The 57,671-nt window shown below is 51.2% G+C and carries 49 protein-coding genes, 1 tRNA gene and 1 pseudogene (1 of these 51 only partly in view); 19 read left to right on the top strand and 32 right to left on the bottom strand.

All coding sequences use genetic code 11. From position 1 onward, the window contains the following. Positions 1–1,049, top strand: the 3' portion of a protein-coding gene (locus tag B2633_RS06515; protein WP_483169837.1) for a VanW family protein. Its footprint begins 310 nt before the window's first position; the window shows 1,049 of its 1,359 coding nt (coding positions 311–1,359); its start codon lies off the left edge, out of view; the stop codon is at positions 1,047–1,049. A gap of 45 nt (positions 1,050–1,094) precedes the next feature. Here B2633_RS06515 and alr read toward each other — a convergent pair whose 3' ends face one another. Together alr and B2633_RS06505 are read right to left on the bottom strand one after the other, a co-directional pair. Next, positions 1,095–2,252, bottom strand: a complete 1,158-nt coding sequence (gene alr, locus B2633_RS06510; protein ID WP_483169836.1) for an alanine racemase — start codon at positions 2,250–2,252, stop codon at positions 1,095–1,097. A gap of 488 nt (positions 2,253–2,740) precedes the next feature. Further along, entirely contained in the window at positions 2,741–5,377 is a 2,637-nt protein-coding gene (locus tag B2633_RS06505) for an FAD-dependent oxidoreductase (RefSeq protein WP_483169835.1), read from the bottom strand. A gap of 693 nt (positions 5,378–6,070) precedes the next feature. Between B2633_RS06505 and B2633_RS06500 the strand changes: the two genes are divergently transcribed. The 3 genes from B2633_RS06500 to B2633_RS06490 all read left to right on the top strand — a co-directional run bounded on the left by B2633_RS06500 (position 6,071) and on the right by B2633_RS06490 (position 8,316). After that, a complete protein-coding gene (locus tag B2633_RS06500; protein WP_483169834.1) occupies positions 6,071–6,892 on the top strand; it encodes a helix-turn-helix domain-containing protein in 822 nt (273 codons plus the stop codon). A gap of 48 nt (positions 6,893–6,940) precedes the next feature. Beyond that, a complete protein-coding gene (locus tag B2633_RS06495; RefSeq protein ID WP_483169833.1) occupies positions 6,941–7,615 on the top strand; it encodes a methyltransferase family protein in 675 nt (224 codons plus the stop codon). A gap of 101 nt (positions 7,616–7,716) precedes the next feature. After that, on the top strand, positions 7,717–8,316 hold the full coding sequence (locus B2633_RS06490) for a DnaJ family domain-containing protein (RefSeq protein ID WP_483169832.1): 600 nt from the start codon (positions 7,717–7,719) through the stop codon (positions 8,314–8,316). A 680-nt stretch (positions 8,317–8,996) separates the two neighbouring features. On the opposite strand, the gene B2633_RS06485 is transcribed toward B2633_RS06490, so the two are convergent. The 6 genes from B2633_RS06485 to B2633_RS06460 all read right to left on the bottom strand — a co-directional run bounded on the left by B2633_RS06485 (position 8,997) and on the right by B2633_RS06460 (position 13,732). Next, positions 8,997–9,566, bottom strand: a complete 570-nt coding sequence (locus B2633_RS06485) for a hypothetical protein (RefSeq protein WP_483169831.1) — start codon at positions 9,564–9,566, stop codon at positions 8,997–8,999. Positions 9,567–9,852: 286 nt separating this feature from the next. After that, positions 9,853–10,389: a hypothetical protein gene (locus B2633_RS06480; RefSeq protein WP_483169830.1), complete on the bottom strand. Its 537-nt coding sequence runs from the start codon at positions 10,387–10,389 to the stop codon at positions 9,853–9,855. A gap of 344 nt (positions 10,390–10,733) precedes the next feature. Further along, the gene (locus B2633_RS06475; protein WP_483169829.1) at positions 10,734–11,258 is read right to left on the bottom strand and encodes a DUF3794 domain-containing protein; all 525 of its coding nucleotides are present in this window, start codon (positions 11,256–11,258) and stop codon (positions 10,734–10,736) included. Positions 11,259–12,067: 809 nt separating this feature from the next. Then, positions 12,068–12,607, bottom strand: a complete 540-nt coding sequence (locus tag B2633_RS06470; protein ID WP_483169828.1) for a GNAT family N-acetyltransferase — start codon at positions 12,605–12,607, stop codon at positions 12,068–12,070. A 124-nt stretch (positions 12,608–12,731) separates the two neighbouring features. After that, a tRNA-Thr gene (locus B2633_RS06465) sits at positions 12,732–12,806 on the bottom strand. 122 nt (positions 12,807–12,928) lie between these two features. Then, on the bottom strand, positions 12,929–13,732 hold the full coding sequence (locus B2633_RS06460; RefSeq protein WP_483169827.1) for a 2-oxo acid dehydrogenase subunit E2: 804 nt from the start codon (positions 13,730–13,732) through the stop codon (positions 12,929–12,931). Positions 13,733–13,978: 246 nt separating this feature from the next. On the opposite strand from B2633_RS06460, the gene B2633_RS06455 reads away from it, so the two are divergent. Then, on the top strand, positions 13,979–16,099 hold the full coding sequence (locus B2633_RS06455; protein WP_483169826.1) for a heterodisulfide reductase-related iron-sulfur binding cluster: 2,121 nt from the start codon (positions 13,979–13,981) through the stop codon (positions 16,097–16,099). A gap of 14 nt (positions 16,100–16,113) precedes the next feature. Here B2633_RS06455 and B2633_RS06450 read toward each other — a convergent pair whose 3' ends face one another. Then, positions 16,114–16,392 carry a hypothetical protein gene (locus B2633_RS06450; protein ID WP_481041447.1) on the bottom strand — a complete coding sequence of 93 codons (279 nt, stop codon included), beginning with the start codon at positions 16,390–16,392 and terminating at the stop codon, positions 16,114–16,116. Between the two features lie 371 nt (positions 16,393–16,763). On the opposite strand from B2633_RS06450, the gene gcvT reads away from it, so the two are divergent. The 5 genes from gcvT to B2633_RS06425 all read left to right on the top strand — a co-directional run bounded on the left by gcvT (position 16,764) and on the right by B2633_RS06425 (position 22,195). After that, positions 16,764–17,870 carry a glycine cleavage system aminomethyltransferase GcvT gene (gcvT, locus tag B2633_RS06445; protein WP_483169825.1) on the top strand — a complete coding sequence of 369 codons (1,107 nt, stop codon included), beginning with the start codon at positions 16,764–16,766 and terminating at the stop codon, positions 17,868–17,870. 46 nt (positions 17,871–17,916) lie between these two features. Continuing rightward, positions 17,917–18,303 carry a glycine cleavage system protein GcvH gene (gene gcvH, locus B2633_RS06440; protein WP_481041451.1) on the top strand — a complete coding sequence of 129 codons (387 nt, stop codon included), beginning with the start codon at positions 17,917–17,919 and terminating at the stop codon, positions 18,301–18,303. Between the two features lie 11 nt (positions 18,304–18,314). Continuing rightward, positions 18,315–19,628 carry an aminomethyl-transferring glycine dehydrogenase subunit GcvPA gene (gene gcvPA, locus B2633_RS06435; protein ID WP_483169824.1) on the top strand — a complete coding sequence of 438 codons (1,314 nt, stop codon included), beginning with the start codon at positions 18,315–18,317 and terminating at the stop codon, positions 19,626–19,628. A 1-nt stretch (position 19,629) separates the two neighbouring features. Continuing rightward, entirely contained in the window at positions 19,630–21,078 is a 1,449-nt protein-coding gene (gene gcvPB, locus B2633_RS06430) for an aminomethyl-transferring glycine dehydrogenase subunit GcvPB (protein WP_483169823.1), read from the top strand. Between the two features lie 181 nt (positions 21,079–21,259). Next, the gene (locus tag B2633_RS06425) at positions 21,260–22,195 is read left to right on the top strand and encodes an MBL fold metallo-hydrolase (protein ID WP_483169822.1); all 936 of its coding nucleotides are present in this window, start codon (positions 21,260–21,262) and stop codon (positions 22,193–22,195) included. Positions 22,196–22,384: 189 nt separating this feature from the next. Here B2633_RS06425 and argH read toward each other — a convergent pair whose 3' ends face one another. From argH to B2633_RS06410, 3 genes are all read right to left on the bottom strand, one after another. Next, entirely contained in the window at positions 22,385–23,779 is a 1,395-nt protein-coding gene (gene argH, locus B2633_RS06420; RefSeq protein ID WP_483169821.1) for an argininosuccinate lyase, read from the bottom strand. 79 nt (positions 23,780–23,858) lie between these two features. Further along, complete coding sequence (locus B2633_RS06415) at positions 23,859–24,572, bottom strand: anaerobic ribonucleoside-triphosphate reductase activating protein (RefSeq protein WP_483169820.1); 714 nt, start codon at positions 24,570–24,572, stop codon at positions 23,859–23,861. A 48-nt stretch (positions 24,573–24,620) separates the two neighbouring features. Further along, the gene (locus B2633_RS06410; protein WP_483169819.1) at positions 24,621–26,738 is read right to left on the bottom strand and encodes a ribonucleoside triphosphate reductase; all 2,118 of its coding nucleotides are present in this window, start codon (positions 26,736–26,738) and stop codon (positions 24,621–24,623) included. A gap of 820 nt (positions 26,739–27,558) precedes the next feature. On the opposite strand from B2633_RS06410, the gene B2633_RS06405 reads away from it, so the two are divergent. From B2633_RS06405 to B2633_RS06375, 7 genes are all read left to right on the top strand, one after another. Further along, entirely contained in the window at positions 27,559–27,786 is a 228-nt protein-coding gene (locus B2633_RS06405) for a FeoA family protein (protein ID WP_481041467.1), read from the top strand. 16 nt (positions 27,787–27,802) lie between these two features. Then, positions 27,803–29,932 (top strand): ferrous iron transport protein B, encoded by a 2,130-nt coding sequence (gene feoB, locus B2633_RS06400; RefSeq protein WP_483169818.1) that lies wholly within the window; start codon positions 27,803–27,805, stop codon positions 29,930–29,932. A gap of 19 nt (positions 29,933–29,951) precedes the next feature. Beyond that, entirely contained in the window at positions 29,952–30,137 is a 186-nt protein-coding gene (locus tag B2633_RS06395) for a hypothetical protein (protein ID WP_483169817.1), read from the top strand. A 48-nt stretch (positions 30,138–30,185) separates the two neighbouring features. Beyond that, entirely contained in the window at positions 30,186–31,412 is a 1,227-nt protein-coding gene (locus B2633_RS06390) for a DUF2325 domain-containing protein (protein WP_483169816.1), read from the top strand. 423 nt (positions 31,413–31,835) lie between these two features. Next, positions 31,836–32,807, top strand: a complete 972-nt coding sequence (locus tag B2633_RS06385; RefSeq protein WP_483169815.1) for a nitrogenase component 1 — start codon at positions 31,836–31,838, stop codon at positions 32,805–32,807. A 16-nt stretch (positions 32,808–32,823) separates the two neighbouring features. After that, entirely contained in the window at positions 32,824–34,662 is a 1,839-nt protein-coding gene (locus B2633_RS06380; RefSeq protein ID WP_483169814.1) for an ABC transporter ATP-binding protein, read from the top strand. Then, positions 34,614–36,401: an ABC transporter ATP-binding protein gene (locus B2633_RS06375; RefSeq protein WP_483169813.1), complete on the top strand. Its 1,788-nt coding sequence runs from the start codon at positions 34,614–34,616 to the stop codon at positions 36,399–36,401. The genes B2633_RS06380 and B2633_RS06375 overlap by 49 nt, the downstream gene beginning before the upstream one ends. Positions 36,402–36,464: 63 nt before the next feature. On the opposite strand, the gene B2633_RS06370 is transcribed toward B2633_RS06375, so the two are convergent. Both B2633_RS06370 and B2633_RS06365 read right to left on the bottom strand, forming a co-directional pair. Then, complete coding sequence (locus tag B2633_RS06370; protein ID WP_483169812.1) at positions 36,465–36,770, bottom strand: type II toxin-antitoxin system RelE/ParE family toxin; 306 nt, start codon at positions 36,768–36,770, stop codon at positions 36,465–36,467. Continuing rightward, on the bottom strand, positions 36,757–37,026 hold the full coding sequence (locus tag B2633_RS06365; protein WP_483169811.1) for a type II toxin-antitoxin system prevent-host-death family antitoxin: 270 nt from the start codon (positions 37,024–37,026) through the stop codon (positions 36,757–36,759). Before B2633_RS06365 ends, B2633_RS06370 begins: the two co-directional genes overlap by 14 nt. Before the next feature lie 486 nt (positions 37,027–37,512). Here B2633_RS06365 and B2633_RS06360 point away from each other — a divergent pair, with 486 nt between their 5' ends. Then, positions 37,513–38,001, top strand: a complete 489-nt coding sequence (locus B2633_RS06360) for a Fic family protein (RefSeq protein ID WP_483169810.1) — start codon at positions 37,513–37,515, stop codon at positions 37,999–38,001. 127 nt (positions 38,002–38,128) lie between these two features. Here B2633_RS06360 and B2633_RS06355 read toward each other — a convergent pair whose 3' ends face one another. Then, a complete protein-coding gene (locus B2633_RS06355; RefSeq protein WP_483169809.1) occupies positions 38,129–39,124 on the bottom strand; it encodes an SPL family radical SAM protein in 996 nt (331 codons plus the stop codon). Between the two features lie 336 nt (positions 39,125–39,460). Here B2633_RS06355 and B2633_RS06350 point away from each other — a divergent pair, with 336 nt between their 5' ends. After that, positions 39,461–39,868: a metal-dependent transcriptional regulator gene (locus tag B2633_RS06350; protein WP_483169808.1), complete on the top strand. Its 408-nt coding sequence runs from the start codon at positions 39,461–39,463 to the stop codon at positions 39,866–39,868. A gap of 17 nt (positions 39,869–39,885) precedes the next feature. Here the strand turns inward: B2633_RS06350 and zupT are convergent, their stop codons facing one another. The 17 genes and pseudogenes from zupT to glnA all read right to left on the bottom strand — a co-directional run. Then, entirely contained in the window at positions 39,886–40,701 is an 816-nt protein-coding gene (zupT, locus tag B2633_RS06345) for a zinc transporter ZupT (protein WP_483169807.1), read from the bottom strand. A 306-nt stretch (positions 40,702–41,007) separates the two neighbouring features. Beyond that, positions 41,008–42,219, bottom strand: coding sequence for an argininosuccinate synthase (locus B2633_RS06340; protein WP_483169806.1), 1,212 nt, complete (start codon positions 42,217–42,219; stop codon positions 41,008–41,010). A 65-nt stretch (positions 42,220–42,284) separates the two neighbouring features. Further along, positions 42,285–42,731 carry a GNAT family N-acetyltransferase gene (locus B2633_RS06335; RefSeq protein ID WP_483169805.1) on the bottom strand — a complete coding sequence of 149 codons (447 nt, stop codon included), beginning with the start codon at positions 42,729–42,731 and terminating at the stop codon, positions 42,285–42,287. A gap of 32 nt (positions 42,732–42,763) precedes the next feature. After that, positions 42,764–43,705: an ornithine carbamoyltransferase gene (gene argF, locus B2633_RS06330; RefSeq protein ID WP_483169804.1), complete on the bottom strand. Its 942-nt coding sequence runs from the start codon at positions 43,703–43,705 to the stop codon at positions 42,764–42,766. Between the two features lie 43 nt (positions 43,706–43,748). Then, a complete protein-coding gene (locus tag B2633_RS06325; protein ID WP_483169803.1) occupies positions 43,749–44,942 on the bottom strand; it encodes an acetylornithine transaminase in 1,194 nt (397 codons plus the stop codon). A 40-nt stretch (positions 44,943–44,982) separates the two neighbouring features. Then, on the bottom strand, positions 44,983–45,846 hold the full coding sequence (argB, locus tag B2633_RS06320; protein ID WP_483169802.1) for an acetylglutamate kinase: 864 nt from the start codon (positions 45,844–45,846) through the stop codon (positions 44,983–44,985). A gap of 84 nt (positions 45,847–45,930) precedes the next feature. After that, positions 45,931–47,136: a bifunctional glutamate N-acetyltransferase/amino-acid acetyltransferase ArgJ gene (argJ, locus tag B2633_RS06315; protein WP_483169801.1), complete on the bottom strand. Its 1,206-nt coding sequence runs from the start codon at positions 47,134–47,136 to the stop codon at positions 45,931–45,933. 35 nt (positions 47,137–47,171) lie between these two features. Continuing rightward, positions 47,172–48,209, bottom strand: coding sequence for an N-acetyl-gamma-glutamyl-phosphate reductase (gene argC, locus B2633_RS06310; RefSeq protein ID WP_483169800.1), 1,038 nt, complete (start codon positions 48,207–48,209; stop codon positions 47,172–47,174). Positions 48,210–48,524: 315 nt separating this feature from the next. Next, positions 48,525–49,169 carry a cyclase family protein gene (locus B2633_RS06305; RefSeq protein ID WP_483169799.1) on the bottom strand — a complete coding sequence of 215 codons (645 nt, stop codon included), beginning with the start codon at positions 49,167–49,169 and terminating at the stop codon, positions 48,525–48,527. 286 nt (positions 49,170–49,455) lie between these two features. Then, positions 49,456–50,613: an LL-diaminopimelate aminotransferase gene (locus B2633_RS06300; protein ID WP_483169798.1), complete on the bottom strand. Its 1,158-nt coding sequence runs from the start codon at positions 50,611–50,613 to the stop codon at positions 49,456–49,458. Between the two features lie 22 nt (positions 50,614–50,635). Further along, positions 50,636–51,469 carry a diaminopimelate epimerase gene (gene dapF / locus B2633_RS06295; RefSeq protein WP_483169797.1) on the bottom strand — a complete coding sequence of 278 codons (834 nt, stop codon included), beginning with the start codon at positions 51,467–51,469 and terminating at the stop codon, positions 50,636–50,638. A gap of 59 nt (positions 51,470–51,528) precedes the next feature. Then, on the bottom strand, positions 51,529–52,269 hold the full coding sequence (locus B2633_RS06290) for a GltB/FmdC/FwdC-like GXGXG domain-containing protein (RefSeq protein WP_483169796.1): 741 nt from the start codon (positions 52,267–52,269) through the stop codon (positions 51,529–51,531). After that, positions 52,244–53,497: an NAD(P)/FAD-dependent oxidoreductase gene (locus B2633_RS06285; RefSeq protein ID WP_483169795.1), complete on the bottom strand. Its 1,254-nt coding sequence runs from the start codon at positions 53,495–53,497 to the stop codon at positions 52,244–52,246. The genes B2633_RS06290 and B2633_RS06285 overlap by 26 nt, the downstream gene beginning before the upstream one ends. Next, positions 53,494–53,937: a 4Fe-4S dicluster domain-containing protein gene (locus tag B2633_RS06280; protein ID WP_481041503.1), complete on the bottom strand. Its 444-nt coding sequence runs from the start codon at positions 53,935–53,937 to the stop codon at positions 53,494–53,496. The genes B2633_RS06285 and B2633_RS06280 overlap by 4 nt, the downstream gene beginning before the upstream one ends. Positions 53,938–53,947: 10 nt before the next feature. Continuing rightward, positions 53,948–55,426: a glutamate synthase-related protein gene (locus tag B2633_RS06275; RefSeq protein WP_481043034.1), complete on the bottom strand. Its 1,479-nt coding sequence runs from the start codon at positions 55,424–55,426 to the stop codon at positions 53,948–53,950. Between the two features lie 14 nt (positions 55,427–55,440). Then, entirely contained in the window at positions 55,441–56,565 is a 1,125-nt protein-coding gene (locus B2633_RS06270) for a class II glutamine amidotransferase (protein ID WP_483169794.1), read from the bottom strand. Between the two features lie 33 nt (positions 56,566–56,598). Beyond that, positions 56,599–57,671 (bottom strand): annotated as a pseudogene (gene glnA / locus B2633_RS06265) (type I glutamate--ammonia ligase); the annotation flags it as partial.

Here is a 57,671-nt window from a genome sequence, read left to right as displayed (position 1 = left end):
TATTTCAGTACGGCTGTCAGCTAAGTTCAGGACAGCCCTGGTTTCAAAAATATTTTTACTTTTTGCGAATTGAACGGGAAAAGGTGTTTGTTCCGTTTAAGTACCGCATCGATGAAGAGCTGCTGCTGCAAAATATTGATTTACTGGTTTATAAACTAAGCGGCAAGCCGGAGAATGCGTATTTTAAAGTTGATGCCAATGGCCAGGCCGAATTGATACCTGAAAGGTTCGGCTACAGTTTTAATCATGATGATATAGAACAAGCCATACGGGAAAACCTGGCTCAAGCACACAGCCCACTTGAAATCATGATCCCTTATGACCAAAAAAACTCCCCCCGGATAACTATCTCTTCTCTGCAGGAAAAGGGGGTCGAGCAGCTCATGACCTCTTTTACCACCAGTTTTGACGCTACCCTTGAGACCCGGGTACATAATATCCGGCTGGCATCGGCCAGAATAAACAATTATTTGCTGGAACCCGGCAAAGTCTTTTCTTTCAATGGCCTCATCGGCAACGCGACAGCAGGAAAAGGCTATAAACCGGCCAATATAATAATCGGCGGGCAGCTGGTCCCGGGGATAGGAGGAGGGCTTTGCCAGATTTCCTCCACATTATATAATGCCGCACTGCTGTCCAACCTGGAAATCGTGGAACGCCACAGCCACCAGCTTACCGTACCGTATATCGAACCCGGCAGGGACGCCACTGTCTGTTATCCATACAAAGATCTGTCCTTTCGCAATAATAAAGACCATCACATTTTGATTACCACTGAGGTGGTTGACGATCGATTAACCATCCGGTTCTTTGGAAGGCCGCTAAATGAGAGAGTAGAAATAACCACCCGGGTTTTGAAAACATTTCCCCCTCCGCCGGGGAGAAAAGCAGACTCCAAATCAGGCCAGGGAACGGAGGACGAAATGGTAGGCTATCCCGGCTATCTGGTTGAAGTCTGGAAGACGGTTTACCGGGGGGATGAAAAAGAAGCTGAGGTGAAGCTCTCGGTTGACAGGTATTCGCCCTTCGAGATGAAAAAAGACCATTAATTATATCTGAGAAATAAGTTGTTGGCGGCGTTTCCCGCGAAGCAGTCATGGCTCGTTCCGGGTGTAAATCCGGGGAACCCTGGCCTGAATCAGAACCATATATTCGTAGTTTATAAACCCGCAGATTATTTGGGCTATTTCCTCAATGGTTATTTCCTCATCCCCCTGCCGCCCTATCAGAACCGCCTCTTCACCGATCTCGAGCTTCCCGGGAATATCGGTTACATCTACCATACACTGATCCATGCAGATAGTGCCTATTACCGGGGCCCGCTTGCCTTTGACCAGTACCTCCCCCCGGTTGGACAGCAAGCGGTTGTAGCCGTCCCCGTATCCCAGCGGAAGGGTGGCGACAAGAGTTTCCCGCCGAGTGGTAAAAGTCCGGCCATAGCTTATGTTCTCCCCTGCTGCGATCCTCTTAACAGATCCTATCCGAGCTTTCAGCGCCATAACCGGTTTCAGGGGCAAGCGGTCCTGAAATTCCGGGTATGAGCCATAAAGAATAATCCCCGCCCTCACCATATCCAGGTGCAATTCTTTATAATAGACCGTGCCTAAGCTGTTGCACATATGTTTTACAAGGATCGCCACTCCCCTCTCTTCCAGGCTCTTTACCACGTAATTGAATTTTTGGAATTGTTCCATGGTAAATGAATAACCGGCATGATTTCTTTCGTTGGTATAGGGGCAATGAGTATAGATGCCTTCGATAAATAAATTAGGCATCTCAGCTATCTCGGCAATCGTATCTACAGCATTCTTTGCAGGCGGAAAACCCAGTCTTCCCATCCCGGTATCTATCTCGACGTGAATACCGGCTTTTTGGTTCATTTGCCGGGCAGCCCTGGATAATGCCCGGGCTTGTTCCCTGCAATAAACCGTCTGGGTTATGCGGTGCTCAATCAGCAGCCGGGAATATTCAAAGGGAGTGTACCCAAACACCACGATGGGCACCTGCGGCTGCCTTTCCCGGATAAAGATAGCTTCATCCAGAATGGCAACCCCAAACATATCGATGCCCTCTTCCAGCAGTGGGCCGACGACCCCGGCAATACCCGTACCATAGGCATTGCTTTTTACCACCGCCATTATCTTGACCCGGCTGCCTATCAGAGCCCTGATTTGTCTAACATTAAAGGCCAGATTATCCAAACTGATCTCAGCCCATACCGGCCTGATGTATTGCACCAGCTCACCCCTCATAATCCGCTTGGACTCATTATCTATTCATCTGCTGAAGCCATAACTGTTGTTATGTAAAGATATGGCCTGATTGAAGATATTAAAACCGTGAGTTATTGGAAGGGACGGGTGAGGAAGTGTAAAGATAGAAAGGCACCTGCCACCTCCTGGTAGATGCCATGGCTGGCATCAGAAAACAGCAAGCCCCTCCATATCGGTGGGGACTTAATGATTATGGAGTGATGGCCGGGCTTGAGCCGACCTCCCCACAGTATATTAATTGAAACTCACAAGTCCTCCTCGCTTGCGTAAAATCACCAAGAATAGCTTTTCCATGCTCCAGATAGAACACTATAAAGTTCGGATTATCAGGTGTTTGAAAGGGTATTTACCGCCCCGATAATAAGCTGCGCAGCCTTTTTGGCATGCAGCATTGGCCCTGTCTCATTTGAACCTTTAGCCCGGGTAGACTAAAAGCATGGCGCGAAAATCCGCGCCATGCTCAAACATTAATCTATGGGATCGAACATATCTTTGGTAGCGCTGCATACCGGACATATGTCGGGTGGTTCAGGTCCCTCGTGCACGTAGCCGCAGACCCGGCATTTCCAGCGATTGCCGCGTTTTTTCCCGCTGCTGTCCCGGCCTAAACTCTGCATTGATTGAGTTGTGTCCACCCGGGGAGCGATGATGATTTCTCCCACCAGAACTCCATCTTTAAAATAACTGCGCTTAAAGTATTTTTCTACCGGATCGTTGACCTCCACTACCCGGCATTGTTCGGGGGGGAGATTGACGTCTCCGATTGAGAATACCTCCATATCAAAAGCAGCCAGCATAGTTGACAGCAGAGGAGCTTTATATTCCAGCCAGTCACCGGCAGCGGCGGCTCCCGCTACCCGTCCCATCTCCAGGGAAACCGGCCACAGACCCACCAGCCTGTCCCCGAACTGGGCGCCGTCCCCGGCGGCATAAATATTGGGCAGGCTGGTGCGCATACGGCTGTCCACCACCACTCCCTGAGCCACTTCAATGCCGGCATCCTGGGCCAGCTCCACATTGGGCCTGACCCCGGTGGACAATAACACCAGATCTGCTTCCAACAGCTGCCCGTCATTGAGACGTACGCCCCGTACCTGACCGTCGCCTACTATTTCTTCAGTACCCAGGCCCAGATACAACTTTACTCCTTTGTTCTCCATCAACTGCTGCAGGCGCAGGGAGGCCGGTTCGTCCAACTGGCGGGGCATCAGGCGCTGATTGTACTCGACAACCGCCACCTCAACCCCGCTGGAGACCATTTCCCATACCGCTTCCAGGCCCAACACCCCGCCGCCGATAACCACCGCTTTCTTAGCCGGCTTAATGGCTTCCTTTAAGGCCAGGGCATCTTGAAGGCTGCGCAGAGCGTAGACGCCGCGGTTTTCCCGTCCTTTGAAAGGAGGGATGTTGCTGCGGGCTCCGGTAGCTACAATCAATTTGGTGTAAGGGATGCTTTCATTCCGCTCCGTAACCACTGCTTGCTTATCAGGTTCAATCTTCACTATCCGGGTTCCCATCCTCAGTTCCACCCGGTTGTCCGCATACCAGGCCGGATCGAATACATACAGCCGCTTATCGGGAAGATCTTCGCTGAGCAGATCGGATAAAGCCGGCCGGTAATAGGGATGATATTCCTCTTCACTCAGCATGAGGATGGCCGCGCTGCGGTTGCGCTTGCGAATTGATTGAGCGGCCGACAGGGCGGCAATGCCCCCGCCGATAATCACGAATTTATCCTGAGTGTCGTTGATAAATTCATCTTCCATGGACTCGCGAACAAAGTTTTCCGGCCCTACTCCACAGGCCGGGCACACCGCAGGCGGTTCAGCCCCGACATGAATATGCCCGCAGACCAGACAGCGCCAGCGCTGCATGGACTTATCCTGCTTCTTATCCAGAATGGCCCGTCCAAAATCCATACCCAGCATGAACGCATCCTCCAGATTGCCTTCCCCTGGTTTGAATCTGACCCGCAAGCCGGGCATAACCTGCATGCGCAGGGCCTGCAGGCGGTTTTCTATGCTGGGCACGGCTTCCCCGCTCCATCCATAGGCGCCAAAAGCCATAGCCACTTTATCCCCGTGACTTATCGGTGACAAACGGCTGAGCAGCTTCCAGACCTGGGGCAGGGCGTCGCCATTAACGGTATTTGACCCAAGCAGAAATCCGCTGGCATCTAAAAGATCTTCCGCCACCCGGTCCAACAATTCCGGATCATCAAGCTTGTCTTCTATTAAGCGGTATCTCCTGACATCAAAATCTCCTATGCTGGTGATTCCGTCAACGATGCTGTTGGCCAGTTTTTCGGTAAAACCATAAATACTCAGGTAGGCAAGCACAATCTTGGGCTTGTCGCTTTTAGGAATCGGCGTCCGCAGGGACCATTGCCGGTACAAATCGATATAACGGTCGATATCTTTGCGCAATACCGGACCGTGACCGGGCGCCACCATAGCCAGGGGAAGACCTTTAATCTTATCCAGGGCTTCTAAAACGTATGGCTTGAACGGCCCGATGATGGCGTCAAAGTACTCTTTGTAAGGGGTGAGAAAATTGCTTTCCATTAAATCATTGAAAAGGCGTTCATCCGGGTAGTGGGAGCCGAATGAATCGCAGGTGAAAAGGATCTGGTCCTCTTCCAGATAGGTATAAATGGTGTCCGGCCAGTGCAGGAAAGGAGCACTGATAAAGCGCAAAGTTCTCCCCCCTAATTCCAGCCGGTCGCCGTCATTTACTTCCTGGGCTTTAAACGGTTTATTGGTGATTTCACGCAGAAAAGCGAGAGCGGTTTGACTGCCCAGGACCGTCAAGTTGGGCACCAGGTCGATCAACTTAGCAACGGCTTCAGAATGGTCCGGTTCAGTATGATTCATGATTAGATAATCGATATCAGCAAGGTTTGCAACACTTTTGACATTCTCCACATACTGGTCAAAAAACTTATCCTCGCACACCTCCATCAGCACCGTTTTTTCACTGCCTTTAACCAAATAGGCATTATAGCTGGTGCCGATATCGGTGGTCATGACCGCATCGAAAATCCGCAGTTCGGGGTCGCGCACGCCTACCCAGTAAACATCATCTTTCATTACAATTGCTGTCATAGGCTCATTCCTCTCCTTCATGGATTTCAGCCACTCGGCCGAATTACTGCTCGAGTCAAAATTTGGGTCATACACCCTCATAACATTCCCATACACTTGATATTTGCGAATACTTTAACAACTTTGCTGCTCTACCTGTATGATGTGGTGTTCTGTTATAGTCTTTGTCCCATTATAATTCACCCGGCCGGAACAAACCAGAGATAAACTCCGGTAGATAGGGAAGTTGCCACTTAGAATGCCGCAGCTCAAGCGCCAGGAATAACAATATTCGAATATGTTATGTGTTACATAGTAATAGAGAGGGCTATGTTCATGAAAACAAAGATTGAATTAAACTCAAAGGACGCGAGCTGCCGGCGACTGGGAGTCTATCATCGTCATCATATGGAGTGGCCAGGTTGTCCATATTCTCACCGGCTATGCGGCGTTGTTCGCCGCCATCTGCCATATCACCGAGACGACTGGTCCTGTGCTCTGTCTGGCCATAGCCTTGATCTGTTCGCTTCTGCCTATAGGCCTTCTAAGCCCGATAGGAGGCTTCGGGCGCAAGCGGGTGATGGCCTTGGCACGGAATCGCAGGTATCGTCTCGTTTGCGCTTGCCATCGTTACCCTGGTGGGGCAGGTCAACATGATTAATGTTGACCCGGCCCTTGGGGTCGGGTTTATACTGACTGTAAGGTGGGATGACGATGGAGAATCGTATAAAAATCGGTGATTTTATAAAATTAACCGGAAGCACCCTAAAAACTATTATTTATTATCACAAGATCGGTTTACTGCCCGAACCGGAGCGCTCTCCGGGCGGATACCGGTTATACGGACCCGCCGAGCTGAACCGCATGCGTTTGATTAAACGCCTGAAATCGCTGGGGCTTGATCTGCAGCGCATCAAAGAAATAATCGGGGATCTTAACAACACCAAAACTATGCGGGAAATCCTGCTGTCACTCCGCATCGAGCTATTAAATGAGAAGAAAACCCTGGAACAACGAGTGGAGAAAATCGATGCATTACTGGGTGAAGACATGGAGCTCTTGAACCAAGATATTTTCGTATCCCCTTCTTTCCAAATGATCACCGAGATAATGGGAACGGATCAAATAGAAAAGTACGCCCGGTCCTGCCCGGAAATCTATGACCAGCACCGTAAATTGTACAGCATCCTGGATGATTTTCAATGGGGCGAGGATTTCCGAGAAGTTTTCCGCATCCTGGCCGAGTATTTTAAAGACCATCCCGACCATTATCAGATGGCTTTGGATTTTGGAGCACGCTGGGCAGAACTGACTAACGTTCCTGAAGATGATCCCCGAATAGATGCTCTGGCCCGCGAATCTGCCCTGCTCCTTGATAAAATGCCGCAGGTGAAGGGACTCATGCTCAGCCGCTCAGGACAGAAAGATCCTTTGAACGGCCTGTATAAGGAGATGGTCGCCGGAGTGTTATCGCCGGCCCAATTAAAATACCAGCAGCTGGTTGAAGAATATCGCAAGTCGAATCAAGAAGACTAAGCTCTTTTGGCTAGTATATTTTCGTTTAAGGGCAAGGAGATAATTTCAGTGGAAGGCAAGACAAATACATCCTCATTTAAAATCTATCTGTTTCCCACGATAATGATGATTGTAATGGGCCTCATTCTGTTTCTTCCCGCTGGGACCTTACGATACTGGCAGGCCTGGATTTATTGGGTGATGTTTTCGGCCGTAACTTTTTTTATTACCGCTTATTTCGCCAAAAGAAGCCCCGAACTACTAGCCAGGCGATGGCAGCATAAAGACCAGGAAACCGTGCGGAAAATACCTGGTTTGTTAAACCTTTTTCCCCTTTTTTATTTCGTAGCCGGTTTTGATTTTCGGTTTCACTGGTCAACGGTGCCGGTTTGGATAGTTATTGCAGCTAATCTTATAGCTTTTCTGGGTTACGTTTTTATCGTCATAGTTTTTAGGGAAAACAGCTACGCTTCCGGCAACATAAAGGTTGAGGATGAACAGCAGGTTGTAGCAACCGGCCCCTACGCCATAATACGCCATCCCATGTACACGGGGATGTTGATAATGGTTTTATTTGCTCCCTTGGCTTTAGGTTCCTATTGGGCTTTAATACCCAGTCTTCTTATCATACCATGGACGGTGATTAGAATAAAAAACGAAGAAGAACTGCTTTTGCAGGAGCTCCCGGGCTATAAAGATTATTGCAACAAGACCCCTTATCGTTTAGTTCCGGCCATTTGGTAGATAATTGGTTTTTATGCTGTTTAGCGACTTCCTTAAAACTGTCGTACGTTCAAGGTTGCAAAGAATGATTAGAGAAACCTCAGAATGGAGGGAAATATATCATGAGCAAACCTAGAAGCGAAAAAGATCCCATGCAGAAATTAGCTGAGCAGGCTTCTGAAAAAGCATGGAAAGCAGATTTTCTGGTTGAGGTTGATCGAGCTCAACACCTGGCTCGTCAGCACGATCTGGTAGGATTATTGATAAAGCAAGCCATGGAGCGGGGGGAGTTTGACAATCTGGAGGGAGCCGGCAAACCCCTTGACCTCTCGGAGAATCTTTTCGCGCAGGATGATATGCATATGGCCTATAAAATCCTCAAGGACAACGGTTTTGCACCCTACTGGATGGAGCTGGGCAAGGAGATTGACACTCTGAGAGCAAAATTGAACCAGGAAGTTGACGACTTTAAAAAGTACACAGGGATGGTTTTTAGCCAAAGAAGAAGCAGCGGGGCTGTTAGCCGGTATGAACAGAGAAAGAAGGCTTTCTATGCCCAAAGCCGGGAGAACCTGGAGGAGATTTCAAAGAAAATATTAGATTTTAATCTCCAATGTCCCGTTTCCACGTTGGGTCGGTCTAATTTTGATGTAGATGGAAGAGATGAACAATATAATGAAAGACATAGAAGATTTAATGCAGGACTAAAAAGAATCGGTTAGCCTCCTGTAATGGGTATATTGAATAATAGAATCAACATTGATTTTCCGAGCCCATATTCTCTTGCCACCTCTTTGTATTTTTAGGCTGTCAACAAAAAATAGGGAGCCCCTCCGAACCACGGAGGGGCCTTGCTTTCTCTGAAGCCGATGGGTGAATTCGAACCGCTGACCTGCTGGTTACGAATTGCGTCGCGAGGTGTTTTTCCAGTTATCTCCTATGCCATGAAATCTGAATATATGGGCATTTTCCCCAACACCGCATATTCACTTGTTAAACTTTTTGTGTACTGTTTTTGATTTTTTGGCGACATTTTGGCGATGCCCAGTGCTGTCAGGTATAGATTAAATTAATCAGGATTTTTGATTGCATCGCCATATGTTTCCCAAGGTGTTTCGAAAACATATGTTATGGGGCTATTTTTAAGGATAGCATATTTGATATATGAACAAACTGCGACCTTACAAAAGTTATAAAAATCGCGATGTCTTTGGATATTTCCTCGGCAAATTTATCCTCAATTTCAGGAATCATTTTACTTGCTGGATAACTTACAAAGGAGTCTTACAAAGAATAATCAACGGTCTGGAATCAGTGCTTTCTACCTTCTACATCTTCTTCAAATCTCCAGCATTCTTCCAGATATGCTTTAAGCAGTTCTTTGGACTCAGAGTTTACAAGGTCATATACCAAGTGTGCCTTTTCTACCGGTTCTATGCCTCTTGTTGCAAGCGGAGGTTATCGCACATTTTTGAACGGGGACGCAAATAAGTTCTTCCCGTAACACAGTAATTTTAACTTCAAGAATTACTTTAATAAGTAGATTTATTTTTTGACCAGGGCATTGAGATGCAGTAATATTATCAGGTATACCCCGGACTATAATGGCTTTGATTTTAACCTTTTCTTGAACAATATCATCAGATCGAATACAATTCCATACGTGAATGGATTGGACCGGTACTGTAACAATTTTGGTAATGGTATTTTTTGCCCCGGTGCACGGGTCATGGGTGAAAGTCAGCTTAATTTTTATAAAACCTTCATTAATAAGTATGTTGTCTTTTATTTTAGGATTCAATACAACATCATCCATAGGTGTAGCTTCTAGTGGTGTTATTAACTCACCGTTTTCGGGATCAATTATGATCCCAATGGGAGCAGATACAATGGTCTCACCAACTTTAATAACATTATCTGTGAGAACCACCACAAGAGATTTTATTTCTTTTGTGGACATATCCCAGCTCATTAAAAACCCTCCTTATCGGTGTTTAGTACATAGTATTCCAGATAATGTCTAATGTGATGGAATTAGAAACTTTATCAGAAAAGGTCCTGAAATTGGCAATTTTTCCAGACTAAAGCCCTTGGCCTCGCCTTTAGGGGAAACCAAGGGCTTAAAGTTTGGTTTAGAGTTAGACTGTTCTTTATTTCGCAACATAGCTGTTGTATACAGAACAGTAGATACGACAGGAGGGGCCGGAGTTAACCGGACCCTCCGAAATATTCGGCTGGTTTAAAAACAGGATCAGGTTCTAAGAACAGCTGCAGAACAAGCTAGCGGCATTAACCTTGAGAATTTCTTCCTTGCTAACAACAGCACAGCCTTCAACTATTACAGTAATTGCTAAGTTTAAGATAAGACCAGTTGCATCTAAAGAAACTATAACCGGCGTAATCGGTTGTAATACCTCTAAATCATGCTTTTGTACATTGACAGTACCGTCGGGCACTACACCGGGGCAGTTAATTTCGCCTGTGACAAGGGCACCTACGCCTGGTAAAGTGATCGTAGCAAGTGTTACACCCAAAAGTACAACTGTTATTGTTAAAGGAACGGCTATGGTGTTCACTACTTTGTTGGTCAGGACTGTAAAGTTAGTAACTGTTGGAGTACCGGGAGTTACTGTAATTTCAAGGAGCGCAAGATCAGCTGGAGTGATAACAGTAGGTAAAGTAATTGCTAAGGGTGTTGTACCCATTTCCTGAAAACATTCCTGGCAAAGAACCTTTAGTACCTTGATTTTCTGCGGGACAAAATTCGCCGCGCTACTTTGATTTACAAAAGCCATGAATAAAACCTCCTTTTTTGTTTGTGATACATAATATTCCTTATATTGTAAAATGTGATAAAGTATGGGTTTTTTGCATTGCTGCTATACTACCAGCGGTTCCTGGAAGGCTTTCCATCTGCAGACCGTGGCTAGATGAAATTTGTTGAATACAAAACATTGTCAGGATCAAGCAAAACCCCGGGCACGACTCAAATAAGTTGTACCCGGGATTAATTTTCTTAAAGCGTCCTCGCTTACTTTCTTAAGCCTATGGATAAATTAACAAAGCCCTAGCTTCCCCTTAAGGGCAAAACAAGGGCTTAGATTTAGTCAAGATTTACTGAACCAGTACTGCCCTTAATCTAAGGGCAGGTGCAGAACGGGTTAGCGGCATTAATCTTGAGAATTGTTTCTCTGCTAATAACAATACACGCTTTAACAATTGCTTTAAGAATAAGATTAAGGGTTAAGCAGGCTAGATCACCAGTAATCAGACGAACCGGCGAAACAATCAGCCCCTCCACTTGTAAATCATGCTTTTGTATATTGTCACCGGGTTCGACACCGGAGCATTCAACAATTCCTTGGAAGGGTATCTCCAATAATTTGATTATTTCTTGACCATCAACCAACAAACGTACGGGTACTATACCTTCATTAACAACTTTACCCTGTAAAACAGTTATATTTCTAATTTGGGGTGAACCAGCAAGTTCTAAGGTTACGGGGACATTTAGCTGGCCAGTGGTTACGTCAAGAGTTACCCCTGAAGGTGCGGATATCGTAATCTCACCATTTTCTTGTATACATTGTGTGCAAAGAACCTTTAAAGTTTTAATATTCTGATCCAAAAATTGTGTCTGAGAAACTTGATTAACAAAGCCCATTTTTAAAAACCTCCTTGAATATTTGTTAAAAGTTAATACAAGCTAGCATGAATTTTAAGACTTATATGTAGATGTATATCTTTTTCCTTTTTTATTACAACAGCGTAAATCTAGGATGTTTTGCATTTCATCCTCGTTATCCATTTTTATCAATATACAGCTACAAATATAGCTACAATGACCAGAAGTTATGCAGATTAAGACTAATATAGATTATTCTGGCTTGTTTAAAATGGTTAATAAAAATATATGAATAAGGTATCTATTATGTTAAAAGATTATGGTTGTTTTGGAAGTAAGCTCTATATTTGTGAAAATATTTCCATAGATCAAGGAATGGCGTCAAAATGACCATATAAGAAATGAGACTTTCTCGATAAAACAGACACTCCAGAGTTAGGTTCTGCCATTATTCGTAGAATTTTAAATTTGATAGGTTTATGTTTATGCTGCTAGGTTTGCGATATACCGGTGTTTAAATTCTACTGTAACCGGACTAAAGGCTATGGTCTACGAAGTATCCGCATTCAAGCAAAACGAACGGCCCTGGGAAGATGGGAAGCCCTTTCGGTCCTGACTGGAAGCTCAATCCCAACAAGTATTATCCGCCATCGGTGTTTGCCATAGCCGCTACCGATTTTAATATGTCATCCGGAAGGTCTTGTTTGTAATCTAACCTATAGCCTTCTGGAAGCTTTTGATCGCAAAAGGCCCTATCCTCATAAGTGATAGCTTGGATTGGCATATCAAAGAGAGATTTTGATCCGTCCATATAACGATATCACTGTAATAAAGCATAAAAAATACATCTAAAACTTTAATATGGAGTACACCTTTAAGTCTTTATGTTCCCCTTTAACACACATTACCTTTCTACTTATACCTTCGAAAGACATACCTAACTTTTTCATAACACGCTCTGAACCCTTGTTTTCTAAAAAGCATCTCGCCTGTATACGAATTAAGTTCATACTGTCGAAACCAAAAGAGGTAATTACCCTTGCTGCTTCGGTAATTAACCCTTTGCCCCAGTATTCTTTAGATAGAACATATCCAATTTCAGCACTATTGTGTTCTGGCTGCCACCAAACAAAGTGAACTGTTCCAATAAATTTACCATTTTCTTTAAACTCAATCCCCCATAGAGCATCATATTGAGGTAAAAACGTATTTATAAATTCAATTGTATCTGACAATGAAGAATGGGTATCCCAAGTTACATATCTCGTTACTTCTTCATTCGAAGCATATAAATACATATCTTCTGCATCATCTAATGTGATTTTTCTAAGGATGAGACGTTCCGTTTCTATTTTAGGTACATCAGCAAACTTTTCTAAAATATTCATAAATCCACCACTTTACAAAATATTATTTAGCAAAAAGTGTATCTTAGCTTGCCCATTACTACTTATGCAGGGTCCAGGGCAAAATCAATAGCCCCTCCAAACCACGGAGGGGCCTTATTTTTCCTGGAGCCGATGGGCGGATTCGAACCGCCGACCTATTGATTACGAATCAATTGCTCTGCCACTGAGCCACATCGGCTTGTTTTTAAAGCACTTTAAATTATAAGGTGCTTCGGCAGTACAATCAAGTACTTAAGGGCGGCTAGGAGTTCATTCATTGAACATTTTCGGGAATCCTTGCGTCGGTTAACCCGCCTGAGATTAAGCTAATCCGTACCCGCTTTCGATCATTTTAATGAGTTTAGAGAGTGCCCTGGCGGCCGGTGCTCCGTCAATAACGTCATGGTCCACCAAAACTGTCATTTTAAGATATTCCCTGGTTTCCGTTCCGTTATCAATGACACTGCGCTTTTTTATTATTGACCCTACTGCAAAACATACGGGGTGAACGCTCACCGGTATTACCCAGCCATTGATCCGGCCCACCGTACCGACAGAGGTTATCATTACCGTGCCCATATTTTGTTTGGTCACAAACGGATTTCGAATTATGCCTCTCCATATGGTTCTTCTTATGAACCCCGGCAGCATATAATACCATTTCATTAATTTCTCGTCTTTGGCTTCCCCTAAAACATAATTGCCCTCATTGTCAATGGTCTGCTTTTTCCCATCTTCTATTTCTTTCCATATTTCTGTAATGCTCTTTTCATTGGTTCTCCTAATCACATATGGCAAAGGCACTCTTTTGCCTTGAATCTCCCTTTCGATCATTATAGATATATCTATATCCTCAAATACGATCACTTTTCTCTTGCCTTTTCTTATACCATGCAGCAGCGGATATTCCCTGACCACCTCGCTAATGCACTTGATTAGCCATGCATTGAAGGAAATCCCTTTAGATAGTTTCCTTTTTTGCGCAATCAACTTACGCGCTTCGGTCACGTCTAACTCTATTAACGCCTTCAGATGATGTTTGCTTAATCCAACCTGGCCGATATCATAGGTGGATATTCGACTCAAAGGGAATGTCTCTATTTTAAATTTGCCGGTATTATCCACGGCCTCCGCCTCCTTCAACCGGTTTGATCCGGCATGACTCCTAATTAGTATAATAGATGTGCTTCAAAAATATCGCCAAATTGATTCTCCGCATGAGGAGCAGAAGAACTGGGACTTAGACGTCGGGGGCTCTTTTTAGGCCGCACTTACAGTAAATAACACTACTTCTGGAATAATTTGATACCCTCTGAGTCAGATTAAGCTTATAGAATTGGAATAATACGCGATCTGGCGAGGAGGCATACCATGATATTCGCTTACAAGCCCTTCACCGGCGGGCATGATGTCCCCATGCGGGTGGTGGGAGCCAATATTCCCTATGAATGGCTGGTCTACGTGTTCATGTTCATCCCCCTGGGGTTCCTTTTTTATGGGGCCTACCGGCGCTTCCGGGTGTGGCGGCTGGCCCAGAGCGGGCTGCACCGCAACGACCAGGTAGGGAGGCGCGTGGCCTCCTGGCTTTTCAATACCTTTTCCCAGGCGCAGGTATTGCGCAAGCCGCTGGCAGGGGTGATGCACCTGGCCCTGTTCTGGGGCTTCATATTTCTCCTGATTGCTACCGCCGCCTTTGCCGCCTGGGAGCGCATCGGCTTCCCGGAGATGACCGGCTGGCTTTATTACCTGATATCCTGGCTGGCCGACGTGGGGGGCTTCTTCGCCATGCTTGGGATTGTGGTTCTGGCCTTTATACGCTATATTCGCCGCCCGGATCGCCTCAATGACCATAAACCGGCGGACGGCTGGATTCTGGCCCTGGTCTTCGCCATCCTTTTGGGAGGCTTCCTGGTGGAAGGGCTGCGCATCGCCGCCCAGATCAAGCTCTCCACCACCTTACAGCAGATCGCCTATGAACAGGACGCTTCCCCGGTAGGCTGGATGTTTGCATGGTTGTTTAAAAGCATGAGCCTGGACGGTCTGGTGCTGTGGCACCGCCTGAGCTGGTGGTCGCATATGTTCCTGGCCTTCCTCTTTATCGCCGTGGTGCCCTTCACCAAGCTGTGGCACATCTTCACCGGCATGATCGGATATTACAGCCGGGATTTGGACCCCAAGGCGGTTCCGTTGATTGAAAACATCGAAGAGGCGGAACGCTTTGGTGTGGAACGCATTGAGGAGAACACCTGGAAGGACCTTTTAGACCTGGATGCCTGCATCCGCTGCGGGCGCTGCCAGGAGAACTGCCCGGCTTATTATACCGGGAAGAAGCTCAACCCCAAAGTTACTGTCATCCAGGCCATGAAGAAGCACCTGGACGGGAAGGCCCCGCACCTTTTAAGCGGGGCTGCCCGCCCCGAATTGGCCATGACCTCGGACGCCGAGGCCAATGCGGTCAGCCCCCTGGAGGCCAGCCTGCTCTATGATGTGGTCACCCCCGAGGTCTTGTGGGCCTGCACCAACTGCCGGGCCTGCCAGGAGCACTGCCCCATGTTCATCGAGCACCTCAACAAGATCATCAATATGCGTCGCAACCTGGTAATGTGGCAGGGCGATATGCCAGCTGAAGCCCAGAACGCCTTCACCAACCTGGAGCGCAACTACAACCCCTGGGGGGTGGGCTGGGCCTCACGGGCCAACTGGCTGGAGGAGCGGGGTATAAGAAACCTGGTCAATCTCCTGCCCGAAGACCACAGGGAATTCGAATACCTGCTCTACGGCGGCTGCGCGGTGGCTTTCGACGACCGCTACAAGCGGGCCGGCGAGGCCCTGGTGCGCCTCCTTGACCGGGCCGGCATCAATTTCGGCTATCTGGGGAATGAGGAAAGGTGCTGCGGCGATCCCGCCCGGCGCCTGGGCAATGAATACCTTTACCAGACCCTGGCCGCCCATAATATAGAGACTTTCAAGAAATACGGGGCGGACAAGATCATCTGCATCTGCCCCCACGGCTATAACGCCATCAAAAACGAATATCTCCAGATGGAGGGCGATTTTGAAGTTTACCATTCCTCCGAATTCTTGGCCAGGCTGATTGCGGAAGGCAGGCTTAGTGTGAATAAGACCGAAGCGGTCACTATGAGCTACCATGACTCCTGTTTTCTAGGCAGGCACAATGGGATTTATGAACCGCCCCGCCAGGTGGTCAAATCCACCGGGGCACAGGTTGTCGATATAGATAAGTCCCGCCGTTTCGGGTTTTGCTGCGGCGCGGGCGGGGGGCGGATGTTTCTGGAGGAAGAGGCGGTGGGCGGCTTCAAGCGGATCAATGACGCCCGCACCGGTCAGCTCCTGCAGACCGGTGCCGGGGTGATCGCCAGCAACTGCCCCTTCTGCATGACCATGCTCACCGACGGGGTCAAGGAAGCCGGTGAAGAGGAGCGGGTCAAGGTCCTGGACGTTTGCGAAATCCTGTGGAGGAGTATTGAATAGCAGCCTCCGGTGCTCTACAGCTCCAAATAGCCCTGCACATATTCGATCTCAGCATCGGCCAGTTCCCTGATGCGGCGCATGGCGGTCAATTTGACCTCATCGCTCTCACCGCTCAGCTTCTCCAGGACCATGGATTCAAAAGGAATCTCTTTGATGCGCTCCACAGTCTCCTCGAGGTCGACCTGGGTGAAAAAACCGTTAAAGATATTCATCAGCTGACCGAAGAATTCCTCGGCCCACTGCTCCACCATTTCTTCATCGAACAGGTTTTTGTCATCATAGAAGCGGCTCATGTCTATATCCTCCTCAACAAATTCCGCCCGAGGCGGGATTACGTAAATCGCATATCGTCAGGGCTCAATTTAAATAATATTATATGATAATTTGAAATCAGGTCACAGCCCAATTTGATAAGGTTTTGGCGTTTTTTGCATTTATCCTCAATAAGTGTTTCGCAATTATTGTCTTTTTTTGATAAAATTTTGCTGTAGTCCAATTTCTTTTGGCAAATGAAAGCTTTGGAAGTTTAACCCGCTTTAAACAAACATCGGGCAGGTAGCGGGGAAGCTAATTTGTGAATCAAATCCCAAGCAGTTCTTATTGCCTATAAACACAATCAGTCTAAGTTAACCCGGGTTTTGTTACCTGGCGAAGGAGGAGTATGATGCCGTTGCAATCAACCCCGTTGTACCCCATGCACCTGAAGTACAAAGGCAAGATCATTGATTTCGGGGGCTGGGAATTGCCAGTTCAATATGAAGGCATGGGGATCATTAAGGAGCACCACATGGTGCGTGAAAGTGCTGGACTTTTCGATGTATCTCATATGGGCGAGATTATGGTCACCGGGGAGCGGGCTCAGGACTTCGTGCAGAAGCTGGTATGCAATGATGTATCCAGAATGCGCGACTTTCAGGTTCTGTACAGCCCCATGTGTTATCCTGACGGCGGGGTGGTTGATGATCTTTTGATCTACAAATATCACCCTGCCAAATATCTCCTGGTGGTGAACGCCGCCAATGCGGAAAAAGACTTCGCCTGGATCAAGGAGAATCTTATGGAGGGGGTTCTTGCCGAAGATGTTTCCCCCCAATATGCGCAGTTGGCCCTCCAGGGGCCCCGGGCTCAGGAGATCCTGCAAACCCTCACCCCTACTGACCTCGACCAGATCAAATTCTTTCAGTTTAATCCCGCAGTGAAGATAGCCGGATTAGAATGTATAGTCTCCCGAACCGGTTATACCGGAGAAGACGGCTTTGAAATCTATGTCAGGCCCGCTGATGCCGTTCTGCTATGGGAAGAAATCCTTAAGGCGGGAGGGGAGCTGGTAAGCCCGATTGGGTTGGGAGCCCGGGACAGCCTGAGATTTGAAGCCAAGCTGCCCCTGTACGGGCAGGAGATCGATAAGGATATAACCCCCCTGGAAGCTGGCTTGGGCTATTTCGTCAAGCTTGACAACGGTGATTTCATCGGCAGGTCGGCTCTTTTGGAACAAAAACAAGCCGGGCTGGGAAGAAAACTGGTGGAGTTCGAAATGGTGGACAAAGGGATTCCCCGCTCGCATTACGAGGTGGAAAAGGACGGGGTCAACATCGGCCATGTTACCAGCGGCCTGCATGCCCCCACTTTTAAAAAGCCGATCGGCCTGGCCCTGATAGACAGCAAATACAGCGCCCCCGGCACCGAGATCGATATCATGATCCGCGGCAAAGCCGTTAAAGCGGTGGTGGGCCAGGGCATATTCTACCGCAAAAGAACCAAGTCTAAGTAATGCAAGGTATCTTATCAGGTTCTTAAATATAATGGAGGGATCGAATATGAACATACCAGAGGGATTGCTTTATACCGATGAGCACGAATGGATAAGGGTGGAAGGTGAAGTCGGCTATATCGGGATAACTGATTATGCCCAGCATCACCTGGGGGATATCGTTTTCGTGGAGCTGCCGGAGTTGGATGCCTCAGTATCCAAAGGCGAGTCCATCGGGGTGATCGAATCGGTAAAAGCGGTGGCCAACCTGTACAGCCCCGCTGACGGCGCCATCAAAAGCGTAAACGAGGAGTTGGAGGACTCCCCGGAGCTGTTGAATCAGGATCCCTATGAGAACTGGATAGCCGCCATCGAGTTGAGCGACCCTGGCAAACTGCAGGGATTGATGTCGGCTTCGGCCTACACCACCTTTTGCCAGAACCTCGAAGACTAGGGAGGAGTAAAATGAAATACACTCCTAACCCCACCCCGGTCGTAGAGGAGATGCTCAACATCCTGGGCCTGAACAGCCTGGATGAACTGTTCAGCGACATCGATGCTGACCTGCGTGTCAAGAGCGGTCTGCGGCTGCCCCCGGGGATGGGGGAAATGGAATTGCATCGCCATATAAAAAGCCTGGCCGCTAAAAACATCAATACTGAGGATTTCCCTTCTTTCCTGGGTGCAGGCGCCTATGACCACTATATTCCGGCGCCTGTGGAACAGCTTCTGCTGCGCTCCGAGTTCTATACCGCCTACACCCCTTATCAGCCGGAGATCAGTCAGGGCATATTGCAATCCATCTTTGAATACCAGACCTTGATCTGTAAATTGACCGGGCTGGATGTCTCCAACGCCTCGCTTTATGATGGCGGCAGCGCCCTGGCCGAGGCCTGCAGCCTGGCCTGCATGAGCGGCAAAGGCCGCAGAAAAGTAGTGATCTCTGACACAGTTCACCCTGAATACCTGCAGATTCTCAAGGCCTATACCCTTTCCGGGCGCCTGGAAGTGGTTCTGGTCCCGGGGAGAAATGGCTGCGCCGATATCGAGGCCATGGCAGCGGCCGTCGATAATGAGACCGCCTGCGCGGTGATACAGCAGCCCAATTTCTACGGCATATTGGAAGACTGTACCGGGCTGGAAAAGGCCATTCATGCCCATAAAGGCCTTTTTATCATGGCGGTAGAACCTGTTTCACTGGCCCTTTTGAAATCTCCTGCTGAATGGGGCGCAGACCTGGCTGTCGGCGAGGGTCAGCCTCTGGGCATCAGCCTCAGTTTCGGAGGGCCTTATCTGGGCTTTATGGCTGCCAATAAGAGCTTGATGCGTAAGATTCCGGGGCGTATCGTGGGACAAACCACCGACAAAGACGGCAAGAGGGCCTTCGTCCTGACCCTGCAGGCTCGGGAACAACACATCCGCCGCGAACTGGCTTCCTGTAATATCTGCTCCAATGAGGCTTTATGCGCCCTGGCGGCCAGCATGTATCTGGCTTTTGTGGGTGAGCAGGGTTTGCGGGATATCGCCCGGCGCTGTTATCAGCTGGCTCATTATGCTCAGGCACAACTGGCCGGGGCGGGGCTGGAACTAAAATACCATCAGCCCTTCTTCAACGAGTTTGCCATTAAAATCGATGATCCCGGGGCCGCCAACCGCAGGCTTTTGGAAAACGGCATCATCGGGGGCTACCAATTGGATGGGGCTTTATTACTGGCTTTCACCGAAAAGCGCACCCCTGCTGAAATTGACCGGCTGGCAGCCATTTTAGGAGGGAAATAGCATGAGCCAACTGATTTTTGAAAAGAGCGTCCCCGGCAGCAATTCCTTCACCCTGCCAGACCTGGATATACCTGAGATCGATCTGAGTGAAAATATACCCCGGCAATTTATGCGCCAGCAGCCCGCCGCCATGCCGGAACTGAGCGAAGTGGAGGCGGTAAGGCATTTTACAGAATTGTCCGCCCGGGCTTATGGTGTGGATAACGGTTTTTATCCCCTGGGGTCCTGCACCATGAAATACAACCCCAAAATCAACGAGTGGGCCTCCCGGCTCCCCGGCTTCGCCGCTATCCATCCCTGTCAGCCAGAAGGTAGCGTACAGGGGGCTTTAGAGCTTTATTATGAAATGCAGCAGATGCTGGCCGAGATAACCGGTATGGACGGTTTTTCTTTGCAGCCCGCCGCCGGCGCCCACGGGGAGATGGCCGGGGTGATGATCATCAAGGCCTATCATAAAGACCGCCGGGATGACAAACGCACCAAGATGATGGTGCCGGATTCCGCCCATGGCACCAATCCCGCTACTGCTAATGTGGTGGGCTACGAGGTAATCGAAATCAGTTCCAATGCGGAAGGCCTTATCGATCTGGATGACCTGCGCTCCAAAATGACCTCCGAAGTGGCCGGCCTGATGCTCACCAATCCCAACACTTTGGGGCTGTTCGAAGAGAACATCCGGGAGGTGGCTGGCATAGTTCATGAGGGCGGCGGCCTGCTCTACTATGACGGGGCCAACTTAAACGGGGTAATGGGGGTATCCCGGCCCGGTGATATGGGCTTTGATGTTATTCATGTCAATCTGCACAAGACCTTCTCCGCACCCCATGGCGGAGGCGGGCCGGGCTCGGGTCCGGTGGGGGTAAAAGAGCCCCTGATAAGATTCCTGCCCGTGCCGGTGGCGGTGAGGCGGGGTGACCTTTATGCCTTCGACTACGAACGCCCACTGTCCATCGGCAAGGTGAAGAATTTCTACGGGAATTTCGGAGTGATTGTAAAGGCCTACACCTATATCAGGGCCCTGGGCGGGGAAGGCCTCAAAGAAGCCTGCCAGCACGCGGTCTTAAATGCCAACTACCTGCGCCATCAACTCAAGGGAACCTATAATATACCCCTGGACCGGCTGTGCAAGCATGAATTTGTGGTTAATTCCAAAAACCAGGGGCAATACGGGGTTTCAACCATGGATATCGCCAAGCGCCTGATAGACTACGGCTATCATCCCCCCACAGTGTATTTCCCCTTGATCGTTCCGGAGGCCATGATGATTGAGCCTACCGAAACCGAATCCAAGGAACGCCTGGACCGCTTTGTTGGGGTCATGCAGTCCATCGCCAGAGAAGCAGCCGATAATCCTGATCTGGTCAAGAATGCCCCCCACCATGCGGTCATAAAAAGGGTCGATGAGGTGACTGCGGCCCGCAAGCCCATAGTAAAATGGGAGGCCCCTTGATAGGGGCTCCTTCCATATTTGATTCAGGATTTGGGCAAAGTGAAGAACCACATTTTCCCGGCAGCCCGGTCATTTTGGAGTAGGGTTGTTTTCGGGGGAACGGCAGGCTGAGGAGTTTGAACAACCCTGGTATTTTTTACGCGGGAGCTTTTAAGCGAACTGGAGGAGGGCTCAAGAAGCGGTGCAACTGCGGCAGCTGGCAGCGAAGACCTATGCCATAGAAAGCGAATTCGCCTCACTGGGGGTGTACCTTCTTGATGAACGGGACTGCCTGCTTATCGACAGCGGTCACACCTCAGCCCACGCCCGGGAAGTGTTGCAGATACTGGACGAAAAAGGCTGGGCGGTTCACACCATTTTCAATACCCATGCCCATGCCGACCACTGCGGGGGCAACCGCTTGATTCAGGAGCACACCTGCTGCCAAGTGTATGCCACTGCCATCGAGGCGGCTTTTATTGAGAACCCTCTGTTGCTCCCCTATTCAACCTACACTGCCTATCCCCCCAAACTCTTGAGGGGCAAGTTCTTCATGCCCCAGGCCTCCCGGGTCACCCAGCGGGTTGAGGCAGGACCTGTGTTTATCAAAGAAGCCCGCTTTGAAGCGGTGCCGTTGGCAGGGCACAGCCCGGGGCAGATGGGCCTCATCACCCCTGACGGGGTATTGTTCGCCGGGGACAGCCTGGTATCTCCCCAGATCCTGAAGACATTCCCCTGTGTATTTCTGGTTGATGCGGCCCAGCAGTTCTTAACCCTTGATAGGCTCACAGCGGGCAATTATAAGTCAATATATCTGTCCCACGGGGGATTGGCGGAAGACGCCCTTCTCGTTATCACCGCCAATTACGACATTTTGACAAATAACCTTCGGGCTATGGACGACATCATCCAAGTACCCCGCAGCCTGGAGGGGGTTATAGGTGAATTCACCTCCCGCCAGGGAGTTAAAATCAACCGCAATCATTATTTCCGGCTCTCCAAAACCGTTTCCAGCATGCTGGCCTACCTGGTGAATCAAGGCCAGGCTTCCATAATCATGCAAGATAATATCCCCCATTATCGCTCCCGCGGCAAAAAACGGCTGTCCCCGGAAGAAAAGCCGCAGTTGCCCCGATAACTCCACTAAAAGACAGCCCCGGAATGAAATCCTCAGGATAGCCAATGCTTATCGGCTGTCGCGTAAGACCTGGTTCCGTTAGAATGCCGGCTCTAAGCAAAAGTTTATATAAAAAGGCTGCCCGCGAAGACAGCCGCAATATGTTTCATCCAACGATATGTGCTTTTGTTTATAAATGTTTTTCCAGGTTTACCAAGAGGTTTTTTCATGCATACTTCCCAACCAGGAGAAGGCTTCCTCCAAAGCCCGATTCACGGCCAAAGATGAGGGTCCGCCAGGCACGGAGCGTCTCTGAACACAGGCCTTGATATCCAGGTAATTGTATATATCCGCTTCGATCAGAGGCGAGAATTCTCTATACTCCTGCAGGGAGATCTCCTCCAGAACCTTGCCGGCTTGAATGCAATGCAACACTGCCCTGCCTACCACCGCATGGGCATCCCGGAAGGGCAGCCCTCTGGCAGCCAGATAATCGGCCAGGTCGGTGGCATTGGTGAATCCGCCCCGGGCGGCCTCAAGCATTTTCTCAGTCCTGAAGCGGGCCGTCCTCAGCATGGGTTCATAGACCATAAGGCATTTCTTAACCGTATCCATAGCGTCGAACAGGGCTTCTTTGTCCTCCTGCATGTCTTTGTTATAAGCTAAAGGAAGCGCTTTCATCAAGGTCAGAAGTGCAATCAGATCCCCGTACACCCGGCCGGTTTTACCGCGCACCAGCTCGGCCAGATCCGGATTCTTTTTTTGCGGCATGATACTGGACCCGGTGGTATAAGCGTCGTCCAGCTCGATGAAGCCGAATTCCTCGCTGGACCAGAGGATCAGTTCCTCCGAAAAGCGCGATAGGTGCATCATCAGTATACTGGCGAAGCTGCAGAATTCCAGGGCGAAATCGCGATCGCTGACAGCGTCCAGGCTGTTGCGGGTGATGATGTCAAGCTCCAGCTGCTCTTTTACAAATTCCCGGTCCAGGTTAAAGCCGGTGCCAGCCAGGGCCCCGGAGCCCAGCGGCATGGCATTGGCCCTCTTCACGCCATCCTCCAAACGCTCCACATCCCGGCGCAGCATCTCAAAATAGGCCAAAAGATGGTGGGCCAGGGTTATGGGCTGGGCCTTTTGCATATGGGTGTAGCCGGGCATGATGGTTTCGGTATGCTCCCGGGCCAGATTGAGCAGAGTCTCCTGCAGTCCCAGGATCAATCCCCTAATGATCCAGGCTTCGTCTTTCAGGTAGAGGCGCACATCCAGAGCCACCTGATCATTGCGGCTGCGGGCGGTGTGAAGCTTCTTGCCTACCTCGCCGATCCTGGCAATCAGGAAGGTTTCAATATTCATATGCACGTCTTCTGCGGCTACGGTGAATTCCAGCCGGCCCTGGTCCAGCTCTGCCAGGATCTCCTGCAAGCCGGCCACAATCTTATCTTTTTCCTCTTCGTCAATTATCCCCTGCCTGGCCAGCATGGCAGCGTGGGCTATGCTCCCCGCTATGTCCTGGCGGTACATACGGCCGTCCACCGCGACGGAGGCATTAAAGTCCTCGGTTAACAGGTCGCTCTCTTTGGTAAAGCGGCCACCCCACAATTTCATATCAACACCCCTGTTCCTTGAGCTTTAACTACTTAATTATAGAGTACTCTGCGCCTGATACCAAGACTTCCGCCGCTTTTCACGCATTGACTACCCGCACCCTCGCTACCAGGGGCCGGAGCCGGGCCGCCATTTCCTGCAGTTCCTGGGGGCGGTAAGGCCTGCTGGAGCGGAGTCCGGGTTCCAGTGTCTGGCGGGGGTTGAACTGCTGCAGGGTATAGAGCTCTGCTCCTGCAATGGCTGACCCGATCTGGAGCAGGTCATCCGCATTGTGGTAAAGCGGCACCACCGTGGTTCTGAATTCCACCTCGATGGGGGCTTCTTTCAGTAAATGCACGCTGTTGCGTATATTGAGGAAGTCCTCCCGGCTGAGCCGCCCGCACACCTCCAGGTAATCCTTGTATTCCAGGGGGGCTTTGAGGTCCATGGCCACATAATCCACCAGGCCCCCCTCGATCAGGCTCTTTAAAACCTCATAACGAGTGCCGTTGGTATCGAGCTTCACCAGGTATCCCAGGGCTTTTATGGCCTGGCAGGCCTCGGGCAGGCCGGGATTGAGGGTGGGCTCGCCCCCGGTGATCACCACCCCGTCCAAAAAACCGGCGCGTTCTTGCAGGAATCCCAGCAAAATGTCCAGATCCAGGTCATTATTTTCGGTACGCCCCGGTTTGACCAGGAGGTGCCCGTTGTGGCAGTAAGGGCAGCGCAAATTACAGCCCCGGGTAAATAGCACCGCGGCTATTTTCCCGGGGTAGTCCACCAGACTCTGTTTTAAAAAACCTGCAAATCTCATGCCTCAAAACTCCGCATTCATTCGATATAGAGTACTGCCGCAGATGCTCTAGCCAACCTTGTAGGTCTGCCGGTTCCTAAACTCCTGCTGTTTGCCTTCATTCCACTGATCTACCGGGCGCAGATAGCCCACCACCCGTGAATACACCTCGCAGGAGGTCTCCTTGCCGCTCTCCTGGCAATAGGGGCATTCGAAATGCTCGCCCCGGATATAGCCGTGTTCAGGGCAAATGCTGAAGGTCGGGGAAATATAGTAGTAAGGCATATGGAACTGCTCGCAGGCCTTTTTGATCAAATTCTGGACCGCTCCCACATCCGGCAGGGCTTCGCCCAGGAAAATGTGGAAGGTGGTTCCCCCGGTATACAGTGTTTGCAGCGGGTCTTCCAGCTTCATGGCTTCCCAAAGATCATCGGTATATCCTACCGGCAGGAAGGTGGAATTGGTGTAAAACGGTTCGGCTCCTTGCTTCACCGCTTCGTTGTTGGCCACGATGATCTCCGGATACAGCCTGCGGTCTTTCTGCGGCAGGCTGTAGCTCACCCCTTCAGCCGGAGTGGCTTCCAAATTGAACAGGCTGCCGGTCTCATCCTGATAGGTGCTGATGCGGTCGCGCATGAACTGCAATACTTTGACAGCGAAGGCATGCCCGGCCGGGCTGGCGATATCCTGACCCAGGAAGTTCAGGCAGGATTCGTTCATTCCTACCAGACCGATGGTGGAGAAATGGTTCACCCAATACCTGCCGCTGGCCTCTTTGACATTGCGCAGGTAGAAGTGCGAATAGGGATAAAGCCCGGAATCGGTCAGGTTTTCCAACACCTTGCGCTTGATCTCCAGGCTGTCTTTGGCCAGGTCCATGACGCACGCCAGCCTCTCAAAATAATCAGCTTCATTCTTGGCCAGGTAGCCGATGCGGGGCATATTGATGGTCACCACGCCGATAGAGCCGGTCAAGGGGTTGGAGCCGAACAGCCCCCCGCCGCGGCGGCGCAGTTCGCGGTTGTCTAAACGCAGTCGGCAGCACATGCTGCGGGCATCTTCCGGATCCATATCCGAGTTGATATAATTGGAAAACCCAGGGATGCCGTATTTGGCGGTCATCTCCCAGATGCGGTCATAAGCCGGATTCTTCCAGTCGAAGTCGGCGGTGATGTTGTAGGTGGGGATGGGGAAGGTGAAAACCCGCTCCTCGGCATCGCCTTCCATCATCACCTCGGCGAAAGCCTGGTTGAGCATATCCATCTCCTTCTGGAATTCGCCATAGTTCTTTTCCATCAGCTGTCCGCCGATAATGGCGGCCTGATCCTTGAAGGAACCAGGAACCTTGAGGTCCATGGTGATGTTGGTAAACGGGGTCTGGAATCCCACCCGGGTAGGCACGTTGACATTGAAAATAAATTCCTGCAGGCTCTGTTTGACCTGTTCATAGCTTAAATTGTCGTAATAGATGAAGGGAGCCAGGAGGGTATCGAAGTTGGAAAATGCCTGTGCTCCGGCTGCCTCGCCCTGCAAAGTGTAGAAGAAGTTGACGATCTGGCCCAGAATGGTGCGGAAATGCTTGGCCGGCTTGCTGGCCACCTTGCCGCGGGTGCCTTTAAAGCCTTCCCGGATCAAATCCTGCAAATCCCAGCCCACGCAGTATACCGCCAGAATGCCCAGGTCATGCATATGGAAATCCCCGCTCTCCTGGGCGGTCTTCATCTGTGGGGTGTAGATCTGATTCAGCCAGTACTGGCTGGTAACTATAGAGGAGATATGGAAATTCATGCCCTGCAGGCTGAAATTCATGTTGGAGTTTTCTTTGACGCGCCAGTCGCTGCGATCCAGGTATTTGTTGACGATCTCGTTGCTCTCTAATAGCTGCCTGGTATCGCGCAGCATCTCATGCTGTTTGCGGTAGAGAATGTAAGCTTTGGCAGTTTTGTAATGGCCGTTTTTGACCAGGACCTTTTCCACCAGATCCTGAATCTCTTCCACCGAAAGGATCTCGTAATCATCCAGGCTTTGATATTCCGCCAGTTCCGCTACTTTATCCGCCAGGGTTTGGGCAATTTGAATATCGCGGCCGCCTACCGCTTTGGCGGCCTGAAATATTGCATTGACGATTTTTTGTTTTTCGAATGGCACCACCCGGCCATCCCTTTTGCGAATTTTTGTAATGCTCAAACCATTTCCTCCTTGTTTCAACCACAATATATATGGTGTGCTAATTGCTCTTCACACTATATACAGTATATACCACCATATAAGGGGATACAACGAGGCCTGTTTTGCCATATCCCAGAAATTATGTCTGGGGATGATCCAAACGAAGTATTTTGTCCTTTTTCAGCCCTTTTGAAAAAGTTAACAGGATGGAGTAAGCCCCATCCTGCGCCTATAGTCCTAGTGTTTCCCAGTAATTCAGCCCCAAATCAGGTTATGGGATTATTCAGCTTTAATTCTCCGCTCCAGCAAAGCCTGCACCTTCAAATGCAGGCCGAAAAGGTTGATGAATCTTTCGGTATCTTTGCCGATGCAGTGCATTCCTGTAATAGCCGGTGCGGCGTGTTCTCCCCGGTGCGCTTTAGTCTAAAAAATATATTGACATAAGATAAAACTATCGACTATCATAATATTGATAATCATTATCATTTTAGATATGTGGTGGCGTTTATTATTTAAATAAAAAGTTAGCCAATGCTAACTTTCAAAGGGGTGATATCCGTGGAAAAATTTATTTTATATGCAATTCTCCTGCTGGCCCTGATTGCCATCGGCTTTAAGGTCAAAAGATTAATGGATACGGCAAGCGGTGTACCGAGAAAAAATTCTTGCGACTGTGGAATGTGCTCCTCCAGCTCCTGCCCCGTCCGCGAGTGGCCGGAGGCCAGCGCGGAGCCAGGCCCCAAGCAGGACTCCTAACAAACCACCGCCCTGATGGATAACAAAATAGAAGCCATGTATAAAAAGAGTGGATTTTATATGAAGAATGGAGATGAAAGCTATGACCCGAACTTTGAAAGACTTGACTCCTGGAGAGAGCGCCCGAATTAAGGCCGTTACCGGACACGGCATCATCCGCCGGCGCATAACGGAAATGGGACTGGTGCCCGGGGTGGAGCTTATGATGGAGCGCTATGCCCCTCTGGGCGATCCGGTAGAGGTTAAAAGCCAGGGTTTTCACTTGTCTCTGCGCAAGGAAGAAGCCAATACCATTATCCTGGAATCATAACTGGAGGAAATAGAAGATGAACCGAAAAAACATTGTCATTGCCCTGGCCGGTAATCCCAACTCAGGGAAAACCACCATATTCAACGCCTTGACCGGCGCCCGTCAGCATGTGGGCAACTATCCGGGCGTAACCGTGGAAAGAAAAGAAGGCCGGGTAAAATATAAGGATCATGATATTACCGTGATCGATCTGCCTGGGACCTACGGACTTTCCGCCTACTCGCCGGATGAGGTGGTGGCCCGTCAGGTTATTATTAATGAAAAGCCCGATATCTTAGTTGATATTGTTGATGCTTCCAACCTGGAGCGCAACCTCTACCTGACTATGCAGTTAAAAGAATTAGAGGTTCCGGTGATACTGGTACTGAATATGTCGGATGTCGCCGAGAAAAACCAGGTTAAAATAAATCACGGCCTGCTTTCACAGCTCCTGGGGATACCGGTCGTACGGGCTGTGGGGAGCAAAAACGAGGGCATCCGGGATATCCTGGAGGAGATAGTCAATTACGACTCCGGGCAGACCAAGGCCCAGGAAAGACAAGGGCGCTACCGTCCGGAAATTGAGGATGAGCTGGCTCGACTGCAGGAGCAATTACAGCCTCCCCAACCTGTGGCCGCGGAAGCCGCAGCTGGAGTAGAAGCCGGTACCGAACTCTCCACCATGCCCTTCCGCTGGCTGCTCATCAAGCTTCTGGAAAATGACCAGGAAGTAGGCCGGCAAATTTCAGCCTGGAAGATCGGTCCGGATTTCATGCGCGAAGTTGAGCAAAGCCGTCAGCGTATTAAGAATCTCACCAACGATGAACCGGAAATAGCGTTGGTGGAAGACCGCTATGCTTATGTTCGCGGGATTTGCCGCGAAGTTTGTCAGAGAGCCCTTCTGGACAAGGCAACCGTGACGGAGAAAATCGATAATGTTCTTTTAAATCGCGTGTTGGGTATACCCTTATTCCTGGGCATGATGTGGCTGCTGTTCCAAATGACTTTCACCCTGGGAGCTCCTCCCATGGATTGGATCGATTCCGGAGTATCCGCTTTGGGCGACTGGCTGAATGCCAATATGGCAGACGGCCTGCTGCGTTCTCTGCTGGTGGACGGCATCGTAGGCGGGGTAGGCGGAGTCATCGTCTTTTTGCCCAACATTCTGCTGCTCTTCCTGGGCATCGCCTTCCTGGAAGGAACCGGTTACATGGCCCGAGCCGCCTTTGTCATGGACCAGGTGATGCACAAAGCCGGCCTGCATGGCAAGTCTTTTGTCCCCATGTTGATTGGTTTCGGCTGCTCGGTGCCTGCGCTGATGGCCAGCCGCACTCTGGAGAATCCCCGTGATCGTCTGGTGACCATGCTGGTTACTCCTCTGATGAGCTGCGGGGCGCGGCTGCCGGTTTACAGTCTGCTGATTGCCGCCTTTTTCCCCACGCAAATGGGAGGGAACATATTGTTCTCCATATATATGATCGGCATTTGCCTGGCGATTATTATGGCCCGGGTTTTTCGCACCTGGCTCTTGCCCGGTGAAACCGAGCCTTTCGTTATGGAATTACCGACTTATCAAATGCCTACGATAAAAAATATTCTGATCCATATGTGGGAACGAACCTGGCTTTACGTGAAAAAGGCCGGTACCATCATCTTGATGATATCCATTGTGATGTGGGCTTTATTTACTTTTCCCACCACCGATAGTCAGGGGCAGCCCTACGAAGACGCCACCGTTCAGCTGGAAAACAGCTATGCCGGACAAGTGGGCAAGGCTATAGAGCCGGTGTTTAGACCCCTGGGCTTTGATTGGAAAACCGGCGTGGCCCTGGTGGCTGGTTTTGGCGCCAAGGAAGTGGTGGTAAGTACCTTGGGAACCCTTTATAGCATCGAAGACGAAGAGGCCCTGGCCGAAGAAGAGGAATCTTCGGTCAAAGGATTTGCTGAACGGGCCAAGGAACAGTCCGGTTATACCCCGCTGGTGGCCTATGTGCTCATGATCTTCACTTTGATCTATGTTCCCTGTATGGCCGCCATCGCAGTCATGAAGCGGGAGACCAATAGCTGGAAATGGCCGCTGTTCACCATTGGCTACACTTTGGCCCTGGCCTGGGTCGTCTCTTTCCTGGTCTACCGGGGCGGGCTGTTGTTGGGCATTGGGGTTTAACCCTTAAAGGAGATACAAGATGGCTCTGATTGGCGGTAAACGGCTTGCCGAGTTGATGCTGGGGGGACCATCCGCTCCCTCTGGCAGAACCGCCCAAGAATGGGCGCAAAGGGTCCTGGATAAGCTGGAAACAACTTACGAACATGATATCGAAGCCGGCAGCCTGGTGATTACAGGCATAAAAACCGATAGAAGCGCAGAGTGAACCCCGCCAACACTCTTGCCGAAAAAAATCCATGGAAGGAGGTAAGCTATGGAGATTTTAAATAATCATATCAAACCGGTGGGCAAAACACATTCTATGCCGGCTAAAAGCAATAAACGCAAATTTGTTTGGGATATATCCAGTGATTTATTCTGTTCAGTGTGCGGCACCTGTCTGGATATGGACGAGCAAAGGCTGATTCTCAATAAATTGCATATTGACTGCAAGCCGTTTTCCGACCATGAAATCCATATGTTCATGGTGCAGGCCCTGTATTCGGAAAACAAAGTGTCACGCCGCCTGAACAGTCATCTGAACCATAAATACCGCTGCGAAATCTCCCGTTTCGGGAATTGTACTGAAGATCAGTTTATGGCGGCATGGCAGGATCATGTGAAATCAGGCCATATTTGCGGGCTGTACTGGGTGGCGGTCACCCATCCGGGGCTTGCAGAGAAAACGATCAACAACGTCTTCGGCGATGTTCATATGTTGTCCCATCTCAATGGCGGCAAAGCGCGCCAGGAAAAAATCGAATATGACCGTTTATCCTATATCAATGCCCAGTTGACGGCCAGACTCCGGCAGGAAAAGAAGGACCGGAGAGAACTGGCCAAAGATCTGACTGCCTCAGAAAAGATCCGTCGCAATTTGGAAAACAAACTACATAACCTGGAAAAACGCATTTCGGCAGATTCTGAACATTCGGTTCAGGCCGACACCACCATAAATAGTTGCGTCGAAGATAGCGCGCAGTTGACCAGGGCCCTCCATCAAGCTGAAAATGCCTGGCATGAAGCCCAGGAACGGGTGCAAAAATTAGAAAAGGAAAAAGAGGCCCTGCAATCTGATCTGTGGCTGCAGAAAGAGATCAATGTGCAATTATGCAGCGAGATCGAACGCCTGATACGCGATAATGATTGCGACCAAACCGATTGTTCCCAAAACCAGTGCTGCCGTCACCTGTGCGACAAGCGGGTTTTGATCGTCGGGGGGCTGACCAAGCTCAGAAGTTTTTATCGCGATGTGGTTGAAAACCTAGGGGCCGACTTCGAGTATCATGACGGCTATCTGCACTCGGGAGAAAGAGAATTGGAGGGCTTGATAAAGAAATCCGATATCATCCTGTGTCCGGTTGATTGCAACAGTCATGGCGCTTGTTTGAGCGTTAAGAAAATATGCAGCCGGATCAATAAACCCTATAAAATCCTGTCAAGCTCCAGCTTGAGCAGTATTTCCCAGGCGCTGACGACGGTGAAACGCGACCCTTCTTAATAAGATGATTGTCACTAGAACGATTAGAATCGGCCCTAGCCTTCCTGAGCAAAGTGAATAGTCGAAAACCGATCGATACTTATAACGACCAGGAAATAATAGAATTGTTGCGCAGATTCGGCTTGCGTAACATGAAAATTGATCTTATGAAAGCCAGAGCCCACCTGAAGAAAATGTCCAGGTATTTAGACCACAATCCTTTTTGAATCACACCCCGGGTGTTGTCTTCAGATAAGTACACAGAAACTCACCAAGGGCATTTTCTATGAGATATAGAGGTACGTATCGAGATACGCTTCTGGATTAAAAAGAAAATATTCCATTGACTTTCAGCAGCAATAAAAATCAGGGTTCAATAGTCAGGTTCCCTATTTATTTTAGCACAATAGTTAGAATGCTCTAACTATCCAAAGGAAGATCATCATGATGCACAAAATTGCGGTTTACGGCAAAAGAATATATGGAATTGGCGAAAAAGGCGGTGATTGCATGCAGTTGATTAAACAAACACAGACGGGTTTATTGGCCCGCTTTCCTGATACATTGCGATATTGCTCGCCATCCCGCGGAGGCTGGGGGGTGGTTAGAACCGGCATGCTGGTGCCGGAAAGCTATCAGCTTTTGGTATGCCCCTTTGCATGTGGACGGCATGGCGCTATCGGCGCCATCACCCGGGGGCTGAAGCACCGGCTTTCTTACCTGTATATAGATGAGACCGACATGGTGTCGGGGGGCTATGAAGAGCTCATAGGCGAAGCGGTTGAGGAGCTTCTCGAGCAACTGGAAGTCCGCCCCAGGGTGTTGATGATTTTTGTGAGCTGTCTCGATGATTTGCTGGGCACCGATCATGAAGCATTGCTGCAGGTATTGCGCCAAGGCCATCCGGATATGCGCTTCACCATATGCCATATGAATCCCATTACACTGGATAGCAAAGTACCTCCGCCGGTGAATATACAACGCAAAATCTATGGCCTTTTGGAGCCGTCCGATAAAGCTAAGCTTCTAACAGCAGCCGCCTTTTGCGGCAACAACGTAAGCATTGATAAAAACAGTGAGATCTATGAAATTATGGCTGCAGCCGGATACATGGATATACACCACATCTCGGAGTTTGCAACCTTTGCCGAATTTCAGCAACTGGCCAGAGTGAGTTTGAATATCGTTCCGAATCCGGTAGGTTTGGCAGCGGCGAATGATATCAGGCAAGCCCTCGATATAGACTATATCTATGTGCCGGTAAGCTATGACTTTGAAGAAATCAAACAGAATTATGAGACCATGCTGTCAATAGCCGGCATAGACATGGATTTATCAACCTACAAGCGGCGCGCCCTGAAGTTATACCGGTTGTGCCCAACCGCGCTGGTATGGCTCAATCCCTGGTTTGTATGAAAAGGGGTGATAATCAATGAACAATGATGATGCTGCCAGCAAGAAAACCGGTATTGCGCGCCTCTTGGAGATTGCCGGTGAGAAACGTGGTTTGCTGGTGCTTTCAGGGGTTTTGTCCGTAATCAGCAATGCACTGATGTTTCTCCCCTTTGTGGCTACCTATTTTATTGTGGAGGAATTACTGAAAAACGCAGCTAACCCGGCCTTGAGCAATATGGAACTGATCCGGCAATGGGGATTGTGGGCCTTATATTCGCTGCTGGGCTCACTGTTGTTTTTATACGCCGGTATCATGGCCTCGCATGTAGCCGCTTTTCGTATATTGTACAACCTCAGGATGCGTCTGGCCCAACACCTGGCCAGGCTGCCCATGGGCTACCATACCCGCCAGTCAACGGGAGCGATTAAAAAGCTGCTGGAAATGAGCGTGGAGAAAATCGAAAACTTCATCGCCCATCAACTGCCCGACCTGGTGGGAGCGGTAGCCCTGCCGGTGATCATGCTGACGGTTATGTTTGTTTTGGACTGGCGCCTGGCCCTGGTCTGTGCCGTTCCCATTATCGGGGCTTATTTCCTTCAGGCCCTGGTCTTTTACGGAAAGGAAGGCCTGGAATCCATCAAGGAATATCACAACGCACTGGAGCGGATGAATGCGGCCGGGGTTGAGTATGTCAGAGGAATGCCTGCGGTCAAGGTGTTCGGACTCACGGTAAGTTCCTTCCTGCGATTCCACAATTCCATCATCGCTTATCGGGATTGGGCGGTGGAGTACACCGGGTTCTGCAAACGTCCCTACATCATATTTACAACCATCCCGGCCTCGCTGCTCTCTTTCATCCTGCCGGTGGGGGTGTTTATTTTAAGCGGACAGCCCGATAATCAAGCTTTCGCCTTGATTCTGATGCTCTTCCTGGTTTTTGCTCCCGGCCTGTCGACCCCCATCATGAAGCTCATGTATCTGGGCGGGAACATGCGCATGATCTCTGAAGGAGTGGAAAGGATCGACGCCATTTTTGGACAGGAGCCGATTGCCGAACCGCTGAATCCCCGGGTGCCCGGTGAGTATACTATCGAGTTCGACAACGTGTGTTTCTCTTATGACAATCAAGATGAGTCCACCCGGACTGAAGCCTTGACGGGGGTGTCCTTTCACGCCCGCGAAGGGCAATTGACGGCTCTGGTCGGGCCTTCCGGAGGTGGAAAATCGACCATCGCCAACCTCATTCCCCGCTTTTGGGATGTGGGGACGGGCAGCATTCGCATCGGCGGCGTGGAGGTGCGCGAGATCGGAACCGAGATGCTGATGAACCTGGTTTCTTTCGTATTTCAGGATGTTCATCTTTTCTATGACACCATTGAGGAAAACATCCGTATGGGACACGCCGAGGCCGGCCATGAAGAGGTGGCGGCGGCCGCACGGGCGGCCCGCTGCCACGAATTTATCGAATCCCTGCCGGACGGGTATCAAACCAAAATCGGCGAAGGCGGCACTTATCTTTCCGGGGGAGAGGCGCAGCGGGTGGCCATCGCCCGGGCGCTCTTGAAAAACTCTCCCATACTGGTGCTCGATGAAGCCACGGCCTTTGCCGACCCGGAAAACGAGGCTCAAATTCAAGCCGGTTTGAGCCGGCTGATCCAGGGTAAAACCGTGATCATCATCGCTCATCGCCTGTCGTCGATCCGCCAGGCCGATCAAATCCTGGTGGTGGATGAGGGGCGCATTGCGGAACGGGGCCGGCATGACGAGCTGATCGAGTTGGGCGGCCTGTACCATCGTATGTGGTCGGCCCATATAGACGCCGGGGAATGGGCCCTGGCAGCGGAAAAAGAAAACAAGGCGGTGAACGTATCGTGAATAAATTCTTCTATAACATCAGCAGCGGCAATCCCGGCGAGCTGATAATACCTTCGTTGGCTTCATTCCTGGACGGCCTGTGCAAAATTATCCCCGCCGCCCTGATTTTTGACGTTTTCAACACCATGTACCTATCCTTTGCCAACCCCGGAACCCTTATGGATACCGCCCGGCTGTGGATAGTATCTGCGGTGCTGATTGCCTGGATGCCGGTGCAGTATCTGGCCTCAGGGCTGGCCTACAGCAAGACTTTTACCGCCGCCTATGCGGCCTCCGCCCGGGGGCGCATCGCCCTGGCCGAACAGCTGCGCAAGCTGCCGCTGGGTTTTTTGGGCAGCCGCGACCCGGGCGACCTGACCACCATGATGCTGAGTGACTATGCGACCGTGGAAACCACCATTTCTCATTATGTTCCGCAGATGATAAGCGCGCTGGCTTTTCCTGTAATTGCCTTGCTGGGCTTGTCGTTTATGAACTGGCAGATGGCCCTGGCAATGTTTATCGCCCTGCCCTTTTCGCTCTTGATCGTATGGCTTTCCAACGGTCTGCAATTGCGGTTGAGCCAGAAGCATATCGAAGCCAAGGTGGACAGCGCCAGCCGCTTGCAGGAATACCTCTTGGGCATGCGGGAAATCAAGTCTCATAATCTAAGCGGGGAACGGTTTGAACGGCTGCGGGAGGCTTTCGCCCGCCTTATGCGGGAGTCTATTAAGCTGGAAGGAATGATGGGTCCGGTGATGATGGTGGCCATCGCTATTATGCGTTCCGGTCTTACCCTGATGGTTTTCCTGGGCGCCTACCTCTTGGCGGGGGGAGAGCTTACCCTGCCGGTTTTCCTGTTATTTCTGATTCTGGGCAACCGGGTGTTTGAGCCGATGACTGCGGTGCTGATTAACTACGCTGAGATTCGCTACTCGGTTTTAAGCGCCGAGCGGATCATGCAAATCCGGCATGAAAAACTCCTGCCCGGGGAAAATGAGGCTCCTGCGGGCGGCAGTATCGGATTTGACAAGGTTACATTTGCCTATGATAATACCGACGTACTCAAGGAGGTTTCTTTTATCATCCCGCCCCGGAGCATCACCGCCCTGGTCGGCCCCTCGGGCAGCGGCAAAAGCACCATAACCCGGCTGATCGCCCGTTTTTGGGATGTGCAGCAAGGCCGGGTGCTGCTGGACGGCCGGGATATTAAGGAGATCGACCCGGAGAACCTGCTCACCCGCATCTCCATGGTTTTTCAGGACGTCTATCTCTTCAAGGACAGCATCGGCAACAACATCCGGGTGGGAAAAATGAGCGCCTCCCAGGAGGAAATTGAATGGGCGGCCAAACAGGCCCGCTGTCACGACTTTATCATGAATCTCCCCCAGGGTTATGACACCCCGGTGGGTGAGGGCGGCTGCACCCTTTCGGGCGGGGAAAAACAACGGGTGTCGATCGCCCGGGCCCTTTTAAAGGACGCTCCCATCGTGCTCCTGGACGAGGCCACCGCCTCCCTGGACCCGGAGAACGAAAGCCAGGTGCAGCAGGCCATCAACGCTCTGGTCAGCGATAAAACCGTGGTCATCATCGCCCACCGCTTAAGAACGGTGAGAAAAGCCGACAATATCATAGTTTTGAACCAGGGCCGGGTGGTGGAGCAGGGAACGCACGAGCAACTGCTGGCCCGGACGGGGTTGTATAACCGCCTTTGGACCCTGCAGCAGGAGTCGGCCGGATGGAGCATGAAGGCATCGTGAAACCGGCCCGGTCCCGGAGTGCACCAGAAACAATGATGACCCGGTTATTTATCCGGCGGGTGATCATTTTAGTAAGTCGGGGTAATCCCGCATACCATGAAGCACCCGGTACACTACCACTTCGCCCCCGATCACTTTATAAAAAACGATATAGCTGTCGATAACCAGCATGCGGTAATCCTGCTTGGCTAACTCATTATCCGGTACGATTTTACCGGCAAAAGGGAAACCTGCCAAAGCATCCATTCGGTCAGCGATCTTTTCAATCGTTGCCATTGCTGATTGGGGGCTGTCCGCTAAAATGTACAGATATATATCCACCATGTCTTGGCGAGCAATCTGCAGTATTTTGATCTTATAGCCGCTCATTGCACAGGTTCCTGATATATTCCCGCACCTCATCCGTGGTAAAGGTGGGTGCACCGCTAAGGCGCTGCTGTTCAGCCTCCAATAGTTTGGCTCTCAGGTTCAGCATTGCTTCACGACGTTCAAACGCTGCAATACTCATTACAACCAGCTCGCCCTCGCCATTTTTGGTAAGATAAACAGGTTCAGACTTTTCTTTGCATATTCTGGTTATTTCACCAAGCTCTGTCCTTAGAGCGGTGGTAGGCTTAATAATCATTATCAATCACCCCTGTGCAATATTAAGTCTTAATTATGCTATTATTATATACTTTAATAATGCGGTTATTACGATCAAATATTTTATTCCATGCCAAGTCGTTCAAAGAGTATACCCCGGACTGGTTCAGAAGCACCTGGAAGATCATGAACTTCGGCAGCGCGTTTCTGCCGTCAACCCTGCTTGGGCGCCATGTCGGACAGCATGTTATCTGTATATAAACGGAACGTGCGGCAATTAAAATGAAAGTATACGTCTCACATAGGCAAAAATGTTTGTTTTTTACCCATTTAATGTTTACATAGGTAAAAGCGAGCCATATAATGCCTATATGAAGGAGACGTGAATAATGATTGAAGATAAATTACCTATGCTGCCACCCGACATAGAACTGGAAACCAAGCCTGTTTTAAGACAATTGGCCGGGGCTAACCGCGCATTGGCGAATTAAAAGGATATGCTGCAACCATACCTAACAAACATATATTGATCAATGCGGTTATCATCAACGAAGCCAAAGATAGTTCTGCTATTGAGAACATCATTACCACCCATGATGAGTTGTATAAAGCCATGAGTCAGGCCGGATATAAAAACCCGGCCGCCAAGGAAGTAGTAAGCTATCGTACAGCGCTCTGGCATGGTTATCAATTAGTTCAGGAGCGGGAAATGCTTACAACGAATATGATCATCGATATCCACTCCCTGATCGAAAACAAACAGGTCGGAATACGTAAATTACCGGGTACCGTGCTCAAGAACGAAGCAACCGGCGAAGTCATCTATACTCCGCCGGGCGGTGAGCAGGAAATTTTGAGCCTAATGGCCAACCTGGAAGGATATATTAACGAAGATCTTGATGGGGTTGACCCTCTGGTGAAACTGGCGGTGATCCACTACCAATTTGAGAGCATCCATCCTTTTTACGATGGCAATGGCAGAACCGGCCGTATTATCAACGTTCTATATCGGTAGTATTGACTCGCATGACATCACCCCTCAATCCTTATATTAGCTATATAGTCGAGGAAAATTAGCTATATTAAAGATGCTCCCGCCAGCGGGATTCTTAGCCTAATAGCGGAGCGGTCTGAAAGGCCGTCTATACTACATATATTATGGGTATGCCGTTGAGTTTTTGAGCCAGGATTTCCCTCAGATATGCCTCGGCCTGCTGCCGGATATCGGAATTATAGCAGTATTTGCCCCGTCCTCTCCCGGTCATCAGGGATTTATCGTATAATTGAACTGCCCTGGGGAAGGCTTCGGCATTAATGACCCGGTGGATATAGCTGTAAGTCATAAAGATGATTTCAATAAATAAATCCCGCTTGAGTTCATCGCTGAGTTCGTCGGCCAGCTGCTCAATGAGCTGCGCATAAAGCTCTTTCCAGTTGTCCAGCAATACTACCGGCGCAATCAGAAGCCCCACTTTGTAGCCCGCGGCATGCATTTGCCGCAGGGCCTGGATTCTTCCTTGCAAAGAAGAGGTGCCCAGCTCCAGCCTTTGGATGATCGGTTGGGGATTGACGCTCATGCGCATGATGGTCCTGCCCCCGTGATTCAAGGGGAGCAGAGCCTCCACCATGTCGAACTTGGTGGGAAAAGTGAGGCAGCCCTTGGGACTTGTGGCGAAGTTTTCTATGGTCCATTCCAGATTGCCGGTTATGGTATTCTCCAAAATCAAGTCGCTGTTGCTGCCGATTTCAAAGGTTAAATCCCGGGGTGAACGGCAGGCGGTTTTCATGATTCGCTCCAGCATTTGCTCACGGTTGACAAAAAGCCGCAAATAGGAGCATTTATTGAAATTGCACACCAAATAGCAATAAAGGCACATGGCCTTGCAGCCGGACGAGGTGTAAGGAACCAGAAAATCCGAGACTTTGTGATTGGGGGTATATTTTAAACTCTTTCGCACCCCCAGGATCAGGTAGCGTTTCATGTACGCAAACTCCCGGTTGGGATTCTTGCGCAATTCTTCTATATTATTATGGCTTTCAACGGCTGTCCAGGGTACATGCGCAAACTTCTCCCGCAGTTGTCTGCCCAGTTCATAATTCAAAACCGCCGGCTCATAATATATTTTTTCCGGAAACAAAGCCCCACCTCCTGGAGCTATTATCTCAAAGGGCGATATTTCCTATACGCAAGCTGACCGGCCGGGAGCTGGAGAAACCTATGTCCAAGTGATTCCGATAATTTCGCTTATTACTATCTTTGATTTCATTTTGCAGCAACCGGCCGCTTAATTCCTCAATAAATTTCATGGTCGGACGCCAATCCCACTGCCTTCCCTTAATTGGCAGACAGTGCCACAGTTTAATCTTCAAACCTGATTATGCAGTTTCAAACTTGCCGATGGATTGATTTTTGCTGTAAAATCAATGCCAAGAAAAAGCGCGGTCATATGCAAATGTGAGGATAAGGACAGCCTATGCAAAATCTAACCTTTACCATGGAAAACTATCTAGAGGCAATTTATGAACTTTCCAGAGACGGAAAAGGGGCTAGGGTATCGGATATCGCCGCCAGACTGGGGGTCACCAAAGCGAGTACCAACAGCGCCGTGGCCACTCTTTCCGAAAAGGGCTTGATCGTCAATGAAAAGTATAAAGAAGTGTATCTTACTCCCGCCGGCCTTGAACTGGCGGAGTTTACCGCCAACAAACACCATGTCATCCGCCAATTTTTAATGACGATATTGAATATTGAGCCCATTGTCGCCGATAAAGACGCCTGCGCCATTGAACACGTCATCAGTATGGATTCCATCAATGCTATGCAGGAGTTTATCCAAAATTATAAAGATAAAAATAAAGAGCACCCGGTCCGTGAAAAATAATTTTTTTCATAAAAATCCTATATAAAAAGCAATAAGCTCACTGCAATCACTATCATACCGCCCATCAATCCGTAAATAGCCAGATGCGCTTCTCCATACTCCCTGGCCATGGGCAAGAGCTCATCAAGGGAGATAAAAACCATGATTCCGGCTACCAGGGCGAAAAGCACCCCAAAAACCATATCGTTGAAGAAACTAAATAGAATCAGATACCCCACCAGCGCTCCCACCGGTTCTGAAAGTCCCGATAAAAAGGAGAGCCAAAAAGCTTTGTGGCGGTTCCCGGTGGCATAGTAGACCGGAACACTCACCGCAATTCCTTCCGGAATATTATGGATGGCAATGGCAAAAGCAATGGCAATGCCGAGGCCAGGGTCTTTAATGGCCATGGTGAAAGTCGCCAGCCCTTCCGGGAAGTTGTGAATGGCGATGGCCAAAGCGGTCAGCATGCCCATCCGCATGAGTTTGGTCGAGTCCACCGGTCGGGAGGAAGCCTCCCGGATCTCTCCGACTCTATGCGGTTCATGAGGATTTTCTTCCGCCGGAACCAAGCGGTCTATAAGCGCAATCAAAAACATCCCGGCAAAAAAGGCCCCGGCGGTGGCCCAATCGCCTGCGCTGGGTCCCAGAACCTGCCCTAATGCTTCTCTGGCCTTCTGATAGATTTCGACCATTGAAACATAGATCATGACCCCGGCGGAAAAACCCAGCGCGACGGAAAGAAACTTGGTATTGTCGTTTTTGGTGAAAAAAACCAGCACACTGCCGATTCCGGTGGAAAGGCCCGCGGCCAGGGTCAAGGCAAAGGCGAACATGAAAGCAGAAGTATCCATTTGATTACCTCCATGCCTATAGTAAACCCTAGTATGAGGGTTTTGACAAATGCTTATGCTTATTTACGATGTCAAATGAATAAACCCCCGCCCAACGAAAACATGAGCCAATCCTGCCCCCATTTTTATGAACCTAGCCAACCCCGGCTCTTCGGAAATCACCTGTAGCTGGTTGTCAAATAGGACAGGGTTTTTCGCTGATTTTCATATACTATGAAAAAGTACAGCAGGATGCCGGACATCCTGCTGTACTTTTCAAATCAGCTTTCCGATATGGTTGCTAATTATGCCAGGAAAAGCTGGCGCTCAACCTTGCTGGTTTTTAATTCTCCGCTCCAGCAAAGCCTGCACTTTCAAAGGCAGGCCGAAAAGGTTGATGAATCCTTCGGCATCTTGGTGGCTGTAGAATTCATCCTGGCTGAAGGTGGCCAGTTGCTCATTGTAAAGAGAATAGGGTGATTGGGAGGCCACCGCTTCGCAACTGCCTTTATAGAGCTTGACCCTGACCGACCCGGTCACGGTCTTTTGAGTCTCGTTGATAAATGCATCCATGGCGTAGCGCAGTTTTGTGAACCAGTTGCCGTCATAAACCAGTTCGGCATATTTTACCGCCATCTGCTCTTTGAATTGCAGGGTGCGGCGGTCCAGGGTAAGCCGCTCCAGTTCTTCATGGGCGCGGTAAAGGATGGTTCCTCCCGGGGTTTCATACACGCCGCGGGATTTCATCCCCACCAGGCGGTTTTCCACCAGGCTGACGATCCCCACCCCATTGGCCCCGCCCAAGCGGTTGAGTTCACTCAAGAGTTCCACCGGGCCGTAATCCTTGCCGTCCAGGGATACCGGTTCGCCCTGCTCGAAGCCTATCTCCACATAGGCGGGTTTATCCGGGGCCTGTTCCGGCGGTACGGTCAACACCAGGACATCATCTTTGCGCTCGTTGGCGGGATCCTCTAGATTTCCGCCTTCGTGGGAGATATGCCACAGGTTGCGGTCGCGGCTGTAGATCTTTTCCTTGCTGACCGGGACCTCCACCCCGTGAGCCAGGGCATAATCAATGGCGTCTTCCCGGGACTTGATGTTCCATTCCCTCCAGGGGGCTACAATTTTGAGGTCGGGATTCAAGGCCTTGACAGTCAACTCAAAGCGCACCTGATCGTTGCCTTTGCCGGTGGCGCCGTGACATACCGCCTCAGCTCCTTCCATCTCGGCCACCTTGACCAGGTATTTGGCGATCAAAGGCCGGGCAAAAGAAGTCCCCAGGAGGTATTTGCCCTCATATATGGCTCCGGATTTCATCACCGGGTAGACATACTCGCGCACGAATTCTTCTCTCAGGTCTTCCACATAAATCTTGGAGGCCCCTGATTTAACCGCTTTTTCACGCACCGGGTCCAATTCTTCACCCTGTCCCAGGTCGGCGCAGAACGCGATGACCTCATAGCCGTAATTCTCCCGCAGCCAGGGAATGATGATGGAGGTATCCAGCCCTCCCGAATATGCCAGAATGATTTTGGCCATGTGTTTTCCTCCCAATAGTGATATTTATGACATTAATATTTTAACCCGCTTCAATCCCCTGTTCGTCAATTTTCTTCAAAGCCGGCCGGATAATCCCAGGAATAAGCATGGATGTCCTCTCTTTGCACCCAGCCCAGTCCTTCGTAAAAAGTGATGGCACCGCTGTTGTCCCGGTAAACGAACAGGTTTACCTTGACGGCTCCCCGCTGCCTCATTACTTTGAGACAGCGCTCCAGCAGAACCTTTCCCAACTTCCGACGGCGCCAGGGGGGCGAAACCGCCAGATGATATATCATCCCCCGCCGGCCGTCGAATCCGCCCAGAATGGTGCCCACCATAGTTTCTCCCTGCCATGCTATCAAGCAGGAGCCCGGATTATTGGTCAGCATTATCTCCAATGCCCAGGGTTCATCGCTGCGGCCCAGGCCGACCCCATCGATTTCCTGCCAGAATTCTATCATAGCTGGTATGTTCTCCGGCCTGGCTTCTTCAATCACCCAGTTCGACTCCATCCCCTCCCCCAAGATAATCAGAACCTGCAAGTTTATATGGTTAAAGCCATGATGGCTTTATGAGCATGGAGACGGTTCTCCGATTCGTCGAAAATGGCTGACTGCGGTCCGTCCATGACCTCGTCGGTAATTTCTTTGCCCCGTTTGGCGGGAAGGCAATGCAATACTATGGCATCAGGGCGGGCCAGGCTCATCAGCTGGTTGTTGACCTGATAACTCCGGAAGGCCTGCTCTTTCTGACCGGCCTGCTCTTCCTGCCCCATACTGGCCCAGACATCGGTATAGATGACATCGGCATCTTGAGCGGCCTGGGCCGGATCGTTAACCACCCACAGCCTGGCCCCGCTCTGTTCCGCATCTTCCCGGGCTTGTTTGAAAACTACCGGATCAGGTTCATACCCGCCCGGAGAAGCGATGACTACGTCCATGCCCACCTTGGCGCCTCCGTAAAGCAATTCATGGGCCACATTGTTGCCGTCGCCGATGAAGGCCAGTTTCAGGCCTTTAAGCCCGCCTTTATGCTCCAGAATGGTCATCATATCGCCGATCACCTGGGTGGGGTGCAGAAGGTCGGTGAGGCCGTTTATGACCGGAACCGAGGACCAGCGGGCCAGTTCCAGCACTTCATCATGATCAAAGGTGCGGATCATAATGCCGTCCAACATGCGGGCCAGAACCAGTGCGGTGTCTTTGATGGTTTCACCCCGGCCTAATTGTATGTCTCTGGGGCTTAAAAACAGGGCATGGCCGCCCAGTTGATACATCCCTACTTCAAAAGCCACCCGGGTGCGGGTGGAAGCCTTCTGAAAGATCATGCCCAGGGTTTTTCCGGCCAGGTAAGAATGGGCGACACCCTTTTTCTGAAGCTTTTTAATTTCAACCGCGGCTTCAAGTATGTAAGCCACTTCCTGCGGCGTAAAGTCATGTATGCTTATAAAATCCCGGCCCCGTATGAGATCACTGAGTTGGTACATTTAATACACTCCTTCATATATATATTTCTTCTAGGCGATGATTTCAGCCGGCAGCTGATTCCCCCAAAACCTGGGCAAAGATAGCCACAGCCTGCTCGATCTCATCATCACTCACCGTCAGGGGAGGCACCATGCGCACCACTTTGGGGCCGGCTCCTACCAGCAGCAGGCCCTTGCTCATGCAGCGGTTAATGATGTCAGCCACTTCCACAGACATCTCAATCCCCACCATAAGCCCCTGACCGCGAATTTCCACTATGCGCGAGTCTGAGATGCCCTGCAGCTTGTTCATCAAATACTGCCCGGCCTGGCCGACCCGGTCCAGGAAAGGCCTGGCGCTTATTATTTTCAAAACCTGTTCTGCAACCGCGGTTGCCAGGAGATTGCCCCCGAAGGTTGAAGCGTGGTCGCCGGGGGCAAAGCCGCTGGCGGCCCGGTCGGTGCTGAGCATCGCTCCGATGGGGAAACCTCCCCCCAGTCCCTTGGCTATTGAGACTATATCAGGCTTGACCCCGTAGTTCTGGTAGGCGAACAGACTGCCGGTGCGTGCCATGCCGCACTGCACCTCGTCAAAAATGAGCAGAATGCCTTCTCGGTCGCATAAATCCCGCAAGCCTTTGAGGAAGTCGGCCCGGGCCGGCCTGATGCCGCCCTCGCCCTGCACCGGTTCAACTAAAACCGCAGCGGTCTCTTCATTGATCAAGGCTTTCACTGAATCCAGATTATTGAACTCGGCGTACTGGAAGCCCTCCGGCAGAGGGGCAAAGCCTTCTTGGTATTTCAACTGTCCGGTGGCGGTAACCGCGGCCAGGGTGCGTCCATGAAAAGACTGTAAAAAGCTGATGATGTGATTGCGCCGGGGCTGACCCTGGCGGTAAAAGTATTTGCGGCTCAGTTTTATAGCGGCTTCGACGGCCTCGGCGCCGCTGTTGCAGAAGAAGACCTTATCCAGGCCGGAGCCTTCCACCAGTTTGGCGGCCGCTTTGACCTGCGGCTCAATCCAGTACAGATTGGAGATATGCCACAGGGTCTCGGCCTGTTTTTTGATTACTGCCACCAGCTCGGGGTGGCAGTGTCCCAGGATGCAGACCGCGATGCCGCCCACAAAATCGAGATAGGCTTTGCCGTCCGCATCCCACAGCAGGCCCCCTTGCCCGCGCACAAAGGACAGCGGATAGCGCCCATAGGTGTTCATTATGTACTGCTGCCCCTGAGCAGCAATATCAACATTGCTCATAACTGCGACCTCCCTAAATTTAAACTGCAGGTCTGAAAGCTCACTCATCAACCACCATAGTGCCTATACCTTCTTTGGTGAATATCTCCAAAAGGATGGCATGCGGAACCCGGCCATCGATGATATGGGTTCGGCCTACCCCGGCCCGCACCGCTTCCAGGCAGCAATCCACCTTGGGGAGCATGCCTCCGGCGATGGTGCCGTCTTTTATATACTGATCGACATCGCTCAGTTTCAATACCGAAATCAGTGTGGAAGGATCCCGGGCATCTTTCAACAGTCCGGGAACATCGGTTAATAACACCAGTTTATCAGCTTTCATGGCAGCTGCGATAGCCGAAGCCACCAGATCGGCATTGATATTGTAGCTGTCCTGGTTTTCATCGATGCCGATGGGCGCGATGACGGGGATATAGTTGTTGGCGATCAGGGTTTCAATGATCCCCGGGTTAATCTGCACCACCTCACCCACATAGCCCATTTGGGCAGTATCCCCTACCGGGCGGGCTTTGATCAGGCTGCCGTCTTTGCCGGAGATGCCGATGGCTTGACCGCCGTTGGCGTTGAGGCCGGCTACGATCTCTTTATTGACCTTGCCCCCCAGAACCATCTCCACCACTTCCATGGTTGAGCGGTCGGTGACCCGGAGCCCGTTGACGAATTCACTCTTGAGGCCCAGGCGTTTCAGCATTTGGGTGATCTCCGGCCCCCCGCCGTGCACCACGATAGGGTTCATCCCCACATATTTCATCAATACGATATCCTGCATGATCTTCTGTTTGAGGTCGCATTTCGCCATGGCTGCGCCGCCGTATTTTATCACCACGGTGCGCCCGTAAAATTCCTTTATATATGGCAAGGCCTCCACCAGGATCTCAGCTTTTTCCAGGGCTGACAGGTGCATCTCTTTCTCCTCCTCACGGTTACTAAATCGATCCGCCAGTATCCAGTCTATGCCCACTTCTGGGAATGTGTGTATACACCCGTATCAGGTGCGGTAGTCCGCATTGATTTTCACATAGTCGTAGGAGAGGTCGCATCCCCAGGCAGTAGCCTGACCATCACCGGACTTCAAATCCACGATGATGGTCACGTTCTCCCGCTCCAGCTCTTTACGGGCCTTTTCCTCGTCAAAACTCAAGCCCATGCCGTTCTGGCACATCTTTTCCCGCCCCAGGTATATGTCTACCCGGGAAGGATCGAAAACGGCCCCGGAGTAGCCGGCTGCAGCCAAAATGCGTCCCCAGTTGGCATCATGGCCGAAAATAGCGGCTTTGGTCAGGTTGGATGCGGTGATAGAGCGGGCTATGGTGCGGGCCGCATTCTGATCCGCAGCTCCAACCACCTGAACCTCCACCAGATGATTGGCCCCTTCGCCATCCCGGGCGATTTTTTTGGCCAGGGCGGTGTTGACATAGTCCAGAGCCGCCTTGAAAGTCTTGTAATCAGGGCTGTGTTCATCATCAATGACCGGGTTGGCCGCCAGTCCATTGGCCAGGATCGCGGCCATGTCATTGGTCGAGGTATCGCGGTCCACACTGATCATGTTATATGAAATCCCTACCGAGGATTTAAGCAGTTTATTCAGGCACTCCGCTTCGATGTTGGCATCAGTGGTGATGAAGGCCAGCATGGTTGCCATATTGGGGTGGATCATGCCGGAGCCTTTGGCAATGGCGCCGATAGTTACGGTTCTGCCCTGCAGTTCGATCTGCACTGCTATCTCTTTCTTCACCAGATCGGTGGTCATAATGGCCATAGCGGTATTGCCCGAGCCCTCTGGGGTCAGGGTGGAAACCGCCTGCTTTACCCCGCAGAGCACCCGCTCTAAAGGCAGCTGCACCCCGATGACCCCGGTGGAGGCCACCAAGACATCCTGAGGCTCGATATTCAGCAACCCGGCTGCGTAAACTGCGGTTTCAATGGCATCGTCCAGCCCTTGTTTCCCGGTGCAGGCGTTGGCGTTGCCGCTGTTGACCACAATCGCCTGAGCCCTGCCGTTTTCAAGATGACTTCTGCACACATCCAGGCAGGCCGCATGGACGACATTAGTGGTATAAACTGCGGCTGCAGTGCAGGGCAGCGCTGAATAGATGACCGCTACGTCCCGGCGGTTCTTATATTTAATCTCGGCACACACCCCCTGGGCCAGGAAACCCTGGGGCGCGGTTATGCCTCCTTCAATTACTTTCATTGTTATTTCCTCCGCTTCAACTTATCGGGTCGTTATCAAGGGTATACCCCGGCGCCGGCTATAGCCTCGTGCTCGGGCTGCCCCAGCAGCAGGTTGAGGTTTTGCACGGCCTGACCGGAAGCCCCCCGGTTGAGATTGTCTATGGCCGATACCAGAATGACTCGCCGGCTGAGCGGGCTGACATGCAGCCCGATATGTACATAGTTGCTGCCATACACCCATTTGGTATTGGGCACGGTATCACCCGGCAGTATTTTGATAAAGCGCTCCTGATGGTAGAATTCCTCCAGGGTGGCGCGCACCTTTTCGGCCTTAACCCCCTGGGCCAGCCGGGCGTAAGCAGTGGTGAGGATGCCGCGGTTCATGGGAACCAGATGCGGGGTGAAAACCATTTCCACTTCACACCCGGCCGCCAAGCTCAGTTCCTGAGCGATTTCCGGGCCGTGGCGGTGGCTGCCCACCCCGTAAGCCTTTATGCCCTCATTGACCTCACAGAAGTGGCTGCTCTGTTTCAGGGTGCGCCCCGCCCCGGATACGCCGCTCTTGGAGTCAATCACCAGACCTTCGCATTCCAGCACCCCCGCTCGCAAGAGCGGCGCCAGGGGTACAATGGCGCTGGTAGGGAAACAGCCCGGATTGGCGATCAGACGGGCCGCTTTGATTTCCTGGCGGTATAATTCTGGCAGGCCGTATACCGCTTCTTTGAGCAAGCCCGGTTGAGCATGGAGCAGTTCGTAATAATGCTCGTAAAGGGCCGCGTCTTTCAGGCGAAAATCGGCTCCCAGATCAATGCACTTGATGCCCGCTGCCAGCAGCTCCGGGGCCATTTCCATGGAAACCCCGTGGGGAAGCGCCAGAAAGGCTGCTTCACAGCGACCCGCCAGTTTTTTTACGTCGCTCTCTTCGCAGGTCAGGTCACAAAAACCGCTGAGATGGGGATATAAATAATCAATACGTTGGCCTATATTTTCCGTGGATAATACCGCGATCACTTGAACCGCAGGATGTTGGGCCAGTATTCTCAACAATTCCGCGGCGGTATAGCCGTCGCCTACAATTCCAACCTTATGCAACGCCCTCAGGCCTCCTTGTTATAATTCAAAGTTAAAAACTCTTATAATTATACAACCGAGTGTATAATGTTACAACAACTTTTTATTAAAGCAACTCATTGTTTTAATGGCCAAGGGCTTGATACGGCGGTTTACGAGAAATTTTTCGCCGCGCTAAAAGGGACCCTATGATTATTTTTTCATAGGGTCCCCATTTCTATCAACACTGAGCCAGTCGCGGGGTTAAATGATAAGGCAAAACCCCTATCATGGCTTCAGCCTTTATGAGCGGGAAATAACCGTTAAAATATTGAAGGCCTTCAGGCCATGCCTTGATCAGTCCAGCAGAGCCACCGCCCGGACGGGAGAGCCGTCCGCATCAATATGTTTTAAGGGAAAGGCGCATAGTGTAAACAGGCCGCCGCCCAGCAGGTGCAAATTGGTGAGGTTTTCTATGACCACCATTTCATTGTACTTAAACAACTTTTTGTGCATGGTCAGGTTTTGGTCGCTGATAGGATCGATGCTTATGGCGTCTACTCCCACCCCTTTTTTATTCCCTTTTATCAAGTAGTCGGCAACATCATCAGCGATACAAGGGTAGTCTCCGAAATAATCATTCGTTCCCCAGTATCGGTCCCAGCCGGAACGGAAAAGGATAAACTCCGCCTGGTCGGCCTTTTCCCTGACCCGGTTGATACGCTCCACAGTGATAGACTGTCCGGCTGTCAAATCGGAGCAATCTATTGCCAACGCTTTGCCCACGAATTGCGAAACCGGGAACTTGTCAAGGGTGGTTCGGCCTGGAAAGAGATGCGCCGGAGGGTCCATATGGGTCCCGGTGTGCGTATACATGCTGATCAAAGTCTCTTTAAACCCATGTACATCGTAAGAATTGGCAAGCCGCATCCTGGGCCCCGCAGTGCCCGGATAAACCGGCATGTCCTCCGAAATCAAATGGGTGAGGTCAATTATTTGCACTTTTTCCTCCTGTGATTGGCCGGGCCGCTCCTGCACCTGAAGCCGCCGGGCAGCATCAATCGCTCAGTAAGCTGTGCAGAGCGAGCGACGGAAGCGAAGAGTAAGGCGCTCAATAGGCCCGCGATTGAGGCGTACAAATAGTACGTTGATTGAGCGGACCTATTGAGCAACGCAGGTATTCGCTGTTGTCGACGGTCTGACCCTTGCAGGATGCAAGGGAATGTATAGCCGAATTATATCAGTTATTTTCTGTTTATTACAGTTCCACCGCATATAGTCCTTCGGTTCAGCTTATGGCTTTTATGCGCTTAAAGGCTTCAATGATCCTGGAGGTGTCCACGGTAAGAGCAATCCGGAAATAACCTTCCCCGTACTGTCCGTAGCCGTTTCCGGGGGTGAGGATGACCTGGGCTTTTTCCAAAATCATTTCACAATATTCAGCCGATGTATAATCAGCAGGCACCTTGACCCACATATAGAAGCTGCCCAGGGGGGGCCTGAATTTCCAGCCCAATTGCTTCATACCTTCCGCTGCCGCATCACGGCGCTCCTGGTACATTTGCTGCAGTTCCGCCACGGCGTCTTGAGGACCTTCCAAAGCAGCTATCCCGGCATACTGTATGGCCTGGAAAACACCCGAATCCACGTTGGATTTGAAGCGCCCCATCACTTCCACCGCATCTCTGTTGCCCGCCATCCAGCCTATTCTCCAACCGGTCATGTTGTAGGTTTTGGAGAGGGAGTGGAATTCAACCCCCACTTCTTTGGCCTGGGGCAATTGTAGAAAACTGGGGGCCTGATAGCCATCATAAGCCAGTTCGGAATAAGCCGCATCATGGCACACCAGAATATCGTAAGCTCTTGCAAATTCGATGACCTTATGGTAAAAACCAATATCCGCCACCGCTCCGGTGGGGTTGTTGGGATAGTTGATAAACATGAGTTTAGACTCCCTGGCTACATGGGCCGGAATATCCTCCAGAACGGGCAGGTAACCGTTTTCTTCATGCAAAGGCATCACAAAGGGCTTGCCTCCGGCCAGCTGAGTGCCGATAGCGTATACCGGGTAGCCTGGATCAGGAACCAGGTTGATATCCCCTGGATCCAGATAAGCAAAGGATATATGAGCGATGCCTTCTTTGGAGCCCAGAAGTGACACCACTTCTGTTTTAGGATCCAGTTGCACCCCGAAGCGCCTTCCATACCATCCGGCTACGGCCTCGCGGTAGCGCAGCAGCCCTGCTGAGCTGGGATACTGATGGTTGGGGCTGTCATTAATCGATTGGGCCATAACGTCTATGATGTGCTGGGGAGTGGGCTGGTCAGGATCCCCAATCCCCAAATTGATGACATCTATGCCCCGCTCCCGGGCCTCTTCAATCTTTTTTTCGATGCGGGCGAACAGATAAGGGGGCAGGTTTTGCATAGCCTGGTTCGCTTTCATAATAAATCACTCCTCCTTAGCCTCAAACATTACTGTCGTCGCCGATAATGCCCCTGAATACCGCCTGGGCGGGCCCGGTCATGTAGACATGGTCATCATTTCGGTTCCATTCTATTAAAAGGTCGCCCCCGGGCAGGTGCACCAGAACCTCGCGTCCGGTGTGGCCTTGCAGATGTGCGGCCACCACCGAAGCACAGGCGCCGGTTCCGCAGGCCAGGGTGACACCGGCCCCGCGTTCCCACACCCTGACGATGATCTCGGAACTGCCCTTGACCTCGACGAACTCTACATTGGTGGCTGCCGGAAAGATGGGATGTCTCTCCAGATTGGCCCCCCACTGTGCCAGGGGCACCTGGCTGACATCCTCCGTAAAAATGATGGCATGGGGGTTGCCCATGGATACGGCATTGACCTTGAACCACTCACCATAGGAATTTACCGGGATATCCAGGTTGCTGCCTTCTCCCTGTACCGGAATGAGAGGACGTTCCAGAATGGGACGGCCCATGTCCACCCGCACCGCTTCATCTGATACAATGCGTATCAGGCGGTTTCCAGCCAGGGTCTTCACCGCAAAAGCATCTTGGTCGACCAGCCCCGCCTTACGGGCATACAAAGCTATGCAGCGGATGCCGTTTCCGCACATCTCAGCTTCCGACCCGTCGGGGTTGAATATGCGCATGAATATGTCTGCCCGGGAATCCTGCCCGGTAACCAGAATGCCATCGGCTCCAATCCCAAAATGGCGTTCACACCAGGCTGCGCTCACGGCCTGGTAGCAGGCCGCATCCTCGAAAGAAGCGGCTTCTACAACAATAAAATCATTGCCCAGACCATGCATTTTCACAAATTCCATATGGTTTCCTCCTTCACCACCTGTGTTCAATGTGCCTATTTAGTCTCTACAGTCAGGTCCTAGCCCGTAAACCCGGTATACATATGGGAGAAGATGCGCTTATCCACAGCTGTTAAACGGGTAAAGGGTTCCGCCAGAATGAGATCTATATCGTATGAAAAATGCGCCGCGAATCGCATCAGATAAGGCAATATGCTCTGTAAATCTTTTTCTCCATGCAGGACTTCAGTTTTAGTATTTTCTGCCAGGTGCCTCCGGGGGACCTCGCCGCGCATATAGATTTCGCCTTCATACATGCCAGTTCCGCAATATGGCCCGATCAGGCTTCGATTGGAGCCGTTAACACCCAGAACGATAATGGTGCCCCCGGCCATATATTCCCCCACAAAAGCCCCGGCCTGGCCGCCCACTACAATGACGGGGCGCTTATCCTGATAAGCCTTCATGTGTATCCCCAGGCGGTATCCGGCATCATCCCTGATATACAGACCCCCGCCGCGCATGCCGTAGCCGGCGATATCGCCCACCCGGCCGTATACTACGATTTCGCCGTCGCTCATGGTATTTCCGACCCCTTCCTGCCCGTTGCCATAGAGCAAAATAGTGGGTCCGTCAGCGAAAGCCCCCAGGTTGTTTCCGGCAGTGCCGCGCAATACCAATCTCTTGCTATTCTTCCAACCGCAGCCCAGGTATCGGTGGCCATTGAGGTTCAATACCTCGATCTCCTGATCGGGGCTGGCCTTCAAGGCCTCCAGGAGTGAATGCTGGTCGTAATCAACCGCATCGAAGACTGCCATCATCCTCCCACCTCCTTGTCTCTGCCAGATAAGCCGCCGGCAGGTTGGCTATGGAGGGTTGTTTGATAAATTCTTGCCACTCCCCTGCCGCGATCTTCATCTGTTTTTCGGTTATGGCTGTCAGCGGTCCGGTTATGCCGGGAATATTGATGGAGATATACCGCACCAGGTATTCTCCGTCGATGGTCAGCTCCAGAGAGCTTTGCCCTTCTTGCCAGTTCAGCACTGTGCCGCTGCTATTAGGGTCGCCCGCAGCTATGATGTGCATTCCCATAAAATGAACCGCATTCAAAAATATCCCCCCGGGATAATTGGCAGACTTGCCGGCCATATTGCACCCCGCCAGGTAGCCTTCCAGATGGGCCAGGGGCAAAAGAGCCATCACCTCAGCAGTTCCGCTCAAGATATTGCGGGTCTCTATGACATCCCCGGCTGCCCATATATTGGGGTTTGAAGTTTGCAGATGCCGGTTTACAATAATACCCTGTCCGGTTTCCAGTCCGGCATCCCGGGCCAGGGCTTGATTGGGCCGGGTGCCCACTGCCACTATCACCAGCTGGGCCGGTATTTTAACGCCGTTATCCAGCTCGACCTGATGCTGTTCCGTTATGGACATGGCCTCGCGCCCGGTCAGCACCTGTATGCCCTGTTCTTCCAGATGCCGGGTCGCTGCTGTTGCGCTCCAGGGGCTCAATAAACGGGGCAGTATCTGTTCCTGCTTCTCCACTATCACTACTTTCATATTCCGCTGATGCAGGGCTTCAGCGGCTTTTATGCCGATCAGTCCGCTTCCCAGGACTACGGCCGTACCTCCCGCTTCGATCAGGGCCTCAATTTCCTCGGCATCTTTCCAGGTGTACAGGGTTTTTACCCAGGGCTGTTCTATGCCGGGCAGGCCGGGTATCACCGGACTGGCTCCGGTAGCCAGGAGCAGGCGGTCATAATCAACGCTCCTGCCGTCTTCCAGCACAACCTGGCCTTCGGCTGGATCGATCCTGACTGCCCGGCCGGCTATTACCCGGGCCTGTTGCTGGGCAAAGAATTCCTCGGGGCGGTAATACAGCAGAGAAGACGGTTTGCTGCCCGCCAGGAGATAGCTTATCAAGGGGCGGGTGTAGCAACCGCGCTTTTCCCCGTCGATTATCGTGATTTCTCCCTTCTGGTCGGCGCTGCGGATGCCTTCTACCGCACCCGCCGCTGCGATGCAATTGCCTATTATAACGTATCTCACGGTCTATCCACCTCCTCTGCCAGTCTTAGTGCGCCGTTGGGACAGAAAGCCACACAGGCAGGCGTCCCGGACAAGCCGCGGCACAGATCGCATTTTATGGCCCGGGAAGAATCCCGGGAAGGCTGTATATGTCCAAAAGGGCACACCATTACACAGGTGAAGCAGCCCACACAGCGCTGGCTGTCAATAAACACGGTGCCTTTTTCATCCTTCTGTAGTGCGCCGGTGATGCAGGCATTGATGCAGGGGGCATCCTGGCAATGCCTGCAGGTATTGATCCAGGATTCATGATTCTTTTTGATCAAACCCGCCCGGGCCTGGGGGGTTCCCTTTTTAAAGGCCTTAATCACATTGCCGTTGTAACCGTCATGGGCGGCTGCGCAGTACACCTGGCACAGCCCGCAGCCCAGGCAGTATTCGGAATTATTCTGTACCTTCATGTAAATCCCCCTAATCTCCAGCCGCCGTTACGCCCAACAACTCCAACTCATGCTGCTCCAGGCCAATGCCCTTCAGCATGAGGCGGTTTCCTCTCAAGCTGTCGACAGCATTAATGCCCATGCCACCCATCATCTCTTTGATCTCGTGCTCCCAGGCCTTGAGCAGATTTATGGCTCTGATAGCTCCAATTTCAGGATTAAGCCGTTTGCTCAGCTGCCGGTCGGTAGTGGCGATGCCCCAGTTGCAGCGCCCGGTAAAGCAGGTCTGGCAGAGGTGGCAGCCCAGGGCGATCAGCGCGGCTGTGCCGATATACACCGCATCAGCCCCCAGGGCCAGGATTTTGACCACATCAGCACTGTTGCGGATCCCGCCGGCTGCCACCAGCGAAACACTTTGCCTGATGCCCTCATCGCGCAGACGCTGATCTACCTGGGCAATGGCCATTTCAATGGGGATGCCGATGTTGTCACGGATACGCATGGGAGCAGCCCCGGTGGCCCCGCGAAAACCGTCGATAGCCACTATGTCGGCTCCGGCTCTGACCATACCTGATGCGATGGCGGATATATTATGAACGGCGGCCACTTTGACCGAGACGGGCTTCTGATAGTTGGTGGCCACTTTCAAGGTCTCGATCAACTGGGCCAGGTCTTCTATAGAATAGATGTCATGGTGCGGAGCCGGGGAAATGGCGTCAGACCAGGCCGGGATCATGCGGGTTTTAGCCACATCCGCGGAAACCTTCTCCGCCGGCAGGTGTCCGCCAATACCCGGTTTAGCCCCCTGACCGATTTTAATTTCTACTGCGGCGGCATTGTTTAAATAATCGGGGGTAACCCCAAAGCGCCCTGATGCCACCTGAACGATGGTAGAGTCCGCGTACTCTTTAAGATCGCTATGCAACCCGCCTTCGCCCGTATTCCAGAAAGTTGCCATCTCCCTGGCGGCTCTGGCCAGGGATTTCTGAACATTGAGGCTCACCGCGCCGTAGGACATGGCGGAGAACATTACCGGAACCTCCAGTTTCAAAAGCGGTTTTTCCCGCTCTCCCAGCATGGCCGCCTGGTTGCCCAGATAGGTGGTCAATTCCATGGGTTCCCGCAGGGGATCTATGGACGGATTGGTTACCTGACTGGCATTTAGCAGGAGGTGATCGAAGTAACTCCGGTAAGGGCGGGGATTTCCCATGCCGGTCAGTAGCACCCCGCCGGTTTCAGCCTGGGCATAGATCTCACGCAGGCTGGCAGATGACCAGTAGTTATTGGGTCTGAAGGCCAGTGGAAACTCGGTTATGGCCAGGGCCTGGGTGGGGCACAACACCGCACAACGGTGGCAGCCCACACAGTTTTTATCCGTCACCCACATGAAGCCGTCTTCATCCAGGTGATGCACTTCGTTGATACATTGGTTTACACATACCCCGCAGCGGATACAGCGCTCTTCATTCCGGCCCACTGTGAACGCGGGGGTTAACATGCTCAGGGTCATATTTCTCACCTGCCTTAGGCTGACTGGGCATCCGTCTGCAACCCGACCGGGCTCGCCTCCAACAAGCCCTTCTTGTTGTAGAGCAGCCCGATGATAGGTTCTCCCCCGCCCGGAGACCAGACTCTGTCCAGTACTGGAGCAACTGCCCGTATGGCTGACTCCTCACTGGCCACATACAGAAACTCATCCCGGGTGGCAGCCACCAGGGGGCGCAGCTTAATGCGGTCATTAACCGCCATAAGACCGTTGTTGGTGGCAACGATGATGGAAAAGGGGCCGTTCAATAGGAGACCGGCATATTTGCGGCGCAGATGGGCCTGCTTCTCCTGCTCCAGGTTCGACCAGAAGGGAGCCGCGATCACATCGATAGTATCCTCCAGGCTCAGACCCTGCTGGCGCATCAGGAAGTCAAAAGCGTAGGCGATAACCTCGGTGTCAGTCTGCAGCGAGATTTTGTAGCCGTACATCTCCAGATAACGCCGGTTGGTGCTGTAGGACGAGATTTCCCCGTTATGCACCACCGACCAGTTTAACAGTGTAAAAGGATGGGCTCCTCCCCACCATCCCGGGGTATTGGTAGGGAAACGGCCATGTGCGGTCCACAGGTAAGCCTGATATTCTTCGAGGCGGAAGAACTCCCCGATATCCTCAGGGTAACCCACCCCTTTAAAAGCAGCCATATCCTTGCCGCTGGAAGCCACGAAGGCCCCGCGCAGGTCGGAATTGATGGTCATCATCACCCGGGCCACGAAGTCCTCCTCCCCGAGCTGTTCACGGTAAAGCCTATCTTCCCGGGGCACCGCAAAGTAACGCCATATCAGCGGGGCGTCGGTTATTTTCCGGGTGCGGCGCACCGGCACCGGCTCACGGTCTTTTATTCTGAAGTGGTGCTGCAGATATCTCTCACACATCTGCCGGGCGCCGTCATCATCGTAAAAAACATGCAGGGCGTAATAATCCCGGTATTCCGGATAGATCCCATATGCGGCAAAGCCGCCGCCCAATCCGTTGGAACGTTTGTGCATAGTGGCTATCGAAGCTATGATGGTATGGCCATCGAAACGCTCTGCGGAACGGTTCATAACCGCGGCAATAGCGCAGCCGCTCGGAATTCTGATATCTCCTTCCAGTTTTAACACCGGGAATCCCTCCTCTCCATCCAATTAATCCCTTTAAAATTTGCGCAGATATTCTTTGGTCTCCCAGGGATGGACTTCCAGGCAAAAACGCTCCCACTCGGCCCATTTGCTTTCCACATATTTGGTATAGATGTGCGGTCCCAGGGCATCCTTAATCAGTTCATCCTCATCCAGGGCCTGGAGTGCTTCGGCCAGTGATCCGGGCAGGCTGGCAATCCCCAGCCTTTCCCGCTCTGCCTGGCTCATGCGATAGATGTTGGCATCTATTGAAGCAGGGGGCTCGATCTTATTCTTGATGCCGTCCAGCCCAGATGCCAGCATTACGGCCATAGCCAGGTAAGGGTTGCAGGTCGGGTCAGGATGCCGCACTTCAACGCGTGTAGACGCACCTCGTTTGGCGGGGACTCTGATTAAGGCGCTGCGGTTCTGTTCCGACCAGGCTACATATACCGGGGCTTCATAACCCGGAACCAGCCGCTTGTAAGAGTTGACCGTGGGATTGGTTATAGCGGTCAAACCCCGGGCATGCTTTATAATGCCTCCCATGTACCAGCGTGCGATATCGCTCAACTGATTGGGGGTGTCAGGATCATAGAATACATTCTGGCCATCCAAAGTCGATAAGGATTGATGGGTATGCATCCCTGAACCATTGATGCCCGCAATCGGTTTGGCCATGAAAGTGGCATGCAGTCCGTGGCGCTGAGCGATGGTCCTTACCACCAGTTTGAAGGTGGCGATGTCGTCGGCCACCCTTAAGGCCGGACCATATTTGAAATCGATCTCGTGCTGCCCGGGGGCCACTTCATGATGGGAGGCCTCAATCTCGAAGCCCATATCTTCCAGGGTGCACACCATGTCACGGCGGGCGTCTTCCCCCAGGTCCACCGGAGCCAAGTCGAAATAACCGGCTTCATCCTGGGTATGAATCAAGGGATTGCCTTCTTCATCGACGGTGAACAGGAAAAACTCGCATTCCGGTCCGGCGTTCATCACATAGCCCATATCTTCGGCCTGCTGGACGATCCTTTTCAGGTTGGAACGCGGGTCGCCTAAAAACGGCATTTTGTTGGGTTCAGGGGTACGTTTGACCCTTTTTTACCTCT

Source organism: Syntrophomonas sp. UBA1041, assembly GCF_002316705.1.
GTDB lineage: Bacteria > Bacillota > Syntrophomonadia > Syntrophomonadales > Syntrophomonadaceae > DTU019.
This window is presented reverse-complemented; position numbering and strand designations above follow the sequence as displayed.

Bases quoted from the DNA above. Each gene is read 5' to 3' on its own strand.
- alr (WP_483169836.1), bottom strand. From the start codon at position 2,252: ATGAGGGGTGAGCTGGTGCAATACATCAGGCCGGTATGGGCTGAGATC.
- B2633_RS06505 (WP_483169835.1), bottom strand. From the start codon at position 5,377: ATGACAGCAATTGTAATGAAAGATGATGTTTACTGGGTAGGCGTGCGC.
- B2633_RS06500 (WP_483169834.1), top strand. From the start codon at position 6,071: ATGGAGAATCGTATAAAAATCGGTGATTTTATAAAATTAACCGGAAGC.
- B2633_RS06490 (WP_483169832.1), top strand. From the start codon at position 7,717: ATGAGCAAACCTAGAAGCGAAAAAGATCCCATGCAGAAATTAGCTGAG.
- B2633_RS06485 (WP_483169831.1), bottom strand. From the start codon at position 9,566: ATGAGCTGGGATATGTCCACAAAAGAAATAAAATCTCTTGTGGTGGTT.
- B2633_RS06480 (WP_483169830.1), bottom strand. From the start codon at position 10,389: ATGGCTTTTGTAAATCAAAGTAGCGCGGCGAATTTTGTCCCGCAGAAA.
- B2633_RS06475 (WP_483169829.1), bottom strand. From the start codon at position 11,258: ATGGGCTTTGTTAATCAAGTTTCTCAGACACAATTTTTGGATCAGAAT.
- B2633_RS06470 (WP_483169828.1), bottom strand. From the start codon at position 12,607: ATGAATATTTTAGAAAAGTTTGCTGATGTACCTAAAATAGAAACGGAA.
- B2633_RS06455 (WP_483169826.1), top strand. From the start codon at position 13,979: ATGATATTCGCTTACAAGCCCTTCACCGGCGGGCATGATGTCCCCATG.
- B2633_RS06450 (WP_481041447.1), bottom strand. From the start codon at position 16,392: ATGAGCCGCTTCTATGATGACAAAAACCTGTTCGATGAAGAAATGGTG.
- gcvT (WP_483169825.1), top strand. From the start codon at position 16,764: ATGCCGTTGCAATCAACCCCGTTGTACCCCATGCACCTGAAGTACAAA.
- gcvH (WP_481041451.1), top strand. From the start codon at position 17,917: ATGAACATACCAGAGGGATTGCTTTATACCGATGAGCACGAATGGATA.
- gcvPA (WP_483169824.1), top strand. From the start codon at position 18,315: ATGAAATACACTCCTAACCCCACCCCGGTCGTAGAGGAGATGCTCAAC.
- gcvPB (WP_483169823.1), top strand. From the start codon at position 19,630: ATGAGCCAACTGATTTTTGAAAAGAGCGTCCCCGGCAGCAATTCCTTC.
- argH (WP_483169821.1), bottom strand. From the start codon at position 23,779: ATGAAATTGTGGGGTGGCCGCTTTACCAAAGAGAGCGACCTGTTAACC.
- B2633_RS06415 (WP_483169820.1), bottom strand. From the start codon at position 24,572: ATGAGATTTGCAGGTTTTTTAAAACAGAGTCTGGTGGACTACCCCGGG.
- B2633_RS06405 (WP_481041467.1), top strand. From the start codon at position 27,559: ATGACCCGAACTTTGAAAGACTTGACTCCTGGAGAGAGCGCCCGAATT.
- feoB (WP_483169818.1), top strand. From the start codon at position 27,803: ATGAACCGAAAAAACATTGTCATTGCCCTGGCCGGTAATCCCAACTCA.
- B2633_RS06395 (WP_483169817.1), top strand. From the start codon at position 29,952: ATGGCTCTGATTGGCGGTAAACGGCTTGCCGAGTTGATGCTGGGGGGA.
- B2633_RS06390 (WP_483169816.1), top strand. From the start codon at position 30,186: ATGGAGATTTTAAATAATCATATCAAACCGGTGGGCAAAACACATTCT.
- B2633_RS06385 (WP_483169815.1), top strand. From the start codon at position 31,836: ATGATGCACAAAATTGCGGTTTACGGCAAAAGAATATATGGAATTGGC.
- B2633_RS06380 (WP_483169814.1), top strand. From the start codon at position 32,824: ATGAACAATGATGATGCTGCCAGCAAGAAAACCGGTATTGCGCGCCTC.
- B2633_RS06375 (WP_483169813.1), top strand. From the start codon at position 34,614: ATGGGCCCTGGCAGCGGAAAAAGAAAACAAGGCGGTGAACGTATCGTG.
- B2633_RS06370 (WP_483169812.1), bottom strand. From the start codon at position 36,770: ATGAGCGGCTATAAGATCAAAATACTGCAGATTGCTCGCCAAGACATG.
- B2633_RS06365 (WP_483169811.1), bottom strand. From the start codon at position 37,026: ATGATTATTAAGCCTACCACCGCTCTAAGGACAGAGCTTGGTGAAATA.
- B2633_RS06350 (WP_483169808.1), top strand. From the start codon at position 39,461: ATGCAAAATCTAACCTTTACCATGGAAAACTATCTAGAGGCAATTTAT.
- zupT (WP_483169807.1), bottom strand. From the start codon at position 40,701: ATGGATACTTCTGCTTTCATGTTCGCCTTTGCCTTGACCCTGGCCGCG.
- B2633_RS06340 (WP_483169806.1), bottom strand. From the start codon at position 42,219: ATGGCCAAAATCATTCTGGCATATTCGGGAGGGCTGGATACCTCCATC.
- B2633_RS06335 (WP_483169805.1), bottom strand. From the start codon at position 42,731: ATGGAGTCGAACTGGGTGATTGAAGAAGCCAGGCCGGAGAACATACCA.
- argF (WP_483169804.1), bottom strand. From the start codon at position 43,705: ATGTACCAACTCAGTGATCTCATACGGGGCCGGGATTTTATAAGCATA.
- B2633_RS06325 (WP_483169803.1), bottom strand. From the start codon at position 44,942: ATGAGCAATGTTGATATTGCTGCTCAGGGGCAGCAGTACATAATGAAC.
- argB (WP_483169802.1), bottom strand. From the start codon at position 45,846: ATGCACCTGTCAGCCCTGGAAAAAGCTGAGATCCTGGTGGAGGCCTTG.
- argJ (WP_483169801.1), bottom strand. From the start codon at position 47,136: ATGAAAGTAATTGAAGGAGGCATAACCGCGCCCCAGGGTTTCCTGGCC.
- B2633_RS06300 (WP_483169798.1), bottom strand. From the start codon at position 50,613: ATGAAAGCGAACCAGGCTATGCAAAACCTGCCCCCTTATCTGTTCGCC.
- dapF (WP_483169797.1), bottom strand. From the start codon at position 51,469: ATGGAATTTGTGAAAATGCATGGTCTGGGCAATGATTTTATTGTTGTA.
- B2633_RS06290 (WP_483169796.1), bottom strand. From the start codon at position 52,269: ATGATGGCAGTCTTCGATGCGGTTGATTACGACCAGCATTCACTCCTG.
- B2633_RS06280 (WP_481041503.1), bottom strand. From the start codon at position 53,937: ATGAAGGTACAGAATAATTCCGAATACTGCCTGGGCTGCGGGCTGTGC.
- B2633_RS06275 (WP_481043034.1), bottom strand. From the start codon at position 55,426: ATGACCCTGAGCATGTTAACCCCCGCGTTCACAGTGGGCCGGAATGAA.